The sequence below is a fragment of the Streptomyces sp. NPDC005811 genome (assembly GCF_040630405.1).
Lineage (GTDB): Bacteria > Actinomycetota > Actinomycetes > Streptomycetales > Streptomycetaceae > Streptomyces.
This window is the reverse complement of the sequence record NZ_JBEXXK010000050.1, coordinates 1-56,776: the sequence shown is the minus strand read 5'-3', so window position 1 is coordinate 56,776 and position 56,776 is coordinate 1. Positions and strand designations below refer to the sequence as shown.

Here is a 56,776-nt window from a genome sequence, read left to right as displayed (position 1 = left end):
CGGTGAAGGCGATCAGCGGGGAGTCGTCGAAGCCGACCACCGAGATGTCCTGGGGGACCGCGAGCCCCCGCTGCCGGGCCGCCCTTATCGCGCCGAGCGCCATCATGTCGCTGGCGCAGACGATCGCCGTACAGCCCCGGTCGATCAGGGCCGTCGTCGCGGCCTGCCCGCCCTCCAGGGTGTACAGGGAGTGCTGCACCAGCTCCGCCTCGATCTGCTCGGCGCCCAGCCCCAGCTGGTCCTGCATGGTGCGGACGAACCCCTCGATCTTGCGCTGCACGGGCACGAACCGCTTGGGGCCGAGGGCGAGCCCGATCCGGGTGTGGCCGAGGGAGGCGAGATGGGTGACCGCGAGGGTCATCGCCGCCCGGTCGTCGGGGGAGATGAACGGCGCCTGGACCTTCGGGGAGAACCCGTCGACCAGGACGAAGGGGACGCCCTGCGCGCGCAGCTGCTCGTAGCGCTGCATGTCGGCCGTGGTGTCCGCGTGCAGCCCCGAGACGTAGATGATGCCGGCGACCCCGCGGTCCACCAGCATCTCGGTCAGCTCGTCCTCCGTGGAGCCGCCCGGGGTCTGGGTGGCCAGCACGGGGGTGTAGCCCTGGCGGGTCAGCGCCTGCCCGATGACCTGGGCCAGGGCCGGGAATATCGGGTTCTCCAGCTCCGGTGTGATGAGGCCGACGAGGCCCGCGCTGCGCTGGCGCAGCCGGACCGGGCGTTCGTAGCCCAGGACGTCCAGTGCGGCGAGCACGGACTGGCGGGTGGTGGCGGCGACGCCAGGCTTGCCGTTGAGGACGCGGCTGACGGTCGCTTCGCTCACCCCCGCCTGCGCAGCGATGTCGGCAAGCCGTGTGGTCACAGACGTGGACTGTACCGGCCAGGTGTCGCCTTGCACACCAATCGGACGCCGCGGCCGACCCGTTGGCCTGCCTCGTCCGGGCTGCTGCGTCATCGCGCTCCCTCGTGGTCCTTCATGAAAGTGGATGGCAAGAGCTTGCAGAGTCTTGCACAGACCGCCCCACGTGCTCGACGGGCATAAACAAGCGTCTCACGGCGGTCGCCGTCCGGTCACGTCCGGATAACTTCCGAGCCCGCTTGCAAATTTTTGCTGCAAGGACTTTCGCGCCGCTTACAACGCTGTTACGTTCGGCCACGCCCGGCGGCGGCAACGGCGCAGTCGGCCAGTCGGCAGGGACGGTGGACGGGACCGCCCCCTGTAGCTACACGGGCTTTCACCCTCAAGGAGAACTCATGCGGCGTGGCATAGCGGCCACCGCGCTGGTGGCGTCCCTCGCCCTCGCGGCGACGGCCTGCGGCGGAGACGACAGCGGCAGCGACAACTCGAGCGGGCCGGTCACCATCACCTGGTGGGACACCTCCAACGCCACCAATGAGGCGCCGACGTACCAGGCCTTGGTCAAGGAGTTCGAGGCCGCCAACAAGAACATCAAGGTCAAGTACGTCAACGTGCCGTTCGACCAGGCGCAGAACAAGTTCGACACCGCCGCCGGCGCGTCCGGCGCCCCGGACATCCTGCGCTCCGAGGTCGGCTGGACCCCCGCCTTCGCCAAGAAGAGCTACTTCCTGCCGCTGGACGGCACCGAGGCGCTCACCGACCAGGCCAAGTTCAAGTCCAACCTGATCGAGCAGGCCAAGTACGACGGCAAGATCTACGGCGTGCCGTTCGTCACCGACACCCTCGCGCTCGTCTACAACAAGGCGCTGTTCGAGAAGGCCGGCATCACCGAGGCCCCCAAGACCTGGGACGACCTCAAGAAGGCCGCCGCCACCGTCAAGACCAAGACCGGCGTCGACGGCTACTGGGGCTCCACCCAGGCCTACTACGCCCAGAGCTTCCTCTACGGCGAGGGCACCGACACCGTCGACGTCGCCGCCAAGAAGATCACGGTGAACTCCGACGCCGCGAAGAAGGCGTACGGCACCTGGCTGAGCCTGTTCGACGGCAAGGGCCTGCACAAGGCCGACACCACCGCCGACGCCTACGCCCACATCCAGGACGCGTTCGTCAACGGCAAGGTCGCCGCGATCATCCAGGGCCCATGGGAGATCACCAACTTCTACAAGGGCACCGCCTTCAAGGACAAGGCCAACCTGGGCATCGCCACCGTCCCGGCCGGCTCCACCGGCAAGGCGGGCGCCCCGACCGGCGGCCACAACCTCTCGGTCTACGCCGGCTCGGACAAGGCCCACCAGGCCGCCGCGCTGAAGTTCGTCAACTTCATGACCTCGGCGAAGTCCCAGTCGACGATCGCGCTGAAGAACTCCACCCTGCCGACGCGCGACGACGCCTACACCGCCGCGGTCAAGGCGGACCCGGGCATCGCCGGCTACGGCGCGGTCCTCGCCGCCGCCCAGCCGCGCCCCGCGCTGCCGGAGTACAGCTCCCTGTGGGGTCCGCTCGACACCGAACTGCCCAAGATCGCGGGCGGCAAGGAGACCCTCGACCAGGGTCTGAGCACCGCCGAGACCGCCATCGCCAAGCTGGTGCCGGACTTCAGCAAGTGAGCCCCGCGTGGCCGCCGGATCCCTCGTGACACGGGGGAGGGATCCGGCGGCCACCGGCCTGTGAGCCGTACACCCCTTGAAGACCCGCTCGAAGACCCAGAAGGTGTCGAACCATGACAGTCGCCATCGACCGCGCGACCGGCAAGCGCCGCGGTGACCGTGAGCCAGGGCCCGGCCTGGGCGGGCGCCTGAAGCGGGGCTACCACAAGCACTGGTACGCCTACGTCATGATCGCCCCGGTGGCGGTCGTCCTCGGCGTCCTCGTGCTGTACCCCCTGGTGTACGGCCTCTACCTCACCCTCACCGACGCCAACAGCCTCAACACCGCGCGCACGATCGGCGTCAACCACATCGACGCCACCTACAAGTTCATCGGCCTCGACAACTACGCCGACATCCTCTGGGGCCCCACGGCGTACGACCGCTTCTGGTCGCACTTCGTCTGGACGATCGTCTGGACGGCCCTCTGCGTCACCCTGCACTACACCGTCGGCCTCGGCCTCGCCCTGCTGCTCAACCAGAAGCTGCGCGGCCGCACCCTGTACCGGCTGATCCTGGTGCTGCCCTGGGCGGTGCCCACCTTCGTCACGGTCTTCGGCTGGCGCTTCATGCTCGCCGACGGCGGCATCATCAACTCCGCCCTCGACGCCCTGCACCTGCCGTCGCCCTCCTGGCTGGAGGACACCTTCTGGCAGCGGTTCGCCGCGATCATGGTCAACACCTGGTGCGGTGTGCCGTTCATGATGGTCTCCCTGCTCGGCGGCCTCCAGTCGATCGACGCCTCCCTCTACGAGGCGGCCGAGATGGACGGCGCCAGCGCCTGGCAGCGGTTCCGGTACGTCACCGTCCCCGGCCTGCGGACCGTCAGCTCCACCGTCGTCCTGCTCGGCATCATCTGGACCTTCAACCAGTTCGCCGTGATCTTCCTGCTGTTCGGCAACACCGCCCCCGACGCGCAGATCCTCGTCACCTGGGCCTACTACCTCGGCTTCGGACAGCAGCCGCGCGACTTCGCCCAGTCCGCCGCCTACGGCATCCTGCTGCTGGCGATCCTGATCGTCTTCACCTCCTTCTACCGCCGCTGGCTCAACCGCAACGAGCAGCAGCTCGCGATCTGAGGCAGGAGTTCTCATGAGCACGACCACCGCGCAGACCTCCGCCCCCGCGAGCGAGGAGCACCCCGTGAAGGCACCGACGGCACCGCGCCGGGTCCGCCGCCGCGGCGAGACGGGCCTCGCCGGCTCCCTCGCCTCCCACGGCGTCCTGACCGTCGCGAGCCTGATCGCGCTGTTCCCGATCCTCTGGCTGGTCTATCTGTCCCTCGGCCCGGACAAGGACGACTACCTCCACCCGGGCGGCATCTGGGACAAGATGACGTTCGCCAACTACACGTTCGTCCTCGAACACACCGAGTTCTTCGACTGGCTGAAGAGCTCGCTCATCGTCACCCTCGGCACCACGGCCATCGGCGTGCTCATCGCCGCCACCACCGGCTACGCCGTCTCCCGGATGCGCTTCCCGGGCTACAAGAAGTTCATGTGGGTGCTGCTGGTGACCCAGATGTTCCCGGTCGCCGTCCTGATGGTCCCGATGTACCAGATCCTCTCGGACCTCAAGCTCATCGACAACTACTTCGGCCTGGTCCTCGTCTACTGCACGACGGTCATCCCGTACAGCGCGTGGCTGCTCAAGGGGTACTTCGACACCATCCCCTTCGAGATCGACGAGGCGGGACGCGTCGACGGGCTCACCCCGTTCGGCACCTTCTTCCGGCTGATCCTGCCGTTGGCCAAGCCCGGCCTCGCGGTGGCCGCGTTCTACAACTTCCTCACCGCCTTCAGCGAGGTCGCCTTCGCCTCGACGTTCATGCTCAGCGACGACAAGTACACCCTGGCCGTCGGCCTCCAGTCCTTCGTCAGCGAGCACGACGCCCAGCGCAACCTCATGGCCGCGACCGCGGTGCTGATCGCCCTGCCCGCCGCCGCGTTCTTCTACCTCGTGCAGAAGAACCTGGTGACCGGGCTCACGGCCGGCGGCACCAAGGGCTGACCGCCGGTTGAGCCGCGAGGGGCCGTCGTTCGTCTGCGGCTCCGTCGTGGTTGCTCGCGCCCACGCGGCGGAGCCGCACATTGATAGAGCCCCGCGCCCCTCTGGGGCGCGGGTGGCGGCCGTGGTCACCATCCGACCCCGCTGTGACCACGGCCGCCTCGTCCCCCGTCCGCCGTATCCACCTCTGCCCGATGACTCTGTTACGTATAGGACGCCATGAGCCAGCAGCACTCCGCAGCCCCGGCCCCCACCCCCACCTCCGCAGCGGCCGTCGTCACCGTCGGCACACGCCGTGACTGGTGGCGGGACGCGGTGATCTACCAGGTGTACCCGCGCAGCTTCGCCGACAGCAACGGCGACGGCATGGGCGACCTGGAAGGCGTACGCTCCCGCCTCCCGTACCTGCGCGACCTCGGCGTGGACGCCGTGTGGCTCAGCCCCTTCTACGCCTCCCCGCAGGCCGACGCCGGCTACGACGTCGCCGACTACCGCGCCGTCGACCCGATGTTCGGCAATCTGCTCGACGCCGACGCCCTGATCCGCGACGCCCGCGCGCTCGGCCTGCGCATCATCGTCGACCTGGTCCCCAACCACTCCTCCGACCAGCACGAGTGGTTCAAGCGGGCGGTCGCGGAGGGGCCGGGTTCCCCCCTCCGCGACCGCTACCACTTCCGCCCGGGCAAGGGGAAGAACGGCGAACTCCCGCCCAACGACTGGGAGTCCATCTTCGGCGGCCCCGCCTGGACCCGGGTCACCGAGCCGGACGGCACGCCCGGCGAGTGGTACCTGCACCTCTTCGCGCCCGAGCAGCCCGACTTCAACTGGGAACACCCGGCGGTCGGCGACGAGTTCCGCTCGATCCTGCGCTTCTGGCTGGACATGGGCGTGGACGGCTTCCGTATCGACGTCGCCCACGGACTGGTGAAGGCGGCCGGTCTCCCCGACCTCGGCTCCCACGACCAGCTCAAACTGCTGGGCAACGATGTCATGCCGTTCTTCGACCAGGACGGCGTCCACGACATCTACCGCCAGTGGCGGCTCATCCTCGACGAGTACTCGGGCGAGCGCATCTTCGTCGCGGAGGCCTGGACCCCCACCGTCGAGCGCACCGCGAACTACGTGCGTCCCGACGAGCTGCACCAGGCCTTCAACTTCCAGTACCTGTCGACGGAATGGGACGCGAAGGAGCTCCGTACGGTCATCGACCGCACCCTGGAGGCGATGCGCCCGGTCGGCGCCCCGGCGACCTGGGTCCTGTCCAACCACGACGTGACCCGCCACGCCACCCGCTTCGCCAACCCGCCCGGCCTCGGCACCCAGATCCGCACCGCCGGCGACCGCGAGCTCGGCCTGCGCCGCGCCCGCGCGGCCACCCTCCTCATGCTGGCCCTGCCCGGCTCGGCCTACGTCTACCAGGGCGAGGAACTCGGCCTGCCCGACGTCGTCGACCTCCCCGACGAGGTCCGCCAGGACCCGGCCTACTTCCGCGGCGCCGGCCAGGACGGCTTCCGCGACGGCTGCCGGGTGCCGATCCCGTGGACCCGCGGGGGATCGTCGTACGGCTTCGGCACGGGCGGCAGCTGGCTGCCCCAGCCCGCGGAGTGGGCGGACCTCAGCGTCGAGGCCCAGCAGGGCGTGGCCGGCTCCACCCTGGAGCTCTACCGCTCCGCCCTGCACCTGCGCCGCGCGAAGCCCGACCTGGGCGCCGGTGACGCGGTGGAGTGGCTGAAGGCCCCGGAGGGCGTCCTCGCCTTCCGCCGCGGCGAGTTCGTCTGCACCGCCAACACCTCCACCGAGCCGGTCCGCGTCCCGTCGTACGGGCGCGTCCTCCTCACCAGCGGCGAGATCACCGAGACGGACGGCGAGACCAAGCTCCCGGCCGACACGACCGTGTGGTGGACCACGGCCTGACGTGCTCTCAAGGACCCTGCCACTTCTTCGGGAAGCGGTGGGGTCCTTTGTCTTCCACCTCGGTGCCTTCGGCCCTGAGCATGCGGACCTCTTGATCGATGTGCGACGAAGGAGGGCCTGTGCTCACCTGTAAAGAGGTGAGCGAATCAGACTTCTCCGTGGATGTGGTCCGGATGAACATCCGAAGGGTTTTGGCTACGTGGACTCCGGTGATGATGGCTGCGACAGTCGGTCTCGGCGTTCCGGTGAACGCACCGGCGACGGCCGCTACCGGTTCATTTCCCGAGGCGGGGGCGTATGCCACACAGGGAGACAGCACCATCATCTCGGACGACGGAGAGCTACAGGTTTCCTGGATAGCCAGTCAGGTGTTCCCGTGGGAAGGCGGGATACCGACCCGCTGGCAGGTCGACGTGATCTATGCCAACACATCGGACAAAGTTCTCTACTTGAACTGCGAAGGCTGGGACAGCAGCAACGTCAGAGAGACCATATTCAGGGACGGCAAGAACATCGGCTACGTAGAGGCGGAGCATGACCTCTGCAGCGACCACCCGGACTGGAATGCCAACCTCAGCCCGCAGCACCGACTCCTCCTTTCGTGGGCCGTGTTCCACAACGTCCCATGGAAGGGTGACGAGGTTTCACTGCAGTGGGGCGACTACGGGACGTCCAAGCGCCTGGACCCCTTCGGCCACTGAGGACCCGGCGAGGGCCCACCGAGCAGCCGCCGTTTTCGTGAGGAAGGTAGAACCCATGTCCGAGCTCTCGGGCGATTCACGGACGACGATTTCCGTAACGGGTAGCCCCCGGCCGCGACCCGAGGCCGTCGCGCAGCAGTGAAGAAGTAGCCTGAAACGAGTCGGTGTTGTGCCCGTATGCCGATGCCGAGACTGCCGTGCGACAGGCCGCCGGGTGGGTGTGCGAGCGGCCGCCGGTCGGTACACGCAGCTCAGCCCATACCGTTTTGCCAGGGGCGGCCGGGCGAGGAGTGACGCCCCAGTCGTCCGCGAGGGCGGCGACGAGGAGTAGGCCGCGGCCGGACTCTGATGTGGAGTCGGGGGTCGGGGGAGCGGACGGGGGCTGCTTCTCGGCTCGGGTGTCGGTCACCTCGATGCGGAAGGCGCCCTCGGCCAGGGTGAGTTGGACGTGGAAGTCCCTGCCGGGCACGTGGCCGTGGCGTACGGCGTTGCCGGTGAGTTCTGCCGTGATGAGGGTGAGGGTCTCGTTGACCGGGGTCGTGTAGGGGTGGCCCCAGTCGTCCAGGCGGTGCGAGACCAGTCGGCGGGCGAGGCGGGCGCCGCGTGGGGTCGAGGTGAAGCGCATGGCGAACTTGTGTTCGGGTGCGAGGTGCTGCGGCATATGCCCGTTCGGGGGAGTTGCTGACTTCATGCGGTCAACGGTGGCGGACTCTGCGTAGCGTTGAACAGGAGTGACGTGCTGACGAGTGCGGGCTGTACACGTGGGCGGCGCGCTTGTACGTGGGTGGCCGTGAAGGTCGTACGGGAGGAGCTGCGGCGTGGACGACGAGGTTCAGCAGCCGGAGTATGAGGTCGGGACGGGCATGCTGTGTGTGTTCGGGCGGCAGTTGAAGCTGTTCCGGGATCGTGCGGGGATGGACCGCGCGAGGCTTGGTTCGCTGACCGGGTACTCGGCCTCGACGATCGCGTCGTTCGAGCAGGCGAGACGTATTCCGCCGCCGAAGTTCATCGACCAGGCGGATGAGGTGCTGGGTGCTGGTGGGGTGTTGGGCGCGAGCAAGGAGGAGGTGGCTCGGGCCCAGTATCCGGCGTTTTTCCGGGATGCGGCACGCTTGGAAGCTGAGGCCGTCGAACTCCATGTGTACGCGAACCAGGCGGTGCCGGGGCTCTTGCAGACGGAGGAGTATGCGCGGGCCATCTTCATGATGATGCGGCCGCCCATGGATGACGATCTGATCGAACAGCGAGTGTCCGCGCGCCTGGCCCGGCAGGAGATCTTGTCGAGCCGCGATGCGCCGCTCGCCAGCTTTGTCATCGATGAGGCTGTGCTGAGGCGTCCGATCGGAGGACGGCGAGTCCTGCGCGGTCAGCTTGAGCACATTCTCCTCACGCAGGAGCGGCGGAACGTCGAGATCCAGGTGATGCCGCTCGACCGTGAGGAGAACGCTGGTATGGCTGGTCCCTTCACCTTGATCGAAACGAAGGAAGGGCGCAGGATCGCGTACGCAGAGGTGCAGAACGTGAGTCGCTTGCAGACGGAGCGGGAGCGGGTCCGTGCGCTGGAGGTCAAGTACGGAATCATCCGTGCGCAGGCCCTGACTCCCCGTGAATCATTGACGTACGTAGAGAAGTTGCTGGGAGAGCCATGAACGCGCATGTACATCAGCCGCCGATAGAACAGTTGACATGGCGAAAGAGCAGCTACAGCAGCGAGGAAGGCGGCGAATGCGTCGAGGTCGCCGTCCCCGCCGGCACGGTCCACGTCCGCGACTCGAAGGACACCACCCGTACCGCACTGGCCGTACAACCCAGGGCCTGGACCGCGTTCGTCGAGTTCGCGGCACTCTGACAAGGACACATGATCGGCGGGCGGCTCCGGGCGCAGTCCCGTCACCCATCGGCGCCCTCTCCAGTCGCGGAGCGGGGCGCCGGCCAGAAGTGCCCTCGGGCCCGTCAGGGCGTTCGACGCCCTTCAACGCACTGCGTGTCAACCTTACGAGTCCCCGGGCGTCGACGGCATGCCGCCCGTCACCTCTGGCCACGACTTCGGGGCTGGGCCGAACGCCCGACGACCAGCCCTCACCGCCAGAGAGGCGAGGGCGGCGTTGGCGCCACCACCTATCACCGCGCCGATACCGAACGGTGCCACTCGGCCGAGAACGATGATTCCCTGCTTGGTTCCGTACTTCGTGACGAAGTTCTTCCCCAGGATCTTGTTGATCTGGCGCAACGTCTCGACCGGTACCTTGGCGACAACCTGACGTCCCCAGTGTTGCCCCGTCCGCTCGGCGACCTTGGTAATGGTGGTGGACCCGCTCCCGCCGAGCATGATTCCCAGCACGATAGTCCGGCGGCGCTCGACCTCGTCGATGGGGACGCCGTGGACTTCGGCGATCGAAAGCGCGAAGAGCGCGCTCAGCTCAAGAGACGAGAGAGTTTCGCCTGCCGACAGTGCCAGTGCGACTCCCGTCCCGACGCCGGGCGCGGCTGCGGTTGCTCCCACCGCGGCACCCGTCCCGCTCAAGGCGCTGACGTACATCCGCTCCAGATTGCGGATCACCTGTGCCGGTGTCGCCTCTGGGTTTCGCTGGCGGGCTCGGGCGATGTTCTTGCGTACCAGCGGGGTCTGGAGGTCGATTGCCTTGTCGAGGAGATCGAGGGCTCGCTGCCCACGTACGGCTGCTTCCGGATCCGGTCCGTCGTGGGTATCTGTTGCCATGCCTTGGCCCCCCAGGTCGTCACATCCCAACTGAAGTTGTCACTTAATCAGCTGGAAAGCCCTCGCGTCAGATGAACCAGGGATGCCGGGGGGCCGGTGCGGCAGACGCCGACGACTTCTGCCGATGGGGCGGGCGTCTTTGTCGTCACTGGTGGAGACGATGTGTTCGTGTTCGCGGCGCTGAGGGCGCCCCCCCCCACGTGTGGCGCCCTCAGTGTGTCATCCGCGTCAGCCGACGCTGCCATACTCCACGGGGAAGTCCGGCGGCCAGGGCAGGGCGAAGTCGAACAGGGACGGGTCCTCGAACTCTCGGTCTGCCTCGCGCCATGAGGGGTTGCCGGAGACGACGAAGCTGTCCCCGTCGGATTCGATCATCCAGGTGAAGCCCGCATCCTCGGCGGCGAGGTCATGGCGCTCTATCAGCACCGCGAACTCGGCCTCCGACGCCAAGCGGACGTGGAGCCCGTTCTCGTAGATGGGCTTGAGCAGCATGAGCTCCACATGCCCGAAGTACACCTCGACGCGGGTGTCCGTGTTGTCGACCGCGGTGGCGTCGCTGCGCAGCAGCAGCTGCCGGTGAGACGCTGCGAAGCTGACCACCCGGAACAGACGTCCCTCTCGTACGAAATCCGGCATTCTCTCTGTTCTTCCTGCCCTCGGTGTTCTCGGAGGCCTCGGGGTCCTCGGCTCGCTGGACCCGGATCACCTTGAGACGCGGCGTCGCCACTTCCCACACGGTGGCGCGCGGCCTCCTGACGGGATGTCATTCATAACTTCCTGCACTTCTTTCACGCCACCCCCTGCCCTTCTCGGCCATCGCACCCTTAACATCACGCCACCGCAAGGTTTCTGAAAGATTGCAGCAAGAACCTTCAATGGAGAAGGAACCCCCACATGGTCAGCAGCAGAACCCTTTCGGGCGCCGTCGCCCTCGCCGCCGGAGCGGCCCTCATGGCTCCCGCGACCGCCGCCCACGCCACCCCGCCCGGTACCAAGGACGTCACCGCCGTCCTGTTCGAGTGGAACTTCGCCTCCGTCGCGAAGGAGTGCACCACCACCCTCGGCCCGGCCGGCTACGGATACGTCCAGGTCTCCCCGCCCGCCGAGCACATACAGGGCTCGCAGTGGTGGACGTCGTACCAGCCGGTCAGCTACAAGATCGCCGGGCGCCTCGGTGACCGCGCCGCGTTCCAGAGCATGGTGAACACCTGCCACGCGGCGGGCGTCAAGGTCGTCGTCGACACGGTCATCAACCACATGGCGGCGGGCAGCGGCACCGGCACCGGCGGCTCCTCGTACACGAAGTACGCCTACCCGGGCCTGTACTCCTCCTACGACTTCGACGACTGCACCTCCCCGGTGACCAACTACCAGGACCGCTGGAACGTCCAGCACTGCGAGCTGGTGAACCTCGCCGACCTGGACACCGGCGAGGAGTACGTCCGCAAGACCATCGCCGGCTACATGAACGACCTGCTCACCCTGGGCGTCGACGGCTTCCGCATCGACGCGGCCAAGCACATCGACACCGCCGACCTGGCCAACATCAAGTCCCGGCTGACGAACCCGGGCGCGTACTGGAAGCAGGAGGTCATCTACGGCTCCGGCGAGGCCGTCCAGCCCACCGAGTACACCGGCAACGGCGATGTGCAGGAGTTCCGTTACGCCTACGACCTCAAGCGGGTCTTCAACAACGAGAACCTCGCCTATCTGAAGAACTACGGCGAGGGCTGGGGGTATCTGAGCAGCTCCGTCGCGGGCGTCTTCGTCGACAACCACGACACCGAGCGCAACGGCTCCACCCTCGACTACAAGGACGGCGCGAACTACACCCTCGCCAACGTCTTCATGCTGGCGTACCCGTACGGCGCCCCGGACATCAACTCCGGCTACGAGTGGTCCGACACGGACGCCGGTCCGCCCAACGGCGGTACGGTCAACGCCTGTTGGCAGGACGGCTGGAAGTGCCAGCACGCCTGGCCGGAGATCCTCCGCATGGTCGCCTTCCGCAACGCCACCCGCGGCGAGGCAGTCTCCGACTGGTGGGACAACGGGGGCGACGCGATCGCCTTCGGGCGCGGCGGCAAGGGGTACGTGGCCATCAATCATGAGAGCGGCTCCCTGACCCGGACCTACCAGACCTCCCTGGCCGCGGGGACGTACTGCAACGTCCAGAACAACACCACGGTGACGGTGAATTCGAGTGGCCAGTTCACGGCCACCCTCGGCGCCAACACCGCCCTGGCGATCTACACCGGCAAGTCGAGCTGCTGAGCCCCAGTACCTCTACCAGGGCCTGGACCCGGCCGCCACGGGCCCGTACGACACGCTCCCGTGGCGGCTGGGCCTGCTCACCCAGACGAACTCGAACTGCTGAGGCCTACCTCCAGGTGTCGCTCGTGGTGTATCCGGACGAACTGCCCGTCGTGTACGAGCGGTTCGTCCCGGACTCCCAGGTGACCGTCCCCGACGCGTCCTTCTTGATGAACTTGTATTCGAAGGCCGTGCTCTTCGGGACGATCACCGTCCTGCTCCACGTCGGGTAGGACGCCGAGGACAGCGGGATCGCGTCGGCGGTGTTCCAGGAGCCGAGCGAGGCGATCGAGCCGACGACGTAGACGTTGGTGCCCCAGGTCGTCGTCGCGTTGACGTTGAAGGTGACGTCGGTGGCGCTCGCGGTGGCCACGTTCCAGGAGCTGTTGACCGTGATCGCCGAAGTCGCCGTCGCGGCCGTCCGGTTGGCGTTGGACTCCCAGGTCACGTTCCCGGAGGCGTCCTTCTTGATGTACTTGAACTCGAACGACGTGTTGATCGGCACGCTCACCTCGCCCGACCAGACCGGGTAGCCCGAGGAGGACAGGGCGACCGCCTTGGAGGTGTCCCAGCCGCCGAGGGCCGCGATCGAGCCGACGACGAAGACGTTCGTGCCGGTGGCCGTCGACGCGTACTCGTTGAACGTCGTGCTCACCGTCGACGTGGAGCCGCCGCCGTCACCGCCGCCCGGGTCCTCGCAGCCGACCGTGCAGGTGTAGGAGCCGTCGTAGAAGGCGATCGCGCTCTTCGCCGGGATGGTGAGGGAGGCGCTGCCGCCCGAGACGGTGACCGTGCTCGCGCCGCCGTCGATCACGTTCTTGTACGTGCCGTCGGCCATACCGGTCGTGAAGGTGTACGTGGCGCCGGCGGAGCCGTTGTTGAGGGCGAAGAAGCCCGCTCCGCTGCGGCCGAAGCCGATGACGCTCGACGACTTGGTCTGCCAGTTGGAGACGGCGGCGGTGTCGGTGGCGTTGTGCCAGGCGACCATGCCGACGACCGCGGTGTCCCGGTCGAGGCAGTACCAGGAGCCGTTCGCGCAGTCGGTGTCGGTGACGAAACCGGCGGAGTTCGGCGGGGCCTGGTCGCTCTGCGTCCACTCCCAGCTCGCGTACACGGTCGGCGTGGACCACTTGTAGGCGAGCTGGAAGAGGTTGGCGAGCTTGTAGGAGTCGCCGTCCTTGTAGCTCATGTGCAGTCCGTTGCGCTCGGTGTCGTGGTTGGTCACGAAGGACACCGAGTTGGCGGCCGGCAGGATGCCGGAGGAGGACAGCGACTCCAGATCGCTGACATTGCCCTGGAACGCCGACTTCAGCTTGCTCGCGTAGGTGAAGTCCAGGACGTCACCGGAGGCGTAGTAGTCGGCCGGCTGCGGGGTCGAGCCCGGGTAGATCTCCTGGAAGACGTACGGCGTCGCCCCCGAGGTCGTGGTGGTCAGCCTGGCCTCGATCGCCGCGAGGTCGGCCTCGGGGATGTGCTTGGCCGCGTCGACCCGGAAGCCGTCCACCCCGAGCGCGATCTGCTTGTTGAGGAAGGCCGCGATGCCGGAGCGGACGTTGTCGTTCTCCGTCTCCAGGTCGGGCAGGCCGAGCAGTTCGCAGTTCTGCACCTCGGAGAGGTTCGACCAGTCGTCGATGATCAGGTCGGAGTCGTTGCAGTCGTCGGACTGGTGGTAGTCGCCCGGGTCCCAGTCCGGGGTGTCGTACTTGTTGGTGAGGGTCGTGCCGTTGTAGCCGGTGCCGGTCTGGGCGGCGGTGTGGTTGATCACCGCGTCCGTGTAGACCTTGACGCCCGCGTCATGGCAGGCGGTCACCATCGAGGCGAACTTCGCCGCCGTACCGAAGCGGCTGTTCAGGTTGTAGGAGTACGGCTGGTAGACGTCCCACCAGTAGTACGAGGACTGCTTGAGGGACTCGGCGGGCGGGGCGACCTGGACGGCGCCGTAGCCGGCCGGGCCGAGGACGTCGGTGCACTCGTCGGCGATGGAGTCCCAGTTCCATTCCCACAAGTTGGCGATGACATCGCCCTTGGCGGTGGTGTCGGCGTGGGCGGCACCGGCGGGCAGCGCGACGGCTCCGGCGAGGGCCAGGGTGGCGGCGGCCGCGGCGGTGGCGGCGCGCCGGAGGACACCCGGGGGGTGGTGTCTGGTGGTCATGTGCGGCTCCGGAAAGGGGTTTCGTGTTTCAACAACCCGTGAGAGTGGGGCAGTTGCGAAGGGCCCGTCAAGGCTCCGGTGCAAATTCTTGCTGTTGCTTGCAAGACTCTTGCTGTAAACCTTTCGGCAGCGATACGGTCGCGCGGGGTCGGACCCAAGAGAGCCGCCGTCGCTAGGAGTTCACACCGGTGATACACGTCAGACGGGTCGCGGCCGTCGCCGTCGCGGCCCTGGCCGCCGCGCTCGTACAGCCGCTCGCCGCCCACGCGGACAGCCCGCCCCCGCCGCCCTCCGACGCGAGGCTCGCCGCCGAGCCCGCCCGGCACGACGACACCCGCGAGCAGTTCTACTTCGTCATGCCGGACCGTTTCGCCAACGGGGACACCGCCAACGACAAGGGCGGTCTGACCGGTTCACGGATGACCACCGGCTACGACCCCACCGACAAGGGCTTCTACCAGGGCGGCGACCTCAAGGGGCTGACCAAGCGCCTCGACTACATCAAGGGTCTCGGCACCACCGCCATCTGGATGGCCCCGATCTTCAAGAACCGGCCCGTGCAGGGCACCGGCAGCAACGCCTCGGCCGGCTACCACGGTTACTGGATCACCGACTTCACCCAGGTCGACCCGCACTTCGGCACCAACAAGGATCTCGAGACGCTCATCGCCAAGGCGCACGCCAAGGGCATGAAGGTGTTCTTCGACGTCATCACCAACCACACCGCCGACGTCGTCGACTACGAGGAGAAGTCCTACGACTACCTCTCCAAGGGCGCCTTCCCCTATCTGACCAAGGACGGCGAGCCCTTCGACGACGCCGACCACGCGGCAGCCGGGAAGAAGTTCCCCGCCGTCGACGCCGACTCCTTCCCGCGCACCCCGAAGGTCACGTCGACGTCCAAGGTGCCGTCCTGGCTCAACGACCCGACGATGTACCACAACCGGGGCGACTCGACGTACGCCGGTGAGTCCACGACCTACGGCGACTTCTCCGGCCTCGACGACCTGTGGACCGAGCGGCCCGAGGTCGTCAGCGGGATGGAGAGGATCTACCAGCGCTGGGTCAGGGACTTCGACATCGACGGCTTCCGGATCGACACCGTGAAGCACGTGAACATGGAGTTCTGGACCCAGTGGGCGACCGCCCTCGACGCGTACGCGGCGAAGCAGGGCCGCAAGGACTTCTTCATGTTCGGCGAGGTCTACTCCGCCGACCCGTCGATCACCTCCCCGTACGTCACCCAGGGCCGCCTCGACGCCACCCTCGACTTCCCCTTCCAGGAGGCGGCCCGCCAGTACGCCTCCCAGGGCGGCAGCGCACAGAAACTCGCCGGTGTCTTCGCCGACGACTACACGTACACGACCGACAAGGCCAACGCGTACGAGCAGGTCACCTTCCTCGGCAACCACGACATGGGCCGCATCGGCTACTTCCTGAACCAGGACAACCCGAAGGCCACCGACGCCGAACTGCTCAAGAAGGACCGGCTCGCCAACGAGCTGATGTTCCTCAGCCGCGGCAACCCGGTCGTCTACTACGGCGACGAACAGGGCTTCACCGGCTCCGGCGGCGACAAGGACGCCCGCCAGACGATGTTCGCCTCCAAGGTCGCCGACTACCTCGACGACGACGAGATCGGCACCGACCGCACCCACGCGAGCGCCGCCTATGACACGAGCGCCCCGCTGTACCGGCGGATCGCGGCCCTCGCCCAGCTCCGCAAGGCCAACCCGGCGCTGACGGACGGCGTCCAGACCGAGCGGTACGCGGCGGACGGCGCGGGTGTCTACGCCTTCTCGCGCACCGACGCGAAGAGCGGCGCCGAGTACGTCGTCGCCTTCAACAACGCGGACACCGCACGCACGGCGACCTTCGCGACCGGGTCCGCGCGCATGGCCTTCCACGGGATCTACGGCACCAGGAGCACGGTCACCTCCGGCGCCGACAAGAAGATCACCGTCACCGTCCCGGCCGGTTCGGCGATCGTCCTCAAGGCCGCCGGACCGCTCGCCAAGCCCGCCACCAGGCCGACGCTCACCCTGACGGCCCCGGCGGCCGGCGCCACCGGAACCGTCGAGCTCAGTGCCGACGTGGACGGCGGGCAGCTCGACCGGGTCGTCTTCGCCGCCCAGACCGGCAACGGGAAGTGGCAGACCCTCGGCTCCGCCGACCACGCCCCCTACAAGGTCACCCAGACCCTCGGCAAGGACGTCCCGGCCGGAACCGCCCTGCGCTACAAGGCTGTCGTCGTCGACTCGGCCGGCCGGACCGCGAGCGCCACCGCCACGAGCACCACCGGCACCCCGCCCGCCGAGGAGACCCCCACCGCCTCCTCCCGCGACTACGCGATCGTCCACTACAAGCGCACCGACGGCGACTACACCGACTGGGGCCTGTACGCCTGGGGCGACCTCGCCGACGGCGAGGCGACGGACTGGCCGGCCAGCCACCCCTTCACCGGCCGTGACGCGTACGGCGCCTTCGCCTACGTCAAGCTCAAGCCCGGCGCCTCGTCGATCGGCTTCCTCGTCATCGACAAGGACGGCACCAAGGACGTCTCCGCCGACCGCACGATCGACGTCACCGAGACCGGCGAGGTCTGGATCGAGCAGGGCAAGGAGGACGTGCAGACGGAGCGGCCCGACTACCCCGCCCAGGACAAGTCGAAGGCGATCCTGCACTACCACCGCGCCGACGGGGACTACGACGGCTGGGGCCTGCACGTCTGGACGGGCGCCGCGAACCCCACCGAGTGGTCCAACCCGCTGAAGCCGGTGCGGACCGACGCCTACGGCGCCGTCTTCGAGGTGCCGCTCACCGACGGGGCCACCAGCCTCAGCTACATCCTCCACAAGGGCGACGACAAGGACCTGCCCGCCGACCAGTCCCTGGACCTCACGGCGAACGGCCATGAGGTGTGGCTGCTGGGCGGCCAGGAGAAGTACCTCCTCCCGCAGCCGGCCGGATCCGCCGCCGCGCTCGACCTGACCACCTCCAAGGCGGTCTGGATCGACCGCGACACCGTCGCCTGGAACGGCTCCGAGGCCGCCGCCTCCACCCAGCTCCTGTACTCCCACGACGGCTCGATCACCGTCGACAAGGGTGCGCTGACCAGCGACGACGAGCGCTGGCTGCGGCTGTCGAAGACCACGCTCACCGACGCCCAGAAGGCGAGGTTCCCGCACCTGAAGGCCTACACCGCGTGGTCCGTCGACCCGCGCGACCGCGACCGGGTGCGTGAGGCGCTCGGCGGACAGCTCGTCGCCTCCCAGCGGGCCGTGAACGGGGCGGTCCTGGCCGCGACGGGCGTCCAGATCGCCGGAGTGCTCGACGATCTGTACCCCGGCGCCACCAAGGCGAAGCTGGGCCCGACCTTCCGGGACGGCCGCCCCACGCTGGCCGTCTGGGCGCCTACCGCGCAGAAGGTGTCCCTGGAGATCGGCGGCCCCCTGGTGAAGATGAGGCGTGACGCCGGCACCGGCGTCTGGTCCGTCACCGGCCCCCGGTCCTGGAAGGGCAAGGCCTACCGGTACGTCGTGAAGGTCTGGGCGCCCAGTGTCCGCAAGGTCGTCACCAACCAGGTCACCGACCCCTACTCGGTCGCCCTGACGGCGGACTCCGCGCGCAGTCTCGTGGTCGACCTCGACGACAAGTCCCTGGCGCCGGGCGGCTGGTCCTCGTACACCAAGCCCCAGGCGGTGCCGCTCAAGGACGCCGAGATCCAGGAGCTGCACATCCGGGACTTCTCCGTCGCGGACCCGACCGTGCCGGCGCAGGACCGCGGCACCTACCTCGCCTTCACCGACAGGAACAGCGACGGCTCCAAGCATCTGCGCGCCCTGGCGGAGTCGGGCACGTCGTACGTCCATCTGCTGCCCGCCTTCGACATCGCCACCATCCCCGAGAAGAAGGCCGACCAGGCCACCCCCGACTGCGACCTCGCCTCCTACGCGGCCGACTCCGACCAGCAGCAGGAGTGCGTCGCGAAGACCGCCGCGAAGGACGCCTACAACTGGGGCTACGACCCGTACCACTACACGGTCCCCGAGGGCTCGTACGCCACCGACCCGGACGGCACCGCGCGCACGGTCCAGTTCCGGAAGATGGTCAAGTCCCTGAACGGGGACGGCCTGCGGGTCGTCATGGACGTCGTCTACAACCACACCGCGGCGAGCGGCCAGGCGGACACCTCCGTCCTGGACCGGATCGTCCCCGGCTACTACCAGCGCCTCCTCGCCGACGGATCGGTCGCCAACAGCACCTGCTGCGCCAACACCGCCACCGAGAACGCCATGATGGGCAAGCTGGTCGTGGACTCGGTCGTCACCTGGGCCAAGGAGTACAAGGTCGACGGCTTCCGCTTCGACCTCATGGGTCACCACCCGAAGGCCAACATCCTCGCCGTCCGCAAGGCGCTCGACGCGCTGACCCCCGCCAGGGACGGCGTGGACGGCAAGAAGATCATCCTGTACGGCGAGGGCTGGAACTTCGGCGAGGTCGCCGACGACGCCCGGTTCGTGCAGGCCACCCAGAAGAACATGGCCGGCACGGGCATCGCGACCTTCTCCGACCGGGCGCGGGACGCGGTGCGCGGCGGCGGGCCCTTCGACTCCGACCCCGGCGTCCAGGGCTTCGCGTCCGGCCTGTACACCGACCCCAACTCCTCCACGGCCAACGGGACGACGGCCGAGCAGAAGGCCCGCCTCCTGCACTACCAGGACCTGATCAAGGTCGGTCTGTCCGGCGACCTCGCCGCCTACCGGTTCACCGACACCGACGGCAAGGAGGTCACCGGCGCCGGGGTCGACTACAACGGGCAGCCCGCCGGATACGCGGCCGCGCCCGGCGACGCCCTCGCCTACGCCGACGCGCACGACAACGAGTCCCTGTTCGACGCCCTCGCCTACAAGCTGCCCTCGTCGACGAGCGCCGCCGACCGGGCCCGGATGCAGGTCCTCGCGATGGCCACGGCCGCCCTCTCGCAGGGACCGTCGCTCTCTCAGGCCGGCTCCGACCTGCTGCGCTCCAAGTCCCTGGACCGCAACTCCTTCGACAGCGGCGACTGGTTCAACGCGATCCACTGGAACTGCGCCGACGGCAACGGCTTCGGCCGCGGGCTGCCCCCGGCCGCCGACAACGCCTCCAAGTGGCCCTACGCCAAGCCGCTGTTGACGAGCGTCGAGGTGGGCTGCCCGCAGATCACCGGCGCCTCCGCCGCGTACCGGGACCTGTTGAGGATCCGTACGACGGAGAAGGCGTTCTCGCTCGGCACGGCCGCGCGGGTGCAGTCGGCGCTGTCCTTCCCGCTGTCCGGCACGGACGAGACGCCCGGGGTGATCACCATGGAGCTGGGCGATCTGGTCGTCGTCTTCAACGCGACGCCGGACGAGCAGAAGCAGCGGATCGTTTCTCTCGCCGGTCACGGCTACCGGCTGCACCCCGTGCAGGCGTCGGGCGCGGACTCTACCGTCAAGACCTCGTCCTACGTGCGGGAATCGGGCACGTTCGCCGTTCCGGGTCGTACTGTCGCGGTCTTCTCCCGGGTCTCCTGATACAGGACTAGCTTGGTGGGGCGGTCCCGGCGCGGGGCCGCCCCACCACGTCGTTCCCTAGAGGGCCGGGAGTCCCACGGTGCCCGCCGATCCGCTGCAGACGCAGTCCGCCGTACGGGCCGCCCTGCGCGGGGCGCGGCGCAGGGGCGAGGCGGAGGCGCGGGCGCGCCGGCTGACGCTCCTCGCGGAGGCGACCGTCGCCGTGCAGACCGCGCGCTGCCCGGGCGAACTGGCAGAGGCCGCCGCGGAGGGCGCCGCCCGGCTCGCCGGGTCCCCCGCGGTGGTCTTCGTGATCGGCCCGGACGGCGGACTGCACCGGGGCGCCTCCCTGGACCGCGGCACCCTCGGGCTGCCGGACGCCGCCGCGCACGAGACGGTCGCCCGGCTGGTCTCCCGGCTCGCGTCGGTTCCCGGCGGGGCGCCGGGCGTGCTCGTGCCGGCGACGGTGTGGCCGGCCGGGTTCTTCCGGCCGGGCCGCCGGGAGGCCGCCCGGCTGGTGCCGGCCGTGACCCCGGGCCGGCGCACCCCCGTCTGCGTGGCGGTCCCGGCCGCCGCCCCCGTCGTCGACGACGGACTGCTCTCCCGGCTCGCCCAGGTCACCGCGCTGGCCGCCGAGCCGCTGCTGCTCTACCAGGTGGAACGGCATGTCGCGCTCACCCTCCAGCACAGCTTCCTGCCCCGCCCCGACCGGCCGCCCCGGCTGCCCGGCGTGGACCTGGTGGTGCGGTACGTGCCCGCGTCCCGGGAGACCGAGATCGGCGGCGACTTCTACGCGGCCGTCTCCAGCGGCGCCGGGGTGCTCACCGCCGTCGGGGACGTCGTCGGGCACTCCCTGGAGGCCGCCACGGTGATGGTGGAGATCCGGCACGCGCTGCGCGCCTACTGCGTCGAGGACCCCGACCCGGCCGTGCTCGCGGCCCGGCTCGACCGGATGCTCCAGCACTACCACCCCGACGTCACCGCGACCGTCTGCCTGACCCTGCTGGAGCCCACGACCGGACGGCTGCGGGTGGCCAACGCCGGGCACCTTCCCCCGCTGGTCGTCTCCGCCGCCGGCACCGCCGCCTACGTCGACGTGGACGGCCCGCTCCTCGGCCTCGGCCTCGACCGCCCGGCCCCGACCGAGACGGTGCTGCGCCGCGGCGAGAGGCTGCTCATGGTCACCGACGGCCTGATCGAGACCCGCGGCACGGACCTCGGCGTCAGCCTGGACCGCCTGCGCACCGCCGCCGCGACCGCCCCACCGGGCCTGGACGCCCTCTGCGACCTGCTGCTCGGCCACTTCGCCCACGATCAGGACGACGACATCGCGATGCTGGCGCTGCGGCTAGGGTGACGTGACGCCGTCGCCCTGGAACAGGAGTGCTCATGCCGAACATCACCGTGGACCACTCGGCCTCGATCGAATTCGACCGGGCCGCCTTCGCCCAGGCTCTGCACACCTCGGTGGTGGAGATCGCGGCCGCCAAGCCGGAGGCCTGCAAGACCCTCTTCCGCAAGGCCGACGAGACCGCGTACGGGTACGAGGACCCGGGCGAGCGGGGCCATGCGATCGTCCACGTCACCCTCGGTCTGCTCGCCGGCCGCACCGAGGAGACCAAGGCGAAGCTGACCGAGGCCGTCCTGGAGCTGCTGCGCGAACATGTGGAGGACGGCGGGTGGTTCGTGCTGCACGCCTCCGCCGAGGTCCGCGACCTGGACCCCTCGTACCGCAAGTTCGAGCGGGAGTGATCGCTACGACGCCAGTGCGATGAGCCGGGCCGCCAGGTTCCCGAAGGGGCCCTCGGCCGGCTCACCGGCCAGCATGGGGTGCAGCAGCTTGCGCATCTCGTCGTCGTAGGCCGCGCTGACGGCGGTGAGCGCGGCGAAGTCGTGCACCAGCTGCACCTCCAGCTCCCCGCGCGGGATGCGCCGCCCGTCCAGCCAGATCAGCGCGGTCGACTCGGCGAGCGAGATCCAGGAGCGCACCACCAGTTCCAGCCGGGCGGGCGGGTCCGTGATGCCCAGGTGGGACAGGATCTGCTCGTAGGCGGCCTGGCGCACGGAGTCGATCAGGGCGTTCGTCGTGGACGAGCCGACGGCCGGGCCGCCGCGCATGAGGGCGGAGAAGCCCGGTCCGTGCTCCTCGACGAAGTCGAAGTAGCGGCGCATCACCCGCAGCAGCCGTGAGCCGAGCGGCCCCTCGTGCGCCTCGGTGAAACGGCCGGCGAGATCCTCCGAGGCACGCTTCAACGCGGCCTCGTACAGGCTGAGTTTGCCGGGGAAGTAGTGGTAGACGAGGGGGCGTGAGATACCGGCGGCGGCCGCTATCTCGTCGATGGAGACCTCGTCGGGCGAGCGCTGGGCGAACAGGTCGAGGGCGACGCCGATCAACTGCTGCCGACGCTCCTCGACTCCCATTCTTCGACGAACCCCGGTAGTCATGCGCCCACCTTACCGATCGGATCCGGCCCCGAACGGACCGGATCGGCCTCGGGTGTTCACATATCGAGCACCAGCCGCGCACCGTGCGCCCGGGACACACAGATCAGCATCGAGTCGCCGCGCTCGGCGTCCGTGAGCAGGTCGTCCCGGTGGTCCACCTCGCCCGCCACCACCCGCTGCACACAGGTCCCGCAGAACCCCTGCGCGCAGGAGTACGGCGTGCCGGGGAGCTCGGCGCGCACGGCGGTGAGCAGCGAGGAATCGGCCGGCACGGTCAACGTCCGTCCACTGCGCCGCAGTTCGACCTCGAAGGCCCGGCCGCCCGCGGTCCGCGGCGCGAACCGCTCGACCCGTACGGACGGCGCGCGCTCCGCCACGGCCGCCATCAGCCCCTCCGGCCCGCAGCAGTGGACGACGGCCCCGGCCGGCAGATCCGCCAACTCCCGGTCCAGATCCGGCCGTCCCTCCACCACGGTCACCCGGTCCCCGCCGAACCGCTCGACCTCCGCGAGGAACGGCATCGACGCCCGCGACCGGCCGGCGTACAGCAGCCGCCAGTCGGCGCCCCCGGGGAGCGCCCGCAGCATCGGCAGCAGCGGGGTGATGCCGATCCCGCCGGCGACGAAGACGTACGCCGGGGCCTCGGCGAGCGGGAAGCGGTTCCGCGGCCCGCGCGCCTCGACCTCCGTGCCCTCCAGGAGCCGCTCGTGCACCTCGCGCGATCCGCCCCGCCCGTCCTCGACGAGCCGCGTGGCGACGGTGTACGCGGAGCGGTCCGCCGGGTCCCCGCACAGCGAGTACTGCCGCACCAGCCCCGACGGCAGCACCAGATCGATGTGCGCCCCCGGCTCCCAGCGCGGCAGCTCCCGGCCTTCGAGGCGCAGTCGTACGACCCCCTCGGCGACCGTCTCCCGCGCGGCCACCCGCAGCCGCAGGGACCGCGACCGGGGCCGCCCGGAGACCGGCTCCTCCAGCGCGGGCAGCGGCCACAGCGGCGAGGCCTGGATCCGGCGCCGCAGTGCGCGCCGTGCCAGCCAGGCCGTACAGGCGACGAAGGCCGCCTTGCGCAGGGCGTGGGCCATCAGGACGCCCTCCGCTCCGCGGCGAGCGCGGCCAGCGCGGCGGGGGAGGAGGCGAGATAGGCGACCGCCTGCTCGGTGGAGCCCTCCTGGGAGGGGTGGTAACTCCGGCTGAGATAGCGGGGGACGGACCGCAGCAGCGCGCCGGTGGCGGGCAGCGTGCCGCGCCGTCCGCGGACGTGGAAGGCCCGGAAGCTCGCCCTCCCGCCGGTGAGCGTCGGGTCGTTCGCCATGAAGAAGCGGACCCCGCGCTGCCAGAGGAAGACGAGGGCGGCGAAGGCGGTGGCCCAGGTCCGCACCCTGCGGCGGTAGGTGCCGTCGAGGTGCATGAACAGGTCGAAGGCGACGGACCGGTGCTCGACCTCCTCGGCGCCGTGCCAGCGCAGCAGATCCAGCATGGTGGGGTCGGCGCCCCTGCGGTCCAGCTCGTGCGCGTTCAGCACCCAGTCGCCGAGGAAGGCGGTGTAGTGCTCGATGGCCGCGATCAGCGCCACCCGCTCCTTCAGCCACCAGCGGCGGGGCCGGCCCGGGGGCAGGGTGCGGTCGCCGAGCAGCCTCTCGAAGAACCAGTCGACCTGTGCGGTGTACGGCGTCGGGTCGAGCCCCTGCTCCTTGAGGTGCGGCAGCACCTCGTCGTGGGCCTGGGAGTGCATCGCCTCCTGCCCGATGAACCCGATCACGTCCTCGCGCAGCCGCTCGTCCCGGATGTACGGCAGCACCTGCCGGTAGACGTGCACGAACCAGCGCTCGCCGGCCGGCAGCAGCAGATGCAGCACATTGATGGTGTGCGTGGTGAACGGATCCCCCGGCACCCAGTGCAGCGGGGTGTCCTCCCAGGAGAAGGACACCTTGCGCGCCCTCAGGGACACCCGGTCCTTGTTAGACATGACGTCAATGTACTGATGGGTAGGCCCGGGGTGAAGCCTTCTGCGGCGATCAGTTGAGCCCGTTCACCGACCGCCCGTCCGCCAGCGTGCCCTTCAGATCCGCCTTCGCCCCCTTCTTCGCGGCGGCGGTGAGCAGATGGCCCGGCGCGGAGTCCCGCACCCCGCCGGTCGCCCGCACCTTCCGCGTCCCCGCGTCACCGGCCGCGAGGAGGTACCAGTGGCCGCCCTGGGACTTCCACAGCACCCCGGCCAGCACATGCGGATCGCGCGGACCGCACGCCGGGACGTCCCCGGCCTTCGCCACGGCCGCCCCGAACAGCCCGCCCGGGGTGCGGAACTGGGCCAGCACCCGGCTCCCGTCGCCGCGCCAGGTCTCCGCCCGGGTGCACACCCATTCCGCCGAGCCGCTCGCGTCGGGCAGCGGCTGACGCGCGTACGACCACACGTTCACCGTCCGCACACCCTGCCCGCGCACATCGGCCAGCGAGCAGGCGTACGGCGCCCAGGTGCCGAGCGCCTCCGCTCCCGTGGCCTCCTTCGGCGCGGTGGGCCGGCCGCCGGTCAGCCGGGCGGGCACCAGCTCGCCGAGGTCGGTGAGGAGATGGGTGCCCGACGCGTCGGTGAGCTGGAGGACGTTCCAGCCGGTGCAGGTGCCGGTCCTGGTCGCCGGGCTGGCCAGCGGCGAGGTGATGCCCTCGGTGAGCGTCAGGGCCATCACCCCGGCGCCCGGCTTGCCGAGGTCCCGCTCGCCCGCCGCGGTCACCCAGGGCGCCGTCAGCCAGCGGACGTTGCCGTCGGCCCGGTCCAGGACGATCGCGGACGCCTCGGCGCCGGTCGCGCCGTCGACCCGCGCGAAGTCCAGGGCGGCCCCGGCCGTGCCGTCCTTCGGCTCGGCGTAGCGGGCGATGCGCAGACCGTCGTAGAAGAGCACCACGCGCGCGTTGCCGACCTCGGCCGCGTACAGCAGCTGGGGCGGGCCGGACGGGCCGCCGGAGGGGGTGTCGGGGGTCGCCGAGACCTGCACCGCCGCGCCGGGGCGGGCCCAGACCGCGAGGGCGCGGCGCAGCAGCGCGGTGTCGCGGACCAGGGCGCCGCGGGCGGGCCAGACGGAGAAGTCGGTGCGCGCGGACGTCTTCCAGGCGACGGGGGAGACCCGCAGCAGCCGGCCCGGGTCGAGCGCGGCCTCGGCGGCCGGGTTCTGCGCGTACACCGGGGCGGCCGCGCCGTCCGGGCCCCAGCCGTCACCGGGCAGCGCGACCAGCGCGCCGCACACCGTGAGGGCCGCGGCGGCGGCCAGCGCGGCCGTGGTGTGCCGGCGGCGGCGCAGCAGATCGGTGGGCCGGGCCTGGAGGGAACAGGGGTCGAACTCGGGGGAGTCGAGCAGCGCGTACCGGTCGGGAAGCGCGTCGGCCTCCTCCAGCGCCGCGCCGGGGTCCGCCACGCCCGCCTCGGCGAGGACCTTGCGCACCTCGCCGTCGGCGAGCTTCTCCAGACCGCGCAGCACATAGGCGGCACGGGCCGGGCCGTCCAGGGCGGACAGCCGCTGGTCCAGGGCGAGTTCGTCGGCGCCGCCGGAGTGCGGGAACAGCCTCAGGCCCCGTACCTGGGGGAGCAGCGGCGGCAGTTGCGCCCGCTTGGGCCAGGCCGGGCGCGCGAGCGGCAGCCCCGCCTCCAGGGCCGTCCGCACCACCTGGAGGCGGACGTACGCGTACCCGGGGTCGCCGTCCCGGCCGCCGGCCTGCGCCTGGGCCGGGATCACCGGGGCCGAGGCGCGGCGGCGGGGCAGGGCGCGCTGGACGAGGGCGTGGGCGGTCAGGACCCGGCGGCCCCGGCCGAGGCCCGGCGGCAGCACCAGATAGGCGAGCCGGACGAGGCGCGGATAGTGCTCGACGAGCGCGGCCTCGGCCTGCTCGACGTCGACGGCCCGGTCGGTGACGGAACCGGGTGCGGGGCTCGGGGCGACATCCTGTGACTGCACGTCCAGCGCAACGAGCGGCACGGGGGATGGTCACCGCCGCACGGGTCACGCCCCTGAACGCTCGACTCCTACGACTCGACGAGCGCCCGTGCGTAGTGCGCCATCGACCGCTGGTAGCGCGGCAGATGGGGGGCGAGGGCGCCGAGGACCAGGGACAGGGCCTCGCGGTCGCGGCCGAGGCTGGACAGACACAGGGCGAGCGTGGCGCGCACGGCGTCGTCCAGCTCGTCCGAGGGGGCGTCCAGTTCGGGCGTGAGCAGCGCGACGCCCTCCTCGGCCCGCCCGATGTTCCGCAGCGAGCTGGAGAGCTGGATCCTGGCGCGGCGGCCCTTGTAGCCGGTCAGACCGAGGGCGAGGGCTTCCCGGTAGAGCGGCACGGCCCGGTCGCTGTGGCCGGTGGAGTCCCAGGCGCAGGCCCGTTCGAAGGGGCCGAGGGGGCTGTCCCCGGGCAGTTCGGCGACGAGTGCGTCGATCACCGCCCGGAAGTCCGCGGCCCGCGCCTGCGGATAGTGGTCGAGGGTGGCCCAGGCGGCCGTCACCCGCTCTTCCCAGTCGTGGTTCACCGGCCCACTCTCGCACGCGTGTGCCAGGCGGGCAGCGTATTTTGAGCGGACCGTCCGCGGGAGCCGTATCCAGGACGAGGCTCACGCAGGGAGGACAGATGAAGGTGACCCGACCGATCCTCGCGGCGGCGACCGCCGTGGCGGCGCTGGTGCTGGCGGGGTGTGCGTCCGGAAGCTCAGGGAAGGCCGAGGTGGCCGTCCCGACGGCGGCGACCGGCAGCCTGGAGCACCTGGCCGCCGAGGTGGACTGCACGCCCAACATGCAGACCGACGCCGACGAACTCCGCCAGGCGATCTGCAAGACCTCCGCGGGGAAGTTCCTCCTGCTGACCTTCGCCACCGACCGGGGCCAGCGCGAGTGGATCAACGGCGCCAAGGACTACGGCGGCCACTATCTGGTCGGCCGCAAGTGGGTGGCCGTGGGCGAGGAGACCAGCACGGTGACCTCGCTGCGCAGGACGCTCGGCGGCGACATCGAGGAGGGCACGGACCACTCGGCGCACGCAGATCACTGAGCACACGAGAAGGCCGGCGGTGAGGAATCCTCACCGCCGGCCTTCTCAGTGGATGACTACTGGCACTTCTTGCCGGTGTTGATGCAGTTGACCATCTGGTTCATCGTGTTCGTGGAGAAGAAGTTGATGAAGTCGTTGTGGTCGGTGATCGGCTTGTGCAGGTTCTCCGGGAAGCTGTCGACCGCGTAGGCGTTCTTCACGACGCCGTTCTGGATCGTGGGCCGGGTGACGTTGTAGACCAGCCGGACCTTCAGCTGCGGGATCGCCTTGAAGCCGTTGGCGCAGGTGCCGTCCGCCTGGACGAACGCCACGTGCGTGCGGTGGTTGGCGGAGTCGATGTTCTTGCCGTCCCAGCAGCTCTGGAAGAACGTCGTGCGCACGACCTGGCTGCCCTGCGGGCAGATCGGGTACTGCGTCTCCAGCTGCACCTTGTTCTCGAAGCCGGTGCAGGACCAGTTCACGTTGGCGTTCGCGTTGCCGTTGACGAAGGCCTTCGCGTCACCGGTGATGATGCGCAGCGCCGTCGGCATCGCGACGACGTTGCCCTTCTTGTTGCCGACGAACGACAGCTGCGCCTGGGCGGGCTGGAGGATCTTGCCGACGTTGCCCTCCTTGCCACCGCCGTCCGCGTTCTGGTCGAAGTCCTGCGTGCCGTCCTGGGTACGCAGCACCGGCCAGAAGTACGAGGACTTGTCGCCCTGGTTCTGGCAGGAGGTCTGCGCCGCCGCCAGCTCCTGGTCGCTCGCGAAAGCGTCGTTGGACTGGTTGCCGACGTAGTCGTGCAGGTGGTGGGCACCGTTGCTGACACCGGGGGCCACGATCACGTTGTCCGTGTTGTGGTTGTCGTTGCCGTTGGTGCCGCACTTCGTGGTGAAGCTGCCGCGGGAGCCGGAGTTGCCGTTGGCCGCGAGGCCGTTGGCGCCGACGCCCAGCTGCGCGTTCGCCTGGACCTTCGTGATGTCCACGAAGTCGGCCGCGGTCGGACCGTTGCCGCCCTGGCCGTTGGCGCCCGCCTGCTGCTGGCCGCCGTTGTTCTGCTGGCCGCCGTTGTTCTGGCCGTTGTTCTGGCCGCCGTTGTTCTGGCCATTGTTGTTCTGGCCGTTGTTCTGCTGGCCATTGTTGTTGTTCTGCTGGCCGTTGTTGTTCTGCCCGTTGCCCGCCTGGCCCGCGTTGGTGTTGTTGGCCGCCTGCGTGGTGCAGGCCGCGAGCTGGCTGAGCTGGGTGTTGAACTGGCCGCCGACCCGCTGGATGTCGATACGGATCCGGTCGATCGTGGCCGCCCGCTTCTCCTTCAGGGGGCCGACGATCGCGTTCTGCACGAAGCCCGCGTCGTTCGCCTGCGCCTGACGCGTGGAGGCGAGCCGGGCGTAGGCCTCGGTGATCTGCTTGTCGAGGTTCGCCAGCTCGGTGGCGACGCCCTGCTTGGCCTTGTCCGGCACGTTCGTCAGCTTCTGCCCCACGTCCGGGCAGGAGATGGTGGCGACCTGCGCTGCCGCGGTGGCGGCCTTGGTCGTGTTCTGACCCGAGTTGTTCGACTCATGCGCCGAAGCGTAGAAGTTCGCCCAGATCAGCCCGCCCCCGCCGAGCGCTAGGGCCGCCGATGCTGCCACGGCCTTCGTGGCCATCGACGAACGGCGTTTACGAATGTTGCGTCCCATGGAACTCCTCTGACTTCCTTGGCGGGGTCGCATCGAGGCGCCCGACAGGAGTGAAGCTGCCCCCTCCCATACGCATCCCGCCCCAGAGGTGTTCAGCGGTCTCAGAAATTGATGAGAGGTCCGTACGACAAACCATCCCCAACGGCCCCACACCTCACGGTAGTTGGTCCGTCACCGAGCCCGGTCCAGATAGGCCAGCACCGCCAGTACCCTGCGGTTGTCGTCGTCCGAGACCTCCAAACCGAGCTTCACGAAGATATTCGCGGTGTGCTTGGCGACGGCCCGCTCGGTGACGACCAGTTTGCCGGCGATCGCCGCGTTCGACCGGCCCTGCGCCATCTGCTCCAGCACCTCCCGTTCGCGCGGGGTGAGCCGCTCCACCGGGCCCTGCCCGTCGCCCGCGCGGCGGGCCAGCAGCTGCTGGATCACCTGGGGGTCCATCGCCGTACCGCCCGCCGCGACCCGCCGTACGGCGTCCACGAACTGCTCCGCGTCGAACACCCGGTCCTTCAGCAGATAGCCGACCCCGCCGCTGCCGTCGGCGAGCAGCTCGCGCGCGTACAGCTGCTCGACGTGCTGGGAGAGGACCAGCACCGGGAGGCCGGGTCTGCGCCGGCGGGCCGCGAGCGCGCACTGGAGACCCTCGTCCGTGTGCGTGGGCGGGAGCCGGACGTCCACCACGGCGACGTCCGGCTCCAGTTCGGCGAGGGCCCGCTCCAGCTCGGGCCCGCTCTCCACGGCGGCGGCGATCTCGAAGTCGTGGGCCTCCAGCAGCCGCACCAGCCCGTCCCGCAGCAGGAACAGGTCTTCGGCTAGGACAACGCGCAAGGAATCTCCATGGTCACCATGGTGGGACCGCCCGCCGGGGAGCTGACGGCCAGGACGCCGTCGAATGTACCCAGCCGCCGCTCCACCCCGGCCAGGCCCGACCCCGCCCCGACCGCCGCGCCGCCGCGGCCGTTGTCGGTGACGGAGATCCGCAGCCGGCCCTCCGCGTGGTGCAGGTCGGCCCAGATCCGGTCGGCGCCGGAGTGCTTGACCGCGTTGGTGAGGATCTCGCTGACCGCGAAGTACGCGGCCGACTCGACCGGCGCCTCCACCCGCCCGGGCAGCTCCACCACCACCTCCGTCGGCACCGGCAGCCGGAGCGCCAGCGCCCGTACGGCGTCGCCCAGTCCGCGCTCGGCCAGCACCGGCGGATGGATCCCGCGCACCAGGTCGCGCAGTTCGGCGAGGGCCTCGGCCGACGACTGCCGGGCCTGCGCGAGCAACTGCCGTGCCTTCTCGGGGTCCTTGTCGAGGAGCAGCTCGATCGTGCCGAGGTCCATGCCCATGGCCACCAGCCGGGCCTGCGCCCCGTCGTGCAGATCCCGCTCGATGCGCCGCAGTTCGGCGGCCGAGGTGTCGACGGCGTCCCGCCGGGTGTCGGTCAGCACCTTGACCCGCTCGGCGAGTTCGGCCTGGCCGGGGGTGAGCAGACCGCGGGTCATCCGGAAGTGGACGCCCAGCGCGCTCACGGCGAACCGGTCGGCGACGACCAGCAGGAGCACGCCCAGCGCGGCGGCGGCGAACGCGGTCGTCTGGTTGCTCACCGGCACGAAGCCGTACCAGTAGGGGGCGCCCGGCCCGTCCGACACCACCCGCCACAGGCCCGCCGCCAGCGCGAACCCCTCCAGTGGGTAGAAGACCAGGACGACCGGCAGCAGCGTCGTGACCAGCCCCGCCACCGTGTCCGCCATCAGCCAGCGCAGGTCCCGCCAGGTCGCCGGGTCGCGCAGCAGCGCGTGGGTGCGCCGTACCGGGTTGGCGGTCTCGGGCAACGGCCGGTAGGCGGACGGGATGTGGATCCCGCACCAGCGCTGCGCGAGCTCGCGCCGGTTGTCGGCGAGGGCCCGGGCCGCCCGCATCACCCAGGGGGTGGTGACCAGGCCCACGCCGACGGGGATCAGCGCGAGGGAGACGAGGGCCAGGCAGTAGACCACCACCGTCCAGGGCCACACCGCCAGGGCCAGCACGAGCCCCCGTACGGCGGCGAGCACCATCTCCCGTGTCCTGGAAGCGCGTCGGCCGCTCTTCGCGGCGGTGTCGTCGGTGTTCATACGGTCAGTCTGTCCGACCGTCCGGGGCCGGTCACGGGGCCGAAGCCCCCGGTCAGGGGGTGGTGCCAGGTACACCCTCCGCCCCGGCCAGCACCCGTGCCTCCACCTCCGGGTCCAGCCCCTTCACCGCCCGGTCCGAGCGGTGCGGCGCCGTCCCGCCGATCGCCTCCAGCCAGGACCAGGTGTCGGCGACGGTCTCCCCGACCGGACGGCAGGACAGCCCGGTCGCCACCGCCCGCGAGACGTCGGCGGCGTGCAGCGCGTCGTGCATGTCGGTGCCCGGCGGCACCCACACCGGCAACTGCACCCAGGGCTCGATGCCCGCGTCGAGGACGGTCCGCGGGGCGGTCCAGCGCAGGCGCGCGTCCGACCCCGTGGTCCGCACGCACGCGTCGAGGAACTCGCCCATCGTGGCGTGCCCTTGGGGACTCATCAGGTTGAACGGGCCGCTCAGCTCCCGCTCGACCGCGCCGAGGATCCAGAGGGCGAGGTCGCGGGCGTCGACGTACTGGAGGGGAAGGTCCCGCGGCCCGGGGGCGAGGACCGGGCCGCCGCGCGCGATCCGGCCCAGCCACCAGGGCAGCCGGCCGACGTTCTCGTACGGGCCGAGGATCAGCCCGGCCCGTACGAGCACCGAGTCCCGGGTGCCGAAGGCGTCGACGGCGGCCAGCTCGCCGCCCCGCTTGTCGCGGGCGTAGTCGGTCGGACCGGCGTCGGGTGCCGCGCCCTCGACCACGGGCGCGTCCTCCGTGTACCCGGCGGGCGGGGCCCAGGTGTACACCGAGCAGCTCGACACATAGACGTACCGGCCGGCGCGGCCCCGCAGCAGCCGCGCCGCCTCGTGCACCGGTCGGGGCGCCGACGACCAGGTGTCGACGACGGCGTCCCAGTCCCCCGGGTGCGCGGCGAGGGTGTCCAGCCCGCCCGGCGCGGTGCGGTCGCCGGTCAGGGCCGTCACCCCCGGGGCGGGGGTGTGCCGCCCCCGGTTCAGGACCGTCACGTCCCAGCCGCGCCCGGCGGCCGCCTCCACGACGGCCCGTCCCACGAACTCCGTACCACCCAGCACCAGAAGTCTCATGCGGGTGACTGTGCCCGGCCGGTCCGTGGGACGGAACCGTCCTCTGCTCAGGGCAGAGCGTCAGCGGCCGGTCGGCGGGGTGTACTTGTAGCCGACGCGGCGCACGGTCTGGATGGTGCCGCGGTGCTGGGCGCCCAGCTTGCGGCGCAGCCGGGCGACATGGACGTCGACCGTGCGGCCGTCGCCGACATGGCCGTACCCCCAGACCGTGGTGACGAGCTGGTCGCGGGTGTGCACCCGGTTCGGGTGCGCCACGAGATGCGCGAGCAGCTCGAACTCCAGGTAGGTCAGGTCGAGTTCACGTCCGTCGACCTCGGCGGTGCGCTGGACGGGGTCGACGCGCACGAGCGGGCCGCCCGTGGCGGTCCCGGTCCCGTCCGCCGGCACCGGGGCGGGCTGGAACGGCTGCTGCTGGTCCGCCGGGATCAGCACGAGGTAGCCGACCATCGCCGGGTGGCCGGGCAGGTCGGGCAGGGAGTGCTGCGGCGCGGGCAGCCAGGTGGCGCCGGGCGGCAGGAGATCGGTGACGTCCGCGACCTCGTCGGGGCCGACGGCCCGCAGCCGGTGCCGGGGCGCGTTCTGGACGGGGTGGGGGAGCGTGGCGGTGGAGAGGGAACGGGTGGTCGCCATGAGAGGTCAGCTCTTTTCGCGCGAGAAGTTCGTCGGGGAGATCGACGGCCGCGATTCGTGGTCGGGCTCGTCGAGGGACGTACGTCGTGCGCGCTGGCCGAAGGCCGGGGGTGTACGGCTTTAGAGGGCCGGCGCGTTCGTCGCGCGGCAACACACCCGGTCGAAGTCGTGGTGCTGACGGGAAGGCCAGAAGGGCTCGAGGTCATGGCGACCCGTCGCGGTGTACTTCTGGAAGCTGGCCATGCCCCCATTGAAGCAGACACACGCCCGCAACAGGAGCCTCCTCTCACAGCTTGGACGCTTTCCTTGACGCGCCGTTGACGTCACGGGCGGGAGACGCGGAAGGGGCGCCCCGCCGGACCGGCGGGGCGCCCCTTCACGAAGCCGTGGGACGGATCAGACCTGGCCGGCCTTCTCCAGGGCGGCGCAGCAGGTGTCGACGAGGAGGCGGGTCACCGTGTAGGGGTCGACGTTGGCGTTCGGGCGGCGGTCCTCGATGTAGCCCTTGCCGTCCTTCTCGACCTGCCACGGGATACGGACCGAGGCGCCGCGGTTGGAGACACCGTAGGAGTACTCGTTCCACGGGGCGGTCTCATGAAGACCGGTCAGACGGTCGTCGATGCCGGCGCCGTAGTGCTTGACGTGGTCGAGCGGCTTGGAGCCCTCACCGAGCGACTCGCAGGCGGTGATGATCGCGTCGTAGCCCTCGCGCATCGCCTTGGTGGAGAAGTTGGTGTGCGCGCCCGCGCCGTTCCAGTCGCCCTTGACCGGCTTGGGGTCGAGGGTGGCGGAGATGCCGAAGTCCTCGGCGGTGCGGTAGAGCAGCCAGCGGGCGACCCACAGCTGGTCCGAGACCTCGAGCGGGGCGAGCGGGCCGACCTGGAACTCCCACTGGCCGGGCATGACCTCGGCGTTGATGCCGGAGATGCCGAGACCGGCGGCCAGGCAGTTCTCCAGGTGGGCCTCGACGACCTCACGGCCGAAGATCTCGTCGGCGCCGACACCGCAGTAGTAGCCGCCCTGCGGGGCCGGGAAGCCGCCCTTGGGGAAGCCGAGCGGGTAACCGTCCTGGAAGAACGTGTACTCCTGCTCGATGCCGAAGATGGGCTCCTGCGAGCCGTACTTCGCCTCGACCTCGGCGAGCGCGGCACGGGTGTTGGACTCGTGCGGCGTCATGTCGATGTCGAGGACCTCACACATGACGAGGATGTCGTCGCCGCCGCGGATCGGGTCGGGGCAGACGAAGACCGGCTTGAGCACGCGGTCCGAGGCGTGACCCTCGGCCTGGTTCGTGGAGGACCCGTCGAAGCCCCAGATCGGCAGTTCGTCCAGACCGACGGGCTCACCCGTGATGATCTTCGTCTTGGAACGGAGCTTCGCCGTCGGCTGGGTGCCGTCGATCCAGATGTACTCAGCCTTGAAGGTCACGGGCCACTTCCTTCGGGGGTGTCTCTGACGCACTTGCGGGTGCTGTTGCTGCTGCGGCGCTGCGGCACTGGGGCGCCGTCGGTGTTGACCGGCAGCTTGTCAACAGGCGATTTCCCGGTCATTGCTCGAATGTGAACCCCGTGTTACCTGGTGGTTCTGTGGTACGGGTCACCAGGTGAGGGCTCAGTCGGCCGCTGCCGCCGCCCTCCGCACCCCCTCCAGGAACCCCCGGATCGCCGCCCGCTCCCGCTCGTCGTAGCCCTGCAGCAGCTCCACCACCTGGCCGATGAGGGGGCCGAAGAACGCCTGCCCCAGGGCCACCGCGCGCTCGTCCACCTCGATCACGACCGTGCGCCGGTCGCCGGCACCGCGCACCCGGCGGACATGACCCGCCCGCTCCAGCCGGTCCACCAGGGCCGTCGTCCCCGCCGAGTTCAGCCCGAGCGCCGCACCGAGCCGCCCCGCCGTCGTCTCCTCGCCCGCCCGCCGCGCGTCCATGAGGACGATCAGGGCCCGTACGTCCGTCGGATGCATACCGTTGCGGCTCGCGAACCGCGCGCTGTGCAGCCCGAGTTCGACGGCCGCCGCGCGCAGCAGATGGACGGTCTCCAGCTCCGGTTCCTCGGTCGGCACCCGTGCCCCCTTGCGGTCTTCGTCTCGCCCGGCAAGTATCTTGCTGAGCGAGATAATAGGGGAAACGGAGTACAGGGGGAGTGGAGTGCGTGGGGAGCTATGACGACGACGTCTTCCGGGCCGCCTACGACACGGTCCTCGCCCGGTGGCCCGCCGACCGGGAGGCGGTCACCGTCCCCACGCCGTTCGGCGAGACGTACGTCAACGTCTGCGGACCGCGGGACGCACCCCCGCTGCTGCTCCTGCCCGGGGGCGGCGGGGCGACCTCCGCGTCCTGGTGCGCCCAGGCGGCCGACCTCGCCCGGAGCCGGCGGGTGTACGCCGTCGACCTGATCGGCGCGGCGGGACGCACCGGGGCGCGCGGGGCGCGGACCGTCGACGATCTGGGGGACTGGCTGGACGCGGTGCTGGCGGGGCTGGGGATCGGTCCCGACGTGCCGGTGGACCTGGGCGGGCACTCCTACGGCGGCTGGATCGCCCTGCACCACGCCCTGCGCGCGCCCGAACGCGTACGCCGTCTGTTCCTCCTCGACCCGACCCAGTGCTTCGCCGGGTTCGAGACGGCGTATCTGCTGCGCGCCCTGCCGATGCTGCTGCGGCCCACCCCGCGCCGGGTGCGGGCCTTCCTGGACTGGGAGAGCGGGGGAGCGGTCATGGACCCCGACTGGCTGCGGCTCCAGGAGGCCGCCGCCGGCTTCCCCGCGGGGCGGCCGGTGACCGGCCCGCGTCCGGCACCCGAGGCGCTGCGGGCCCTGCGTACGCGGGTCCTGCTGCTCGTGGCCGCGAACAGCAGGACCCGCCCCCACTCTCGGCTTCGCTCGAGCGGGGGGACCCCCACCCCGTACGAGGTGGCGGCCCGGGCGGGTGACGTGCTGCCGTACGTGGAGACCGTCGTCCTGCCGGACGTGTCCCACCATCAGCTGCCGGTCGCCGCGCCCTCCGGAATGGGCCGCCGCCTCAGTTCGTTTCTCGGCGTCTGAACCTCACCCCACCTTCTCGATCACGGCCCGGCGGATCAGGAACTTGCCGGGCTCACGGACCTGCTCGAAAGCGGCGTTGTTCAGCAGCGCACAGCTGCCGGAGACCGAGGTCACCTGGACGGTGATGGACTTGTTGTTGTCGAGGTTGGTGACCTTCAGCTTCGTCCCCGCCGGGAACTGGTTGCTGGACGCGGCCGGCGCGCCGCCCTCTCCCGAGAGGGTGACGGTCGAGCCCTTGCAGACCTGCTGACCGGAGGCCGCGGCACCGCCGTTGCCGGCGCCCGCGTTGCCGGTGTTGCCCGTGTTCCCGGTGTTCGCCGCGGGGGTCGTGGCCGCCTGGGAAGGCTGGGCCGGCTGCGCCGCCTGGGAGTCCTGAGCCGACTCCCCAACGGTGCATCCCGACGCCTTCTGCTGGACCTTGATCTGCGCGATGACCGCCTCGCGGTTGGCGATCCGGGCCGCCGACTGCGCGTCCGGGGCGGCCCGCTGGCCGTCGATGAACTTCTGGTTGTTGCCGAGGGCGGTGGCGAGTCCCTGGCAGACCGTCGAGTTCGCGGCGGACAGGGTCTGCGGTGTCTGCGAGGCGTTCGAGCTGCCCGCCATGGCGAAGGCCCCGCCGCCCGCCACCGCCGCCGCCCCGACGAGCAGGGCGATCGTCTTCTTCGTGCCGAGTGTTCTCCTGCGCGACATGCGCGCCTCCTGAAGGGCTAGGGGAGCGTACGCCGCTATGTACGAGATCCCGAACGAAGTTACTCAGGGGTCGCGGAAGTCGATCGGAGTGGCGCGCGTCACACGGTCGCCGGGGGAGTCCTCAGCCGTTCCCCGTCCGCCCCTCCTCGTACGCCACGACCGTGTCGTCGACGTGCTGGAGCAACCCCTCTGTCTGGGCCGTGAGTTCGGCCTCCCGGGTCTCCTTCCCGTCCCCCCACTGCCCGTTGGCGAACACCACCGAGCGGACCGTCATCAGCCGGCGGAAGACCCCGGCCGAACCCGGCGGCACCGTCGGCAGCCCCGCCCCGGGGGGCGGGTCCAGGGAGACGACCTGGTACGTCACCGGGTCCATCGACGCCATCATGAACACCCGTGATGCGTCCTCGACCCGGGCGAAGCTCAGCACGGTGACCGTGATCTGCGAGAGCCGGTCGGCGTCCGTGAACAGCCCCGCCGTCAGCCGCGAGCACTGCCCGCCCTGCTCGATCAGCCGGGCCAGATCGGGGGACATGCCCCGGGCGCAGTCGGTGGTGGTGGCCAGATCCACCCGGCTGTACCGGGAGCCGTCCGGGAGCCGGACGATCGTGGCCGGGAAGGCCTGCTCGGGCCGGATCACCGGCCGCGAGAGCAGGGACGGGAGGGAGCCGGGCACGTCGGAGGGAAGGGCGACGCCGACGGACGGCACGGCTCCGGCGCCCGGAGCTCCTGTGTCCGAGGCGGGCGTGGCCCGGGCCGCCGAGGACCGCTCCCCGTCCCCGTCCCCGACATTCGCCGCACCGGCGGCGATCGCGCCGAGGAGCAGGACGCCCGCCCCGGCCCCCACCGCCCGCCGTGTCCGCCGGCACCGCCGTATTCGTTCCTCCCGCGCCATGAACTCGGCGTAGGGGTCGACGGGGACGTACGGATTTCCTTGATCACCGAGGGCCATGGCCGCGGAGGGTAACAGCGGTTCGGCCCCCGGATCCCGCCGCCGGACGAACCGTCGCCCAGCCGACTAACGGGACAGAGCGTCCCGTACGGCCTCGTCCGTGCGCGCCACCACCGCCGTGCCGTCGTCGGCCGTGATGATCGGCCGCTGGATCAGCTTGGGGTGCCCGGCGAGCGCCGCGATCCAGCGCTCGCGCGAGGCCGCGTCCCGCGCCCACTCCTTCAGCCCCAGCTCCTTGGCCACCGCCTCCTGGGTCCGGGTGATGTCCCACGGCTCCAGGCCGAGCCGGTCCAGCACGTCCCTGATCTCGTCCTCGCTCGGCACCTCCTGCAGATACCGGCGGACGGTGTAGTCGGCGCCCTCCGCGTCGAGCAGCGTCAGCGCGCTGCGGCACTTCGAGCAGGCCGGGTTGATCCAGATCTCCATGGGGCCCACGGTAACGGCCCGCCGCAGGGGGTGCCCGGGCGACAGCTCTGTTCGAATACTTGGCGTCTCTCGCGTACCTCGTGAACCTGGTGTGACACCACGCCAATTTCCTTGTTCACCTGCGCATTTGACGCAGATGACGGACTGCTGAATGTCAGTGGGGGGCAGTAGACTGGATGCAGTGTTCGAGAGTTCCGCCGGAGATCCCGGCGGGGTTCCGACCGCGACAGGAGGATGTTCGTGCCCGCTGCCGCACTGAAGCCGAAGCCGCTGCCGACCCAGTCCACCGCGACGCGTTCCGTCCAGCTCGACCTGCCCTATGTGCCCGTGGCGAAGCGGCCGTTGCCGGCCGGGCGGCCCCGGGAGTGGTACGTGGCGCACAACCGCCGGCTCAAGGCGATGCGCCTCGCCATCGCGCTGCTCGACCTCGGCGTCTACCTGCCGAACCAGGCCCGCAACGAGAAGATCCGCAGCACGGCGGAGCTGATCGGCGTCCACCCGCCGTCGGACACCACGTGCCACATGGTCAGGGCCTACCTGCGCTACAACCGGTGAGCCGGGTGCCGGGTGCCGTCCGTGGCACGGCACCCGGCGTCCCTCATCCCGCCCGTCACCTCATCCCGCCAGTTCCTTCTCCACCGGCGTCCGGAACCGGGGCGTCACCCGGGCCCCGCCCAGCAGGCCGCCCAGCCGCTCCGCCTCGGCGGCCACCGCGGCCCGCGCGTCCCGGCCGGTCCCCTCCCCGGTGAGGAACCGCCAGACGATCTCCCCGTCCGCCCGCTGGGCCCAGGCCCCCACCACCCGGCCGTTCCACCACACCGTCGGCCCGATGTTGCCGCTCCGGTCGAACAGGGCGGGCCGCAGCTCCGGCGCCAGATACCAGTCCCGGCCCTGCCAGCCCATCGCCGTGGGATCGAGCGCCGGCAGCAGGGCCGCCCAGGGCTCCTCGGGCGCCGCCACCGGACCGGCGTCCCCCTCGACGACGTACCCCGTGCCCTCGTCGACCGTCACCGCCCGCGCGCCCATCGCCTTCAGCGCCCGCCGGACATCGGTCACCTTCCACCCCGTCCACCACTTCAGATCCGCCTCGGTGGCCGGACCGCACACCGTCAGCCAGCGCCGCAGCAGCTCCGTCTGCGCCTGCGGGGGGTCCAGCTCGGCATGGGCCGGGGCGAGGGCCCAGCGGAACTGGCTGGACGTCCAGGAGCCCAACGGGCGACCCCGGACCACCTTCCCCTCCACCCCCAGCAGCCGCAGCAGCCGGGTCGAGAGGGTGTGGACCCCCTCGTAGCTCTTCCCCGCCGCGTACACCCACTGCTCCCGCAGCCGCGGCTCCTCCCGCGCCAGCTCGGCCGCCGTCGCCTGCTCCAGCCGCCCCAGCGCGGCCAGCGCCGACTCCTCGACCTCCTTCAGCCAGGCCGCGTCCGGGGCACCCGCCTTCGCCATGTCGGCCACCAGGGCGGCCCGCGCCCGGGCGGCGACCGCGAGACCGGTCGAGGCGTGCACCACGGCCGTCAGCTCCGTCGGGAACACGAACACCGTGTCCCGCATGCCGTGCATCCGCACCAGCGTCCGGTCCTCGTACAGCGCCCGCTCCGTCGCCGGCACCGGCCCCGCCCGATCCGAGAGCCGCGCCCCGACCGCGAGATACACCGTCGCCGGATCCGTCCCGTGCAGGGCGACGAGGGAAGCGGCCACCGCCTCGGGCGTCGCCGCCCGCCCCGCCGCGGTCAGCCGGTGCCGCAGCGCCAGCCGGGCCCTGCGCTCCGCCCCGTCGACGTACCGCATGCCCTCACCCATCCCCGACCACCGCCCCGTCGTCACCGGTCCCTGCCTGCATCCTCCCCGACACCACCGACAACCGCGTCCCGCGCCGCGCGTCACCCGTTCGCCCGACCCGGCATGCGCGCCCGCGCCCCCCGCTCTTCACTGCGAACAAGGGCGTGACGGCGGTGTGTTCGAGACAGGAGGCCGGCGTGGTGCGGAGACGAGGAACATGAGCGCCCCCGGCACCCCCGAGGAGCGCGCCCGGCGCGGCAAGGAGGCCCGCAAGCGGGTCCCCCGCTCCGCGCACGCCGACTGGCTGCCCCCGGTCGACCGGCCCGACCCCGTCGTCGTGCTCGAACGGCAGGGCCGCGACCGGCTGCCCGAACTGCTGCCCGTCCGCTACGGGCGGATGGCCGCCTCGCCCTTCGCCTTCCTGCGCGGCGCCGCCGCCGTGATGGCCGCCGACCTGGCCGCCCGGCCGCACACCGGACTCACCGTCCAGCTCTGCGGGGACGCCCACCTGCTCAACTTCGGGGTGTACGCCTCCCCGGAGCGGACCCTGCTGTTCGATCTGAACGACTTCGACGAGACGTTCCCCGGCCCCTTCGAATGGGACGTGCAGCGCCTCGCCGCCTCCGTCACCGTCGCCGCCCGCGAGAACGGCCACACCGGGCCCCGGGCGCGCGCCGCCACCGTCGCGGCCGTCGCCGCCTACCGCACCGCGATGCTGCGCCTGGCCCGGCTCGGTGAGCTGGACGTCTGGTACGAACGCATCGACGCCGACAGCCTGCTGCCCCTGCTGCGCTCCGCCCGCCACCGCCGGCGTGCCGAGGCCAGCCTCACCCGGGCCCGCCGCCGCACCAGCCTCCAGGCCCTCGGCAAACTCACCGAACTCGTCGACGGACACCACCGCATCGTCCACGACCCGCCGCTCCTCGAACCCGCCGGCGTCTCCGACTCGGCCGCCCTGCGCAAGATCTTCAGCGACTACCGCTCCACCCTCTCCGAGGAACGCCGGCTGCTCCTCGACCGCTACCGCTACGTCGACGCCGCCCGCAAGGTCGTCGGCGTCGGCAGCGTCGGCCTGCGCTGCTTCATCGTCCTGCTGACCGGGCGGGACGCCGACGACCCTCTGTTCCTCCAGATCAAGGAGGCCCGCGCCTCCGTCCTGGAGGCCCATCTGCCGAGCGAGCCCCACCCCCACCCCCACGCCGGCCACCGGGTCGTCGCCGGACAACGACTGCTCCAGGCGGCCAGCGACATCTTCCTCGGCTGGATGACCGGACCCCAGGGCCGCGCCTACTACTGGCGCCAGCTGCGGGACATGAAGGGCTCCGCCGACGTCGCCGGCATGGCCCCCGCCGGCCTCACGGCGTACGCCCGGCTCTGCGGCACCGCCCTGGCCCGGGCCCACGCCCGCTCCGGCGACCGGATCGCCCTCGCCGGCTACCTCGGCACCGGCGACACCTTCGACCACGCGATCGCCGACTTCGCCGAGGCCTACGCCGACCGGACCACCACCGACCACGCGTCCCTGTGCGCGGCCATCGCGGCGGGCGTGGTCACGGCGGCCCCCGACGTATGAGACGCCACCGACGGCGTGCGAAAAACGGGATGCACGGTACGTGACGGTCTCCCTACGCTGGACGACATGGGCACCGTCATCATCACCGGGACCTTCGTCCTGGTCGTCCTGGGATTCGGAAACCCCCTCTACTGGCTGGCCGCCGTCGCCCTGCTCTACGTCTACGTCCAGTACGGCAGGGACACGACCGGCTCCTCGTCGTCGGCCGCGCCTCCCACCCCGGCCCCGGGCCCCGCCCCGACCACCTACAAGGCCTACCGCGCCCGCCGCGACCTCCAGACCAAGTGGGAGCGCCGCTACGAGCGCGAGCGCGGCAAGTAGGCAGGACCGGCGACTCACAGGCCGGGGGCGCCCCACACCGGGAACCAGCGGCTGAGGTCCTGCTCGACCCGCAGGTCGTTCGCCAGGACGGCCTTCACCTGGAGCTCCAGCGCGTTGTCGCGCCGCTGCCCCCGCCCGGGCAGCGGCGCGAACGGGTAGAACGTGCCCCGCTTGTAGAGGTACACGAGCGCGAGCGACCGCCCCGAGGGGTTCTCGAAGGCGGCCAGGGAGCAGAGCAGCTGGGGGCCGAAACCGTTGATCTCCATGGCGCTGTTGACCGCGTGCAGGTCGTTGACCAGGGCGGAGAGGTCGTCGGGGGAGCGGTGGGAGAGGAGCCAGGAGTAGCCGAAGTCGTCGCGCAGGAGCTGGACCGGGGGGCCGGTGCGCTCGGTGTCGGCGTCCAGCAGGGCCTGGACCTCGCGGTGCGTCTGTTCGAAGGCCGAGCCCTCCACGGTCGCGAAACAGACGGCGCCCTGCCCGGTCGGGGTGAAACCGGCCGCCGCCTCGAGCGTGATCGCCGCCGAAGGCAGCGCGAACATCTGATCGAGGTCGGGCACGACCGGCTTGCTCCGGCCGAGCAGGATGTCGAGCAGCCCCATGCGTCAGCCTGCCTTCCCGGGGGTGGCCGCCTCACCCAGCTCGGCGGAGATCCGCCCCAGCTGGTCGAGCCGCTGCTCAAGGCTCGGGTGGGTGGAGAAGTAGCGTTCGATGCCGGGCTCCTTGCCGGTCGCCGGGGTGAAGTAGAAGGCGTTGAAGGCCTGGGCCGTGCGCAGGTCCTTGGTGGGGATCCGGGCGATGTCCCCGGAGACCTTGGTGAGCGCGGAGGCCAGCGCCGAGGGCCGCCCGGTCAGCAGCGCCGCCGCCCGGTCCGCGGCCAGCTCCCGGTACCGGGACAGTGCCCTGATCAGCAGGAAGCTGAGCGCGTACACGGCCGCCGACACCCCCATCACGGCCGCGAAGACCACGGCGGTGTTCTGGTCCCGGCGCCCGCCGAACAGCTGCGAGTAGAACGCGAACCGCACGATCAGACCGGCGATCACACCGAGGAACGAGGCGATCGTGATCACGGCGACGTCCTTGTGCGCCACGTGCGACAGCTCGTGCGCGAGGACGCCCTCCAGCTCGGCCGGCTCCAGCCGGCGCAGCAGCCCGGTCGTCACGCACACCACCGCGTTGTCGGGATTGCGCCCGGTGGCGAACGCGTTCGGCATGTCCAGGTCGGACACGGCGACGACCGGCTTCGGCATGTCGGACAGGGCGCACAGCCGGTCCACCACGGCGTGCAGCTCGGGATACTCCTCGCGCTCCACGACCCGCCCGCGCATGGCGAACATCGCGATCCGGTCGGAGAACCAGAACTGCGCCACGAACATGGCCGCCACCAGCACGACCACCAGCAGCCACGACTTCAGCAACACGATCAGCGCGGCGACGAACGCCACGTACAGCAGCCCCAGCAGAAACATGGTGACCGTCATTCGCACGGTCAGCCCCCGGTCGCTCCGGAAACGGCTCCGCATCTGCATCACCCCGCAGGCAGTCAGGCACTCGCCCCCACAGCCAGTGTGCACCCGCGCACTCCCATGAAGCGCTCCCGATCAGGCCTAGGAGCAGCAAAGGCTCAGGTTGGGACCCCTGCCTCCCATTTTCTGCGGGTCAGCGCGTAGGCACTGAACAGATGCCGCGACCGGTCCAGCAGCTCACCCACCTCCGCCGCCGCCTCGCGCGGCACGTCCGCCGTCGCGTGCCAGCCCTGCACGGACTGGCGGGCCCACTGCCGGATCCTGTCGTCCGGGTCGTCGAGCGCCGTGACCGCGGCCCGCAGCCGTACGACCCCGCCCCGCGCGTCCAGCAGCCGGAACGCGGCCACCCGGACCTGCCGGGGCCGCCCACCGGTGAGCCGCTCCGTCAGCTCCTCCTCGGGCACGGCCCCCGCCGACGGCAGCAGCGCGGCGGTCACCTCCCGCACCACCCCGGGCGCCGGATCGTCCAGCAACGGCCACAGCCGTCGTACGTCCGTCACGTCCAGGGCCCGCAGCCCGGCGACCGCCCGGGCCCGCACGCCCGCGGCCGGATGCCCGAGCAGCGCCCACAGCACCTCGGCGTCGGCCCGCTCCCCGCACTCCGCGAGCCCGATCACGGCCCCCGGCGGCAGCCCCTCGGGCTCGGCGCACCGCTCCCGGTACCAGGGCAGCGGATCGCCCCCGCCCTGCCGTACGACGTACCGCGCACAGGCCCGCACCACCCCCGACCGGTCCGCCAGGAACCCCACGGCCCGCCCGCTCCGTCCGGCCCGCCGCAACGCGGTGACCCCGGCGGCCCGCACCCGCGACCCACGCGCCCCGAGCAGCGCGTCCACCACACCGTCGTGCTCGCCGCCGTCGACCATGGCGGCCAGCGCGGCATCGGCACAGAGATTCCGGATGACGGTGTCGGGGTCGCGGGCGGCGGTCCGGGCGAGCTCGGCGGGGGAGAGGAGCCGCTCATCGACCGCGAGCCGGTAGGCGTACCGCCGTACGGCACGGTCGGGGTCGGTGTAGAGCGGGGCGAGGATCCCGGACGGCGCGGTGCGCAGCAGCCGGTCCGCGAGATCGGTGGCGAACGCCCCGCGCCCGCGGCGCCCGAGGCGCAGGATCAGGGGCATCAGCCGTACGGCGGTCGGCGCGTCGAGCGCCTGCGCCAGCAGCAGCCGGGCGGGCTCGCGCACCTGCGGGGCCCAGTCGGCACTGCGCAGCGCCACCAGCGGCAGCAACTCGGGGTGGGCGGTGGCCTGTTCGAGGGCCGCCTGCCGGTTCCTGCCGTCCCAGTGGCACAGCGCGAGCGCGAGCTGTGACCCGGTGAGTTCGGTGAGGGGTTTCGCGCGCCGCAGGACGGCGGTCAGTCCGCGCGCCCGGTGGTGGCGCAGGACGGCGAGAACGGCCCGTCCGCCCTCGGTGACGGCCCAGGGGTGCACCCACACGCCGTCGTCCTGCTGCCACACGCTCTGCCGGACGCCCGCGTCGAACGCGATCCAGGCCCCCGGATCGTCATCGGGCAGCACCGCGCCGACCGGCTCCCCGTGCGCCAGCCGGACCGCCGCAGCTTCCCAGCCCCCGCTGTTGCTGAACGTGGTCATGTCTAGTACGGCGCCTGGAACCGTGTGTACCCCAGCAGCAGGATCACCGCCGCCACGCACCCCAGCACGATCACCGTCGACCGCCACGACGACCGGCGCGGCCCCACGTGCTCCGGTTCGCCCCGGAACGGCACCGGCTCCGGTGGGTTCTCCTTCCAGCGGGCCGCCAGCATCCGGGCCCGCGCCGAGGGCTCCTTGTGCTCGGCCCGGTCGGCCCACTTGATGTCGAACTCGCGCCGGTCGTCGTCCGGTTCGGACATCCCCGTATCCCCCGTTGCCTGGTCTCGAACAGCAGTGCCAGAAACCATACGACGGCGCCCCCGCCCTGAGAAACAGGAAACGGGGGCGCCGGCCTACGACAGCGGCTCGATCACACGTCGAAGAAGTGACGATGCGACGCCGCTACTTTGGAGCCTTGCTCAGGTCATCGTTCTGACTAGCAGGAACGTCGTCGTTGTCTGTCGTTGTTGATAGTCGTTGGCCGTCCCCGGACGGCCCAGGGACGGCCCAGGGACGGCTTAGAGAGTGCGGCTGTGGGCTGCACCCGGTGTCCGGGTGCAGTCGGCTTGGCGGACGAGGTTGTGTCATCACCTGGTGGTCGGTGTCTGAGCGTCGCGCACAGCCTTCCGCGGTTCGGCTGCCTGCTGACCGAGCGAGGCTAATTCGCCAGCTCCAGCCCGCCGACACCACTACGACGGCGTCTCCTCGGGCGTGGCACCTCGGCTAACCGCCTTCTTTTGCGTACCGTCAAGCCGCTTGTCCACGCCTCGTATGTCGAAAGGCTTACGCCATTGGAAGCGCCTGCCAAGGACACGTCCTGGGTGAAATGGGGCGTCATCATTGCTGCGGTGGGGACGGGGGCTACATTGATTGCATTGTGGTTCGCCATCCGATCAGAGCCAGAGTCTCCACCGAGCATCAAGAAGTGGTCAACTTACGATAAGGGAGAGCTTGTTTATCTAAGCGTCCGCTACGACGATCCACACAAAAAGGCTAGAGGTTTCGGCTTTAAAGGCATCAATGGATCTCAATGGGCCGAGGAGATGCATGACTTCTCCAGCCCTGGGTTTGGGAGGGTGAGCCCAGGGCGGGTTGATTATCCATTCAATCAAGCCTGTGGCACGTCGCAGCAATATGAATCGGATGTCGAGTTTTGGATCTACACGGATAGCGACCAAAGGACTCACATCTCAGCGCATCTGAAATGCTAACCGGTGATGACCGCCCCAGATGCTTGGTGGGGCACCTGAGGCGGCCTAGGAAATAGCTTGGCGGCCAGTCACCACTTAGGGGGAAGGACGGTGTCTCGCGGCCGAACCAAACGAGAACGGCGCTGCTTCGGCGATGTACAACGGCATCGAACGGCTACACCACGTGGATGGTCTTGCGCAGCCCCAGGCTCGAACCCTGGCGCCGTCATGTTAGTGAGAATTGACTGCTGCGGATTTTCCCTGCCGTTGCTGGGGAACGCCTAGGGGAATGGGCCCGCCCGTTCCTCGCACGCCTCTCCGGACGCCGCATGCGAACCTGCGTTCGATAAGTGTAGGGGCATCACCGTGAGGTCGTCGTCTTCCGCAACCCACGGGGAAACGCAGTGGAAGACGGCCCAGTCTTGGCAGGCTCTGACTCCGTACGATCCAAATCGATCGAGTGCACGACAATCAACACGTTGTGCCAGCGTTCCACATTCCGGGCAGACGCGCTCCCCGCACCCGTTTGGTCGGTTCACTCCATGCACCGCACCCGGGGGGACCGCTTGAGGTCAGCTTGGCGCTGCCCAAACTTGACACAGTCTAGGCGTACACGCAGTCCCCCTGCCATAGTGGTTCGCATGGATTCATCGTTGCCTCAGATGCCCACCAGCCTCGATTTCGCGGCAGAGTGCCTCGGAAAAGAAACGGAACGCTGGAGCGGCGCCGACACTTTGAGTCTCTACTCCGCAGCATCCGAAATGCTGGCTTGGGTAAATGATGAGCGTCGATATGTGCATCGCTTTCATTATGCCGCATGGAGTTGCTCGATCAGGGACCTGAACTACTGTCTCGACAACATAGGAACTTCACTTCGAGAACTCATTAGACCGACTCGAGACAACATCACCAGCAGCATCCAGGAATGCCTCAAGGATTCCGCTAATCCGAAGCGCGACAACATACGAAAGTCCCTTCAGGAATTGCTGGAAATCTTGCGATCGCCGCAAGCCAGCTTGGCCTGTTGGCAAGATTTTCTGCGAGCGTGCAAGCGTCCAGAATACTCGATGCTTAAGATTGCAAAGTTGCGAGATGAATTTTGGGACACGGCCAAGGCGGGGGAATATAATCGCCGAGAGCTAAACTCGCTCTTGAAAGGGATCCTTTCAAACGAACTTCAATCGGTTTACCAGGTAAAAGTCCTACTGGGGGAAGACGTCTCAGAATTCCCGACCAGAGTGCGGGACCGCGTCAGGAAGACCGCAACACTCGACAATAGGGAGCGCGAGCAACTGTGCGCGCGAATTGTAGGTCGGTCACCTCGTGTAGCGCACCACGTTGTTTGGCTCATCTACACACCGGCACGGCTGACGAACGCAATAGTCGACGTTGGCCCTGTCCAGCTATTCCACGGTCCCACCCTGCGCGACATGAGCCCCGACAACCCGATCTTCCCCGCTGAACTCAACAGTGCGTCGTCAGACTATAAGCATATGTTTCCCGAGGAAGAGGAGGACTTCGTAATGGTCCGAGTGGACCTCGGAACAAGAGCCACTACGGACGCAGCGAGCCTAGCCCGCAAACAGGCCATGACGGTGATCTTGGCTGCATCCCAGAGGGCCAGTGGCCTGAGGGGAACCTGGAATGAGGGCGGCTCACAAATCCACATCATGGATGGAAGAGTCGTAAGTCAGGTATTTTCAAGGTCTGGCAGAATGCCTGTAACTTCATTTCAGCTAGATCCATTGGCGCACGGGATCAATCTTGCGGCACCAAGAGTGGCGGCCTGTCTATCCCTAGATTCCAGGGTGCTACAGGACCTACTCGAATATCTGAACCTATGGGACAAGGTCAAGGAATACGATGCCGCATCTGCAATTCTCGCAAATGTACGACTGATTGAATCGCTTTCCTCCTATACGTCGGACACGGACTGGGTGCAATTCTGCAACCGGACTTTTAAGAATCGTTGGATTCGGAAAGACCTGCTCTGGAAGCTCCATGAAGTCTTGCATGATGCCACCTACGGATCCTCGAATTTTGTAGACGCTCGGGCCCAATCTATTATTGATCGAGTGCGGGAAAGGGTATTCTGGAACGAGGATGGCTTGCTTTACTCCGACGGGGAAGCCGCTCTCGATTGTCTTCATGAGCTGTCGGAGCTCTACCCCGAAAGGCAACTCGCAGGATATAAGCTTCGATCTCTTGAGCGAGATTACTCGAACTGTGCGCGCCTAAATCATTCCCGGAAACTGCTGATTGGGAGGTGGGATCGCGCAATGGAGAGGCTCGAAAAGACAAGAAACGCTCTAACGCATGGCGGACCGGTCACCGAAGAAGCTCTTGTCAGTGTTAGCGCATTCTCCCAGAAGCTGGCGGGCGGCCTAATTGGGGTTGCCATCGACCAGTCATTTGACGGTAGAGATATTTCCGACACCATGGATGATCTGGCCGAACGAGGGAGCGAGTGGGAAAAGAATTCCTACATAGCCTCAACCCCAAAGTCTTTTCTGTATGGCCCCCTGTCCGGCACATAGAATCAACCCGCCAGTGGCCGGGTAATGAAAAGGCGGCAGCGCTGACCTGCACTTGAACCCCCAGCACGTCAGGGGTTGATGTCTTCCATGGCCGCGATCACCGCCGCTGGCTCACCCAGGAAGAGGAGGTGCGGTTCGTCCGCTTCAGGCGGGAAAAACCGGCTTCGATACCGCTGGAGATCGCTCTCTGAGAAGTAGATGGAGTTTGGGTCGTCTGCGTGGAAGTCGTTGCGTTTGCTGATCCTCGCCCAGAGTTCTTCATGGCTGGCAGCTAGGTAAATCAGGATGGGGGTGGCGCCGGCGTCGGTGGCGATAGCACGCCACTTGGCCCGGTCGTCCGGGGTCCAGAAGCCATGATCGACGACGACGTCATGCCCGGCCTTGAGGTGTCCCGTAAGTTCAACCGCTACGTCTTCGAGTACCGGCCGTTCCAGGGTGGGGAACGTCCCTCTCGGGAAGTCGACTCCGTAGACGCCGTGTCGGCGGTACATCTCTTCATCTGGGCAGAGGCGGATGAAACCACGATCCGTCAGAGCACGGGAAAGGGTGGTCTTGCCGGACCCAGGAAGTCCGGCCATAAGGACGCAGAACGGTGGACGTGATGACATCGGTCTCGTCACGATCTGGGAGATGAGGGCCATCTCCGCTTCGGCTTCAACGGTGGTTGCGTAGGCCCTGTGGGCCGTAGGGAGTGACCCTAGGTGCTTCTTCGTGCACGCTCGCGAACGTGTCGTCTAAGACCGTCACGGGGTCACCTCTGATTCTGTGCGCCACGTGCGGCCAGGGCCCCCGAGGTCCACGCCGTATTCCACGACGTTTCCCTCACTGTCCACAAACTTGGCCGTCATCACGACCACCGGTTCCGTCGGCGGACGTGCGGGGTCCAGCTCCAAGAGCCGGGCGTACTCCGACGTCAGCAGGCGCGCCGAAGCCGTGTCGACGCGATGGCTGATCGGATTGCCGGTCACCTGCGCGATGAGCTGGAGTGAGGTTCCACCCGTCAGCCGCTCACTCAACGCCAGTTGGGGAATCAACTTCCCATACCGCGTGGGAATCCATGACGTGCTGTGGGCCACGATGCCGTGCCGGTCTCGGTAGACCCGACTTCGGCGGATCACGTCGGAGCCGGGCTTGATGTCCAGCGCCTGGGCCACCTCTGGGGGTGCGGGCACCACGCCGGCCTGATGCGAGTCGGACCTTTCACCTGCGCCCCAACTGGACCCGGTACGGCGCCCTCGATCCTGGCGCTGAGCGCCCGAAGACATCGGGGCTGGCTGGTCTAGAACCTCCGTCCCGATGCCGTGGATCCCTCTCACAAGGCCCTCGTTGCGCAGCTTGCGCAGGGCCTTTTCGGCCGTCGCGGTGCTCACTTTCCACTCTTCCGCGAGGTTCTTGATGCTCGGCAAGAGTGTTCCTGGCTCTAGCTGACCAGAGGTAATCGCCTCCGTGTAGTGGGCGGCAATCTTCGCGTACGGGGCCCGATTGTCGGCCTGGCCTGCCATGTCGCCTGCTCTCTGTCGTCACTTCCCTGAGGTTCCCTAGCCTACCGCTTGACACCGAAGGGAACCCTAGGGAACCTTAGGCATGTGCCCGCCGGTCGCTTCGAGGAGCGGCGGTCGCTGAACCTCGGCACATCTATGTGCAAAGCGGATGTGAACCGGGGGTTGCGCCAACGCCCAGAGGGTCCCTCTTTGGGCTGCTCCGACAACTCAAAAGAGTGATCCGCCACAGACGTGACGGCCGTGACCATGCCGGCCGAGGTGAGCGGAGACCAGTCGGTCATCTCCCGTCAGGGACACGTGCCGACTCAAAAGAACGGATCTGTCCAAGGGCACGCACGCCGCGCGACGAGACCGAGATGCGATTCCTCGGAGGAGCGGGACTGAGGCACGGATCCATATCGCACAGTACGGGCCGCCACCTCCCGGAAAAGGTGTCCGGCGCGGCTCAGGCCTGCGCAACCCCGACTTCCGCCGCTTCCGTGCGGTGGCCGGTTGCCTCCGCTGCACGTCTCGTACGTGCGGCGCCGAGGGGAGCCGGAACACCCCTTCTCGTTTCCTGGAGTCCGCATGACCGCGACTGTCGAGATCGTCTCGTTCGGTTACCTGCACGACGCGCCCCCGGCGGCGCATCTCACGATCGACCTGCGTCACCACTTCCGCGACCCGCACGTGTCGCCGGAGCTGCGGTACATGACCGCCGACGACGCGCCCGTCCGGGCCGCTGTGATGAGCACGCCCGGCATCGCCGAGCTGGTGGAGGCGACCGCTGCTGCGGTGACCGCGTTCGCCGCCGGCCCCAGCGCCGGAACCGTGACGGTCGCCGACGGATGCGCCGGCGGACGCCACCGGGCCCCCACCTTCGCCCGCGCCCTCGCCTACCGGCTGACCACCGCCGGCCACACGGTCACCGTCCGCCACCGTGACATGGACAAGGCCGTCGTCCAGCGCTGAACGCACCTCACAGCCCCGGACCCGCCGCCCTCCCGGCGGGGGCCGTGACGGAGCCGGATCGGAACCGGCCCGGGGCACCGGCCGCCCCTCGCGCGGCCCGCCGCACACCTGGTGTGCGGCGCATCCCCTTCTCAACGGCGCGCGGCCCCGGTGCGGGAACACCGGGACCGCTGTTCGGGCCGTTCACCTACCAGGGAGAACACGACCCAATGAAGAACATCGTCACTGTTCAGGACGCTGTTACCGCATTCGCCGACTGGATCGAACCGACGGATGCGGAGCTGGACGCGATCGAGCAGGAGTCCCCGCTGATCCTCGCGGAGGTCGTCCTGCTGGACGCGCAGATCAAGGCCATGGACCACCCCGCGAACGACGTCGACACGCGCCGCATCCGCCGGGCCCGCAACCGGGTCCTCGCCGCCCGCCGCGACCTGGCCAACCGCACGGCCGGCGCGATCGTGCCGGGTGGTGCGGCGTGAGCGCCCCGACGCAGGAACTCACGACCGTACAGAAGGGTGTGCTGTCGGCCGCGTTCGTGCCGATGCTGGCGACGGGTGTGGTCGGCGGTATCGGCACCTACAGCAACATCGGCCATGCCTACGGCTCCGGGACCGCGCTCGGTGCGCTCGGTGCCGGTGAGGGTGCGACGGCCGTGCTGGCCCTGGTCCTGCTGGGGCTGACCATGCTGGGCCAGTCCTCGCCTCTCGTCGTGCGGGCGGGGCTGTGGGTGCTGCCGGCCGCCGCGTCCGTCATGGCCGCGATGGCCGCGCCGGACCCGGGCCGCACGGTCGTCTACGCGCTGACCCCGCTGGGCATGTCCGTCTCGGCGGAGGGCATGGCGTTCCTGGCCCGCCGGATCGTGGTCCACACCGACGGGCGTGACGCCGAGCACGAGCGGCGCACCGCCGACATCGTGCAGGCCCTCGCCTACCACCGGGCCCGCGCCGCCCACCACCCGGTGAACCGGGTGCGGAAGCGGTCCGATCGGACGTCGTGGCGCCTCGCCCGCAAGGTCGGGGTCGGGGACGTCGCCCTGGGATCGAGGCTGCTGGACGTTCAGCGCACCCGGATCACCGGCGGCGCGGACGCGGCCCTCGCCTCGATGTTCGGCACGGCGCCCCTCGATCCCTCCCCGGTCGCAAATGCGGAGGAATCGACCGGAATCAGTCGAGAACGGTCTACCTCTGACCTGCCGGTATCGACCCCGGCCACGGTCGTCCTGACGCGGCTTGCGGTGCCCGCTCCGGTGCCTGTCGACCTCGGCAAGTCGGGCGGCGGTATGAAGCCGATGCCCGCCGTCGCCCCGATCGTAAAGCCGGTGCCGATCGCCCCGGCGCCTGCCCGTTCGGTGCCGGCTGCGTCGATGGGGCCGCGTCGGGCGACGGGCCGTGTCCCGGTCGCCGCCAAGTCGACCCGCACCCGCCGCACCCCCGACCAGCTCATGGCGGAAGCACGCAAAGCGACGGCCGGTCTGGCGGACGCGGAGGTGACCGGGGAGGGCATCCGCCGGGCCCTGCGCACCTCGCCGGCGAACGCGCGGATGCTGCGTGACGCCCTGCTCGCCGAGCGCGCCGCGACCGGCCCCGAGCTGGAAGCGAGGGTCGTCTGATGGGGATGTGGCGGGACAAGACCCCGCGCAAGGACGACGAGATCACCCGCCCGGACCCCGGCCCGATCAACCCCGCCGGCAAGTCGCCGGGCACGTGGGGGCGCGCGGGGGTCCGGCCCGGTGATTCCCCCACCGGCCCGATGGCCACCCCCAACCGCCGCCGCAGGCCGAAAGCGAGCTGACCGTGTCCAAGTCCGAGATCCGTCGCCTTGACCGTGAGATCGAGAAGACCGCGAAGAAGCTGGAGGCGGTCCGCCGGGGTGAGTGGTGGCCGCTGAACGGCAGTGAGCGCCGTGCCATGGCCCGCGCCCTGGCCGGTGGCGCCTACCAGATCAGCCGGGGCCGCAGTGCGGGCCGTGCCGAGCAGCGCATGGACACCACCGGCTCCGCCGCCGAGCTGCGGCTGAACGCCGAGCTGACCGCCCTGTACGGCGAGCGTCAACGCCTCATCACGGAGGCGGCCCGCGCCAAGGCCGCCAAGAAGTCCTCCGGCTGGTGGTGACCAGCCCACTTGCCTCGCACGCCGGGGTGGCCGCTCTTTCCACGGACCCGGCCACCCCGGCACTCCCTCACTCCCGCCCCGAAAGGGGCAGTCAGGAGCACTTCCAGCATGTCTGAGAACGTCGTTCACCTCCACAAGCCCACCGACCCCCCGGCCGACCAGACGGCGCCCACGGTGCTCACCGTCGTGCCCGACGCCCCGCCAGCCCTGCCCGCCCCGCTGTGGGTGCGCTCCGGGCGCGCGGTGAAGACGGCCGTCACGCATGAGAAGACCAGGGCGACGGCCCGGGCGCTGGCCCGGCACTCGTCCTACACGTTCAACGGGGGGCGGATCGTGGCCCGCCGCACCTGGGACGGCAAGACCGGCGCCCGCTACGAGCGCATGATCCGCGCGGCGGAAGCCGCGGGGAACCTGGAAGCGGCGGAGGAGTGGGAGGAGCGTCTGACGCGCTTCCGCGCGGCCCGCCACCACCGCCGCATGGACCTGCTCCACTCGCCCGTGGACGCGGCCAAGGGCGTCGGGGTCGGTGCCGGTATGGGCGTCGGTGTGCTGGTCGCCCTCGGTGTGGTCATGGCGGTCAACACGGGCGAGGTACGGGACGTCATCACGCCCCTGTCCGCGACCATCGACTTCATCGCGCTGCTGATCCGCATCGTTCAGATCGTGTGGGGTCCGGCGCTCACCATCGGCCCGTTCCTCGCGCTGCTCGCCCTGTGGTCGGTCGGCCGCAAGCAGCACGCCGCCCCCGCATGGGCCCTCCCGGCCAACGCCCGCAGCAGCGAGGGCGAGCCGATCACCCCGTCCATCGTGGTCAAGGCCTTGCGCGACCTCGGCGTGCCCGCCCTGGCCCGCGCCATCAAGGAGATGGGCGACGCCGGCGCCTCCATGCTCGGTCCGATCCGGATCGCAGGATGCGGGGTGGAGGTGGACGTCACGCTTCCGTCCGGGGTGGCCACGAACGAGGTTCAGGGCAAGCGCCGGAAGCTTGCCGAGAACCTCACCCGGCACGAGCACGAGGTGTTCATCACCATCCCGGAAGCGGCGCGCACGGTGCGGCTGTGGATCGCCGACTCCGGCGCGCTGGACGAGCCGATCGGACCGTCCCCGCTGGTCACCGACGAGACCCTGACCGCCGACTACGCCAAGGGGCGCGCGCCGTGGGGGCAGGACCTGCGCGGCGACGCCGCCTCCCTGAGCCTGTATCAGCGGCACCTGCTCATCACGGGCCTGTCCAACCAGGGCAAGACCGCCGCCCTGCGCTCCCTCGCCCTGTGGGCGTCCCTGGACCGGCGGGTGGAGTTCCGGATCGCCGACCTCAAGGGCGCCGGCGACTGGGCCATGTTCGACGGCCTCGCCACCGTGCTCATCCAGGGCCCCACCGACGAGCACGTGATCGAGGCGACCGAGATGGTCGAGAGTCTCGTCGAGGAGATGAACCGCCGCATCGCCGCACGCCAGGCAGACCCCACCATCGTGTTCGAGCCGCTGATCGGCATCGTGGACGAAGCGCAGGTGGCGTTCATGTGCCCGGCCGTGGACGACGAAAAGCGCCCCTACGGCGGCTCCAAGGCCACCTCCCGCTACTTCATGGCCGTGCGCAAGGTCCACAACCAGGGCCGCGTGGTCGACGTGCTCATGTACGAGGGGACGCAGGACCCCACCGACCAGAACCTGCCCAAGCTGGTCCGCGAGGGCGCGCACACCCGGGCCTCGCTCGCGCTGGGCACCGAGGCACAGGCCGTCATGGCCCTCGGCGAGAAAGCCGTCAACGGCGGCGCCGCCCCGCACCTGCTGCGCCAGGGTCTGGACAAGGGAACCCTGGTCGTGGCGTCCGACGGGATCGAGATCCCCAAGGGCCAGTCGTCCATCACCGTGCGCACGCACTTCATCGGCGACGACGACGCCAAGGCCATCACCGACCGCGCCAAGGCTCTCCGCAACGGCGTCACCACCCTGCACGCGGTCAAGCGGAGCGAGGACCGTGACGCGCTCGCCGACATCCTCGCCGTGCTCGGCGACGAAAAGCGGGTGCTGACACAGGACATCGTCAAGCGGCTCGCGATCCTCAGCGAGGACACCTACGGCGGGTGGGCCTTCACCGACCTCACCGGCGTGCTGGAGGCGGCCGGCGTCGAGGCGTACAAGTCGCACGGCCGCATGACCGTCCGCCGTGACGACGTCGCCCAAGCGCTCGCCGAGCGCGACGCCGAGGGTTCCGCTTCCGCCTCCCAGTAGCGGGGAGGCGCACCCTCCCGCCCGGGGGAGGCGGGGAGAACTCCCCAACCGCCTCCCCAACCCGCCTCCCCCGCGGTGATCAGCGAAAACACCGTTTCGGGGAGGCGGGGAGGCACCCCAGCTCAGCCCCCTGAAACCCCCTCCACAGCGCCCCCGGCAGGGGGTGTGTCTGCCTCCCCAACCGAGCACCGGAAGGGATTCCACATGTACCCCGAGCACACCGACCGGACGCCCGTCGTACGGGCCCCTGAAGTCCACCACCCAACCCCCCTCGCCCCCGCCGTGGCCCCGTACGCGGCGCCCCTCGTTCCCGTCCAGCCGCACGGCGTGTCGACAGTCGCGAGCGTCGTCCTGCCGGACGGCCGCGTCGTCACCGGCTACGCCGTCACCCCCATGCAGCCCGAACCGGTCGTCGCCAAGCCGGTCGTGTCGCGGGCGGCGGTGAACGTCGCCCTCGGGGGCGTCGGGTTCCTCGCCGTGTGCGGCGGACTGCTGCTGCTGACCACGTTCATCACCGCGCTCACCGCGCTCATCACCCAGCTCATCACGCTCGCCGCCGTCGTCTTCGGCGGATGGATCGCCGTACAGGTCTTCAGCAGCAACCGGCACGACGGCGGGACCACGGTCAACATCCGCAAGGCCGTCATCAAGCGCAACAAGTTCTACGGCTGAGAAGGAGAACAACACCCATGCTCAGGCTGCGTATCTGGCTCACTGCGCTGCCCCGCAACGCGCTGATCCTGACCGACACGCCCCGCCCCGACTGCCGCACCTGTGAGGGCGTCGGCGGTATCGAGCACGACTACGGCGACTACGAGACCGGCGAATGGGCCGGCACCGAGTGGGAGTTCTGCTCCTGCTGGACGCCGTGGGCCGTCACCCTGCTCCCGCTCCCGCGCCGCCCCCGGTGGCTCCGCCGCCGTGACAGCGCCCGCGACCCGTGGGCCCCCGTTGGCTACAGCGACGAACCGCCCTTCTAGCTACGCCAAGGGCAGCCCCTGCCTCACGCCAATGAATGCGGGGCTGCCCTTGTCCACCTGCCACCAACTGACCTGTGGAGGTCATCCAGCATGCAGCAACCCGCCCCCATCCTGCGAGCCCTCGCCTTACTCTCCCGGATCGAACCCATCCGAGTGCTCGACGCCTACTGCTGCATCGGCGGCGCCACCGAGGGCTACCGGCGCGCGTTCGACAACTGCCACATCACCGGCGTCGACAAGGAAGCCCAGCCGGACTACCGGGGCGACGCCTTCCACCAGGGCGACGCGATCGAGTTCATCCGCGCCCATGGCCATGAGTTCGACCTCATCCACGCGTCCCCGCCGTGCCAGGGCGAAGGTGCCCCGACCAAGGGCACGAACGCCGCCCGCAACGCGGCGATCGGCCGGACCTACCCCCGGCTCATCGTCCCCACCCGTGCGGCTCTGGAGGCCACGGGACGGCCGTACGTGATGGAGAACGTGCCCGGCTCCGAGGTCCGCAAGGACATCCGGCTGTGCGGGGAACAGTTCGGCCTCGC

51 protein-coding genes and 2 pseudogenes (1 of these 53 cut by a window edge) are annotated in these 56,776 nt (G+C 69.9%); 26 read left to right on the top strand and 27 right to left on the bottom strand.

What is annotated here, in order from left to right; translation table 11 throughout:
- A protein-coding gene (locus tag ABZ490_RS39585; protein ID WP_359001935.1) for a LacI family DNA-binding transcriptional regulator crosses the window boundary here: on the bottom strand, positions 1-859 show its 5' portion. 176 nt of this gene lie to the left of the window's left edge; the window shows 859 of its 1,035 coding nt (coding positions 1-859); it begins with the start codon at positions 857-859; its stop codon lies beyond the left edge, outside the window.
- Between the two features lie 392 nt (positions 860-1,251).
- Between ABZ490_RS39585 and ABZ490_RS39580 the strand changes: the two genes are divergently transcribed.
- From ABZ490_RS39580 to ABZ490_RS39560, 5 genes are all read left to right on the top strand, one after another.
- Positions 1,252-2,526, top strand: a complete 1,275-nt coding sequence (locus tag ABZ490_RS39580; protein WP_359001933.1) for an extracellular solute-binding protein — start codon at positions 1,252-1,254, stop codon at positions 2,524-2,526.
- Positions 2,527-2,639: 113 nt separating this feature from the next.
- Positions 2,640-3,644: a sugar ABC transporter permease gene (locus tag ABZ490_RS39575; protein ID WP_359001931.1), complete on the top strand. Its 1,005-nt coding sequence runs from the start codon at positions 2,640-2,642 to the stop codon at positions 3,642-3,644.
- Positions 3,645-3,657: 13 nt separating this feature from the next.
- The gene (locus tag ABZ490_RS39570; protein WP_359001929.1) at positions 3,658-4,575 is read left to right on the top strand and encodes an ABC transporter permease subunit; all 918 of its coding nucleotides are present in this window, start codon (positions 3,658-3,660) and stop codon (positions 4,573-4,575) included.
- 216 nt (positions 4,576-4,791) lie between these two features.
- Complete coding sequence (locus ABZ490_RS39565) at positions 4,792-6,486, top strand: glycoside hydrolase family 13 protein (RefSeq protein WP_359001927.1); 1,695 nt, start codon at positions 4,792-4,794, stop codon at positions 6,484-6,486.
- Positions 6,487-6,605: 119 nt separating this feature from the next.
- Entirely contained in the window at positions 6,606-7,187 is a 582-nt protein-coding gene (locus ABZ490_RS39560; protein ID WP_359001925.1) for a hypothetical protein, read from the top strand.
- Between the two features lie 76 nt (positions 7,188-7,263).
- Here the strand turns inward: ABZ490_RS39560 and ABZ490_RS39555 are convergent, their stop codons facing one another.
- Positions 7,264-7,848, bottom strand: a complete 585-nt coding sequence (locus ABZ490_RS39555) for an ATP-binding protein (protein WP_359002004.1) — start codon at positions 7,846-7,848, stop codon at positions 7,264-7,266.
- Positions 7,849-8,005: 157 nt separating this feature from the next.
- Between ABZ490_RS39555 and ABZ490_RS39550 the strand changes: the two genes are divergently transcribed.
- Positions 8,006-8,836 carry a helix-turn-helix transcriptional regulator gene (locus tag ABZ490_RS39550; RefSeq protein ID WP_359001923.1) on the top strand — a complete coding sequence of 277 codons (831 nt, stop codon included), beginning with the start codon at positions 8,006-8,008 and terminating at the stop codon, positions 8,834-8,836.
- Positions 8,833-9,036 carry a DUF397 domain-containing protein gene (locus ABZ490_RS39545; RefSeq protein WP_359001921.1) on the top strand — a complete coding sequence of 68 codons (204 nt, stop codon included), beginning with the start codon at positions 8,833-8,835 and terminating at the stop codon, positions 9,034-9,036. The genes ABZ490_RS39550 and ABZ490_RS39545 overlap by 4 nt, the downstream gene beginning before the upstream one ends.
- 144 nt (positions 9,037-9,180) lie before the next feature.
- On the opposite strand, the gene ABZ490_RS39540 is transcribed toward ABZ490_RS39545, so the two are convergent.
- Positions 9,181-9,906 carry a hypothetical protein gene (locus ABZ490_RS39540; protein ID WP_359001919.1) on the bottom strand — a complete coding sequence of 242 codons (726 nt, stop codon included), beginning with the start codon at positions 9,904-9,906 and terminating at the stop codon, positions 9,181-9,183.
- A 228-nt stretch (positions 9,907-10,134) separates the two neighbouring features.
- Complete coding sequence (locus ABZ490_RS39535; protein ID WP_359001917.1) at positions 10,135-10,506, bottom strand: hypothetical protein; 372 nt, start codon at positions 10,504-10,506, stop codon at positions 10,135-10,137.
- 294 nt (positions 10,507-10,800) lie between these two features.
- Here ABZ490_RS39535 and ABZ490_RS39530 point away from each other — a divergent pair, with 294 nt between their 5' ends.
- Positions 10,801-12,180 carry an alpha-amylase family protein gene (locus tag ABZ490_RS39530; RefSeq protein ID WP_359001915.1) on the top strand — a complete coding sequence of 460 codons (1,380 nt, stop codon included), beginning with the start codon at positions 10,801-10,803 and terminating at the stop codon, positions 12,178-12,180.
- A 106-nt stretch (positions 12,181-12,286) separates the two neighbouring features.
- Here the strand turns inward: ABZ490_RS39530 and ABZ490_RS39525 are convergent, their stop codons facing one another.
- The gene (locus tag ABZ490_RS39525) at positions 12,287-14,371 is read right to left on the bottom strand and encodes a carbohydrate-binding module family 20 domain-containing protein (protein ID WP_359001913.1); all 2,085 of its coding nucleotides are present in this window, start codon (positions 14,369-14,371) and stop codon (positions 12,287-12,289) included.
- Between the two features lie 188 nt (positions 14,372-14,559).
- On the opposite strand from ABZ490_RS39525, the gene pulA reads away from it, so the two are divergent.
- The 3 genes and pseudogenes from pulA to ABZ490_RS39510 all read left to right on the top strand — a co-directional run bounded on the left by pulA (position 14,560) and on the right by ABZ490_RS39510 (position 21,657).
- Complete coding sequence (gene pulA / locus ABZ490_RS39520; protein ID WP_359001912.1) at positions 14,560-19,926, top strand: pullulanase-type alpha-1,6-glucosidase; 5,367 nt, start codon at positions 14,560-14,562, stop codon at positions 19,924-19,926.
- Positions 19,927-20,002: 76 nt separating this feature from the next.
- Positions 20,003-21,262: pseudogene (locus ABZ490_RS39515) on the top strand (PP2C family protein-serine/threonine phosphatase); the annotation flags it as partial.
- Between the two features lie 32 nt (positions 21,263-21,294).
- Positions 21,295-21,657 carry an isomerase gene (locus tag ABZ490_RS39510; RefSeq protein WP_359001910.1) on the top strand — a complete coding sequence of 121 codons (363 nt, stop codon included), beginning with the start codon at positions 21,295-21,297 and terminating at the stop codon, positions 21,655-21,657.
- Between the two features lie 3 nt (positions 21,658-21,660).
- Here the strand turns inward: ABZ490_RS39510 and ABZ490_RS39505 are convergent, their stop codons facing one another.
- The 5 genes from ABZ490_RS39505 to ABZ490_RS39485 all read right to left on the bottom strand — a co-directional run bounded on the left by ABZ490_RS39505 (position 21,661) and on the right by ABZ490_RS39485 (position 26,857).
- Complete coding sequence (locus ABZ490_RS39505) at positions 21,661-22,350, bottom strand: TetR/AcrR family transcriptional regulator (RefSeq protein ID WP_359001908.1); 690 nt, start codon at positions 22,348-22,350, stop codon at positions 21,661-21,663.
- 56 nt (positions 22,351-22,406) lie between these two features.
- Positions 22,407-23,432 (bottom strand): PDR/VanB family oxidoreductase, encoded by a 1,026-nt coding sequence (locus tag ABZ490_RS39500; protein WP_359001906.1) that lies wholly within the window; start codon positions 23,430-23,432, stop codon positions 22,407-22,409.
- Positions 23,432-24,316: a metal-dependent hydrolase gene (locus ABZ490_RS39495; protein WP_359001904.1), complete on the bottom strand. Its 885-nt coding sequence runs from the start codon at positions 24,314-24,316 to the stop codon at positions 23,432-23,434. Before ABZ490_RS39495 ends, ABZ490_RS39500 begins: the two co-directional genes overlap by 1 nt.
- A 49-nt stretch (positions 24,317-24,365) precedes the next feature.
- Complete coding sequence (locus ABZ490_RS39490; RefSeq protein WP_359002002.1) at positions 24,366-26,294, bottom strand: hypothetical protein; 1,929 nt, start codon at positions 26,292-26,294, stop codon at positions 24,366-24,368.
- A 68-nt stretch (positions 26,295-26,362) separates the two neighbouring features.
- Positions 26,363-26,857: a tetratricopeptide repeat protein gene (locus ABZ490_RS39485; RefSeq protein ID WP_359001902.1), complete on the bottom strand. Its 495-nt coding sequence runs from the start codon at positions 26,855-26,857 to the stop codon at positions 26,363-26,365.
- Positions 26,858-26,955: 98 nt separating this feature from the next.
- On the opposite strand from ABZ490_RS39485, the gene ABZ490_RS39480 reads away from it, so the two are divergent.
- Positions 26,956-27,372, top strand: a complete 417-nt coding sequence (locus ABZ490_RS39480; protein WP_359001900.1) for a hypothetical protein — start codon at positions 26,956-26,958, stop codon at positions 27,370-27,372.
- Positions 27,373-27,428: 56 nt separating this feature from the next.
- Here the strand turns inward: ABZ490_RS39480 and ABZ490_RS39475 are convergent, their stop codons facing one another.
- The 7 genes from ABZ490_RS39475 to ABZ490_RS39445 all read right to left on the bottom strand — a co-directional run bounded on the left by ABZ490_RS39475 (position 27,429) and on the right by ABZ490_RS39445 (position 34,898).
- Positions 27,429-29,030: a DUF1996 domain-containing protein gene (locus ABZ490_RS39475; protein WP_359001898.1), complete on the bottom strand. Its 1,602-nt coding sequence runs from the start codon at positions 29,028-29,030 to the stop codon at positions 27,429-27,431.
- 171 nt (positions 29,031-29,201) lie between these two features.
- Positions 29,202-29,858, bottom strand: a complete 657-nt coding sequence (locus ABZ490_RS39470; protein WP_359001896.1) for a response regulator transcription factor — start codon at positions 29,856-29,858, stop codon at positions 29,202-29,204.
- Positions 29,843-31,129 carry a sensor domain-containing protein gene (locus ABZ490_RS39465; RefSeq protein WP_359001894.1) on the bottom strand — a complete coding sequence of 429 codons (1,287 nt, stop codon included), beginning with the start codon at positions 31,127-31,129 and terminating at the stop codon, positions 29,843-29,845. Before ABZ490_RS39465 ends, ABZ490_RS39470 begins: the two co-directional genes overlap by 16 nt.
- 52 nt (positions 31,130-31,181) lie before the next feature.
- The gene (locus ABZ490_RS39460; RefSeq protein WP_359001892.1) at positions 31,182-32,207 is read right to left on the bottom strand and encodes an NAD-dependent epimerase/dehydratase family protein; all 1,026 of its coding nucleotides are present in this window, start codon (positions 32,205-32,207) and stop codon (positions 31,182-31,184) included.
- Between the two features lie 60 nt (positions 32,208-32,267).
- Complete coding sequence (locus ABZ490_RS39455) at positions 32,268-32,837, bottom strand: winged helix-turn-helix domain-containing protein (RefSeq protein ID WP_359001890.1); 570 nt, start codon at positions 32,835-32,837, stop codon at positions 32,268-32,270.
- Positions 32,838-33,233: 396 nt separating this feature from the next.
- Positions 33,234-34,265, bottom strand: coding sequence for a glutamine synthetase (glnII, locus tag ABZ490_RS39450; RefSeq protein WP_359001888.1), 1,032 nt, complete (start codon positions 34,263-34,265; stop codon positions 33,234-33,236).
- A gap of 183 nt (positions 34,266-34,448) precedes the next feature.
- Positions 34,449-34,898 (bottom strand): MarR family transcriptional regulator, encoded by a 450-nt coding sequence (locus ABZ490_RS39445; protein ID WP_359001886.1) that lies wholly within the window; start codon positions 34,896-34,898, stop codon positions 34,449-34,451.
- Positions 34,899-34,987: 89 nt separating this feature from the next.
- Between ABZ490_RS39445 and ABZ490_RS39440 the strand changes: the two genes are divergently transcribed.
- Positions 34,988-35,878, top strand: coding sequence for an alpha/beta fold hydrolase (locus tag ABZ490_RS39440; protein WP_359001884.1), 891 nt, complete (start codon positions 34,988-34,990; stop codon positions 35,876-35,878).
- 3 nt (positions 35,879-35,881) lie between these two features.
- On the opposite strand, the gene ABZ490_RS39435 is transcribed toward ABZ490_RS39440, so the two are convergent.
- The 3 genes from ABZ490_RS39435 to ABZ490_RS39425 all read right to left on the bottom strand — a co-directional run bounded on the left by ABZ490_RS39435 (position 35,882) and on the right by ABZ490_RS39425 (position 37,943).
- The gene (locus tag ABZ490_RS39435; RefSeq protein WP_359001882.1) at positions 35,882-36,568 is read right to left on the bottom strand and encodes a hypothetical protein; all 687 of its coding nucleotides are present in this window, start codon (positions 36,566-36,568) and stop codon (positions 35,882-35,884) included.
- Between the two features lie 121 nt (positions 36,569-36,689).
- Positions 36,690-37,517: a hypothetical protein gene (locus tag ABZ490_RS39430; protein ID WP_359001880.1), complete on the bottom strand. Its 828-nt coding sequence runs from the start codon at positions 37,515-37,517 to the stop codon at positions 36,690-36,692.
- Between the two features lie 66 nt (positions 37,518-37,583).
- On the bottom strand, positions 37,584-37,943 hold the full coding sequence (locus ABZ490_RS39425; RefSeq protein ID WP_359001878.1) for an arsenate reductase family protein: 360 nt from the start codon (positions 37,941-37,943) through the stop codon (positions 37,584-37,586).
- A gap of 240 nt (positions 37,944-38,183) precedes the next feature.
- Here ABZ490_RS39425 and ABZ490_RS39420 point away from each other — a divergent pair, with 240 nt between their 5' ends.
- Positions 38,184-38,498, top strand: coding sequence for a hypothetical protein (locus ABZ490_RS39420; RefSeq protein WP_359001876.1), 315 nt, complete (start codon positions 38,184-38,186; stop codon positions 38,496-38,498).
- Positions 38,499-38,558: 60 nt separating this feature from the next.
- On the opposite strand, the gene ABZ490_RS39415 is transcribed toward ABZ490_RS39420, so the two are convergent.
- Positions 38,559-39,743: a winged helix DNA-binding domain-containing protein gene (locus ABZ490_RS39415; RefSeq protein ID WP_359001874.1), complete on the bottom strand. Its 1,185-nt coding sequence runs from the start codon at positions 39,741-39,743 to the stop codon at positions 38,559-38,561.
- Between the two features lie 196 nt (positions 39,744-39,939).
- Here ABZ490_RS39415 and ABZ490_RS39410 point away from each other — a divergent pair, with 196 nt between their 5' ends.
- Both ABZ490_RS39410 and ABZ490_RS39405 read left to right on the top strand, forming a co-directional pair.
- Complete coding sequence (locus ABZ490_RS39410; RefSeq protein WP_359001872.1) at positions 39,940-41,295, top strand: DUF2252 domain-containing protein; 1,356 nt, start codon at positions 39,940-39,942, stop codon at positions 41,293-41,295.
- A 66-nt stretch (positions 41,296-41,361) separates the two neighbouring features.
- Positions 41,362-41,616 carry a hypothetical protein gene (locus ABZ490_RS39405; protein ID WP_359001870.1) on the top strand — a complete coding sequence of 85 codons (255 nt, stop codon included), beginning with the start codon at positions 41,362-41,364 and terminating at the stop codon, positions 41,614-41,616.
- A gap of 14 nt (positions 41,617-41,630) precedes the next feature.
- Here ABZ490_RS39405 and ABZ490_RS39400 read toward each other — a convergent pair whose 3' ends face one another.
- The 4 genes from ABZ490_RS39400 to ABZ490_RS39385 all read right to left on the bottom strand — a co-directional run bounded on the left by ABZ490_RS39400 (position 41,631) and on the right by ABZ490_RS39385 (position 44,991).
- Positions 41,631-42,215: a hypothetical protein gene (locus ABZ490_RS39400; RefSeq protein WP_359001868.1), complete on the bottom strand. Its 585-nt coding sequence runs from the start codon at positions 42,213-42,215 to the stop codon at positions 41,631-41,633.
- A 3-nt stretch (positions 42,216-42,218) separates the two neighbouring features.
- Positions 42,219-43,136: a zinc metalloprotease HtpX gene (htpX, locus tag ABZ490_RS39395; protein WP_359001866.1), complete on the bottom strand. Its 918-nt coding sequence runs from the start codon at positions 43,134-43,136 to the stop codon at positions 42,219-42,221.
- Between the two features lie 101 nt (positions 43,137-43,237).
- The gene (locus ABZ490_RS39390) at positions 43,238-44,731 is read right to left on the bottom strand and encodes a hypothetical protein (protein ID WP_359001862.1); all 1,494 of its coding nucleotides are present in this window, start codon (positions 44,729-44,731) and stop codon (positions 43,238-43,240) included.
- A 2-nt stretch (positions 44,732-44,733) separates the two neighbouring features.
- Entirely contained in the window at positions 44,734-44,991 is a 258-nt protein-coding gene (locus ABZ490_RS39385; RefSeq protein ID WP_359001860.1) for a hypothetical protein, read from the bottom strand.
- Positions 44,992-46,583: 1,592 nt separating this feature from the next.
- Between ABZ490_RS39385 and ABZ490_RS39380 the strand changes: the two genes are divergently transcribed.
- On the top strand, positions 46,584-48,458 hold the full coding sequence (locus ABZ490_RS39380) for a hypothetical protein (RefSeq protein WP_359001858.1): 1,875 nt from the start codon (positions 46,584-46,586) through the stop codon (positions 48,456-48,458).
- A 68-nt stretch (positions 48,459-48,526) separates the two neighbouring features.
- On the opposite strand, the gene ABZ490_RS39375 is transcribed toward ABZ490_RS39380, so the two are convergent.
- Both ABZ490_RS39375 and ABZ490_RS39370 read right to left on the bottom strand, forming a co-directional pair.
- Positions 48,527-49,099, bottom strand: a complete 573-nt coding sequence (locus ABZ490_RS39375; protein WP_359001857.1) for an ATP-binding protein — start codon at positions 49,097-49,099, stop codon at positions 48,527-48,529.
- A gap of 102 nt (positions 49,100-49,201) precedes the next feature.
- Complete coding sequence (locus ABZ490_RS39370; RefSeq protein WP_359001855.1) at positions 49,202-49,960, bottom strand: GntR family transcriptional regulator; 759 nt, start codon at positions 49,958-49,960, stop codon at positions 49,202-49,204.
- A gap of 567 nt (positions 49,961-50,527) precedes the next feature.
- Here ABZ490_RS39370 and ABZ490_RS39365 point away from each other — a divergent pair.
- The 9 genes and pseudogenes from ABZ490_RS39365 to ABZ490_RS39325 all read left to right on the top strand — a co-directional run.
- Entirely contained in the window at positions 50,528-50,911 is a 384-nt protein-coding gene (locus tag ABZ490_RS39365) for an RNase adapter RapZ (RefSeq protein WP_359001853.1), read from the top strand.
- 209 nt (positions 50,912-51,120) lie between these two features.
- Entirely contained in the window at positions 51,121-51,390 is a 270-nt protein-coding gene (locus tag ABZ490_RS39360; protein WP_359001851.1) for a DUF6284 family protein, read from the top strand.
- 62 nt (positions 51,391-51,452) lie between these two features.
- The gene (locus tag ABZ490_RS39355; protein ID WP_359002000.1) at positions 51,453-52,520 is read left to right on the top strand and encodes a conjugal transfer protein; all 1,068 of its coding nucleotides are present in this window, start codon (positions 51,453-51,455) and stop codon (positions 52,518-52,520) included.
- The gene (locus tag ABZ490_RS39350; protein WP_359001849.1) at positions 52,520-52,702 is read left to right on the top strand and encodes a hypothetical protein; all 183 of its coding nucleotides are present in this window, start codon (positions 52,520-52,522) and stop codon (positions 52,700-52,702) included. Before ABZ490_RS39355 ends, ABZ490_RS39350 begins: the two co-directional genes overlap by 1 nt.
- Positions 52,703-52,704: 2 nt before the next feature.
- Positions 52,705-53,022: a hypothetical protein gene (locus ABZ490_RS39345; RefSeq protein WP_359001847.1), complete on the top strand. Its 318-nt coding sequence runs from the start codon at positions 52,705-52,707 to the stop codon at positions 53,020-53,022.
- Between the two features lie 108 nt (positions 53,023-53,130).
- Positions 53,131-55,257, top strand: a complete 2,127-nt coding sequence (locus tag ABZ490_RS39340; RefSeq protein ID WP_359001845.1) for an ATP-binding protein — start codon at positions 53,131-53,133, stop codon at positions 55,255-55,257.
- 204 nt (positions 55,258-55,461) lie between these two features.
- Complete coding sequence (locus tag ABZ490_RS39335; protein WP_359001843.1) at positions 55,462-55,929, top strand: hypothetical protein; 468 nt, start codon at positions 55,462-55,464, stop codon at positions 55,927-55,929.
- Between the two features lie 17 nt (positions 55,930-55,946).
- Positions 55,947-56,237, top strand: a complete 291-nt coding sequence (locus ABZ490_RS39330) for a hypothetical protein (protein ID WP_359001841.1) — start codon at positions 55,947-55,949, stop codon at positions 56,235-56,237.
- Positions 56,238-56,327: 90 nt separating this feature from the next.
- Positions 56,328-56,776, top strand: a pseudogene (locus tag ABZ490_RS39325) (DNA methylase); the annotation flags it as partial.

Bases quoted from the DNA above. Each gene is read 5' to 3' on its own strand.
- ABZ490_RS39430 (WP_359001880.1), bottom strand. From the start codon at position 37,517: ATGGCCCTCGGTGATCAAGGAAATCCGTACGTCCCCGTCGACCCCTAC.
- ABZ490_RS39350 (WP_359001849.1), top strand. From the start codon at position 52,520: ATGGGGATGTGGCGGGACAAGACCCCGCGCAAGGACGACGAGATCACC.
- ABZ490_RS39435 (WP_359001882.1), bottom strand. From the start codon at position 36,568: ATGTCGCGCAGGAGAACACTCGGCACGAAGAAGACGATCGCCCTGCTC.
- ABZ490_RS39500 (WP_359001906.1), bottom strand. From the start codon at position 23,432: ATGGCCCACGCCCTGCGCAAGGCGGCCTTCGTCGCCTGTACGGCCTGG.
- ABZ490_RS39565 (WP_359001927.1), top strand. From the start codon at position 4,792: ATGAGCCAGCAGCACTCCGCAGCCCCGGCCCCCACCCCCACCTCCGCA.
- ABZ490_RS39475 (WP_359001898.1), bottom strand. From the start codon at position 29,030: ATGGGACGCAACATTCGTAAACGCCGTTCGTCGATGGCCACGAAGGCC.
- ABZ490_RS39530 (WP_359001915.1), top strand. From the start codon at position 10,801: ATGGTCAGCAGCAGAACCCTTTCGGGCGCCGTCGCCCTCGCCGCCGGA.
- ABZ490_RS39365 (WP_359001853.1), top strand. From the start codon at position 50,528: ATGACCGCGACTGTCGAGATCGTCTCGTTCGGTTACCTGCACGACGCG.
- ABZ490_RS39335 (WP_359001843.1), top strand. From the start codon at position 55,462: ATGTACCCCGAGCACACCGACCGGACGCCCGTCGTACGGGCCCCTGAA.
- ABZ490_RS39525 (WP_359001913.1), bottom strand. From the start codon at position 14,371: ATGACCACCAGACACCACCCCCCGGGTGTCCTCCGGCGCGCCGCCACC.
- ABZ490_RS39505 (WP_359001908.1), bottom strand. From the start codon at position 22,350: ATGACTACCGGGGTTCGTCGAAGAATGGGAGTCGAGGAGCGTCGGCAG.
- ABZ490_RS39555 (WP_359002004.1), bottom strand. From the start codon at position 7,848: ATGCCGCAGCACCTCGCACCCGAACACAAGTTCGCCATGCGCTTCACC.
- ABZ490_RS39355 (WP_359002000.1), top strand. From the start codon at position 51,453: ATGCTGGCGACGGGTGTGGTCGGCGGTATCGGCACCTACAGCAACATC.
- ABZ490_RS39380 (WP_359001858.1), top strand. From the start codon at position 46,584: ATGCCCACCAGCCTCGATTTCGCGGCAGAGTGCCTCGGAAAAGAAACG.
- ABZ490_RS39390 (WP_359001862.1), bottom strand. From the start codon at position 44,731: ATGACCACGTTCAGCAACAGCGGGGGCTGGGAAGCTGCGGCGGTCCGG.
- ABZ490_RS39570 (WP_359001929.1), top strand. From the start codon at position 3,658: ATGAGCACGACCACCGCGCAGACCTCCGCCCCCGCGAGCGAGGAGCAC.
- ABZ490_RS39400 (WP_359001868.1), bottom strand. From the start codon at position 42,215: ATGGGGCTGCTCGACATCCTGCTCGGCCGGAGCAAGCCGGTCGTGCCC.
- ABZ490_RS39425 (WP_359001878.1), bottom strand. From the start codon at position 37,943: ATGGAGATCTGGATCAACCCGGCCTGCTCGAAGTGCCGCAGCGCGCTG.
- ABZ490_RS39575 (WP_359001931.1), top strand. From the start codon at position 2,640: ATGACAGTCGCCATCGACCGCGCGACCGGCAAGCGCCGCGGTGACCGT.
- ABZ490_RS39510 (WP_359001910.1), top strand. From the start codon at position 21,295: ATGCCGAACATCACCGTGGACCACTCGGCCTCGATCGAATTCGACCGG.
- ABZ490_RS39540 (WP_359001919.1), bottom strand. From the start codon at position 9,906: ATGGCAACAGATACCCACGACGGACCGGATCCGGAAGCAGCCGTACGT.
- ABZ490_RS39465 (WP_359001894.1), bottom strand. From the start codon at position 31,129: ATGAACACCGACGACACCGCCGCGAAGAGCGGCCGACGCGCTTCCAGG.
- ABZ490_RS39330 (WP_359001841.1), top strand. From the start codon at position 55,947: ATGCTCAGGCTGCGTATCTGGCTCACTGCGCTGCCCCGCAACGCGCTG.
- ABZ490_RS39410 (WP_359001872.1), top strand. From the start codon at position 39,940: ATGAGCGCCCCCGGCACCCCCGAGGAGCGCGCCCGGCGCGGCAAGGAG.
- ABZ490_RS39375 (WP_359001857.1), bottom strand. From the start codon at position 49,099: ATGGCCCTCATCTCCCAGATCGTGACGAGACCGATGTCATCACGTCCA.
- ABZ490_RS39495 (WP_359001904.1), bottom strand. From the start codon at position 24,316: ATGTCTAACAAGGACCGGGTGTCCCTGAGGGCGCGCAAGGTGTCCTTC.
- ABZ490_RS39460 (WP_359001892.1), bottom strand. From the start codon at position 32,207: ATGAGACTTCTGGTGCTGGGTGGTACGGAGTTCGTGGGACGGGCCGTC.
- ABZ490_RS39360 (WP_359001851.1), top strand. From the start codon at position 51,121: ATGAAGAACATCGTCACTGTTCAGGACGCTGTTACCGCATTCGCCGAC.
- ABZ490_RS39340 (WP_359001845.1), top strand. From the start codon at position 53,131: ATGTCTGAGAACGTCGTTCACCTCCACAAGCCCACCGACCCCCCGGCC.
- ABZ490_RS39580 (WP_359001933.1), top strand. From the start codon at position 1,252: ATGCGGCGTGGCATAGCGGCCACCGCGCTGGTGGCGTCCCTCGCCCTC.
- ABZ490_RS39545 (WP_359001921.1), top strand. From the start codon at position 8,833: ATGAACGCGCATGTACATCAGCCGCCGATAGAACAGTTGACATGGCGA.
- ABZ490_RS39455 (WP_359001890.1), bottom strand. From the start codon at position 32,837: ATGGCGACCACCCGTTCCCTCTCCACCGCCACGCTCCCCCACCCCGTC.
- ABZ490_RS39480 (WP_359001900.1), top strand. From the start codon at position 26,956: ATGAAGGTGACCCGACCGATCCTCGCGGCGGCGACCGCCGTGGCGGCG.
- htpX (WP_359001866.1), bottom strand. From the start codon at position 43,136: ATGCGGAGCCGTTTCCGGAGCGACCGGGGGCTGACCGTGCGAATGACG.
- ABZ490_RS39370 (WP_359001855.1), bottom strand. From the start codon at position 49,960: ATGGCAGGCCAGGCCGACAATCGGGCCCCGTACGCGAAGATTGCCGCC.
- ABZ490_RS39415 (WP_359001874.1), bottom strand. From the start codon at position 39,743: ATGGGTGAGGGCATGCGGTACGTCGACGGGGCGGAGCGCAGGGCCCGG.
- ABZ490_RS39385 (WP_359001860.1), bottom strand. From the start codon at position 44,991: ATGTCCGAACCGGACGACGACCGGCGCGAGTTCGACATCAAGTGGGCC.
- ABZ490_RS39405 (WP_359001870.1), top strand. From the start codon at position 41,362: ATGGGCACCGTCATCATCACCGGGACCTTCGTCCTGGTCGTCCTGGGA.